The sequence below is a fragment of the Acinetobacter sp. YH16044 genome (assembly GCF_013417145.1).
In the GTDB taxonomy this organism is placed as follows: Bacteria; Pseudomonadota; Gammaproteobacteria; order Pseudomonadales; family Moraxellaceae; genus Acinetobacter; species Acinetobacter amyesii.
In genome coordinates, this window is the sequence record NZ_VPEK01000005.1 from 115,343 (window position 1) to 173,013 (window position 57,671).

Annotated in this window: 50 protein-coding genes (1 of these 50 cut by a window edge); 24 read left to right on the forward strand and 26 right to left on the reverse strand. The window is 41.2% G+C overall.

What is annotated here, in order from left to right; translation table 11 throughout:
- Positions 1–606 carry the 3' portion of a sulfite exporter TauE/SafE family protein gene (locus tag FTV38_RS05430; protein WP_180021809.1) on the forward strand. The gene continues 195 nt to the left of window position 1, outside the view, so 606 of the gene's 801 nt are visible here — the last part of the coding sequence; the start codon falls outside the window, past its left edge; it ends in the stop codon at positions 604–606.
- Between the two features lie 140 nt (positions 607–746).
- On the opposite strand, the gene FTV38_RS05435 is transcribed toward FTV38_RS05430, so the two are convergent.
- The 7 genes from FTV38_RS05435 to FTV38_RS05465 all read right to left on the reverse strand — a co-directional run bounded on the left by FTV38_RS05435 (position 747) and on the right by FTV38_RS05465 (position 6,814).
- Positions 747–1,076 (reverse strand): multidrug efflux SMR transporter, encoded by a 330-nt coding sequence (locus FTV38_RS05435; protein ID WP_168377505.1) that lies wholly within the window; start codon positions 1,074–1,076, stop codon positions 747–749.
- 7 nt (positions 1,077–1,083) lie between these two features.
- Positions 1,084–1,965: a hypothetical protein gene (locus FTV38_RS05440; protein ID WP_180021811.1), complete on the reverse strand. Its 882-nt coding sequence runs from the start codon at positions 1,963–1,965 to the stop codon at positions 1,084–1,086.
- On the reverse strand, positions 1,962–2,978 hold the full coding sequence (locus FTV38_RS05445; protein WP_180021813.1) for an isopenicillin N synthase family oxygenase: 1,017 nt from the start codon (positions 2,976–2,978) through the stop codon (positions 1,962–1,964). Before FTV38_RS05445 ends, FTV38_RS05440 begins: the two co-directional genes overlap by 4 nt.
- Before the next feature lie 81 nt (positions 2,979–3,059).
- The gene (locus FTV38_RS05450; protein WP_180021815.1) at positions 3,060–3,941 is read right to left on the reverse strand and encodes an ABC transporter ATP-binding protein; all 882 of its coding nucleotides are present in this window, start codon (positions 3,939–3,941) and stop codon (positions 3,060–3,062) included.
- A complete protein-coding gene (locus FTV38_RS05455; RefSeq protein WP_168377501.1) occupies positions 3,941–4,885 on the reverse strand; it encodes an ABC transporter permease in 945 nt (314 codons plus the stop codon). Before FTV38_RS05455 ends, FTV38_RS05450 begins: the two co-directional genes overlap by 1 nt.
- Positions 4,886–5,072: 187 nt before the next feature.
- Positions 5,073–5,774, reverse strand: a complete 702-nt coding sequence (locus FTV38_RS05460) for an NAD-dependent deacylase (RefSeq protein ID WP_180021816.1) — start codon at positions 5,772–5,774, stop codon at positions 5,073–5,075.
- A 104-nt stretch (positions 5,775–5,878) separates the two neighbouring features.
- Positions 5,879–6,814 (reverse strand): LysR substrate-binding domain-containing protein, encoded by a 936-nt coding sequence (locus FTV38_RS05465; RefSeq protein WP_180021818.1) that lies wholly within the window; start codon positions 6,812–6,814, stop codon positions 5,879–5,881.
- A 246-nt stretch (positions 6,815–7,060) separates the two neighbouring features.
- Here FTV38_RS05465 and FTV38_RS05470 point away from each other — a divergent pair, with 246 nt between their 5' ends.
- The 3 genes from FTV38_RS05470 to FTV38_RS05480 all read left to right on the forward strand — a co-directional run bounded on the left by FTV38_RS05470 (position 7,061) and on the right by FTV38_RS05480 (position 11,208).
- A complete protein-coding gene (locus tag FTV38_RS05470) occupies positions 7,061–8,281 on the forward strand; it encodes an acyl-CoA dehydrogenase (protein WP_180021820.1) in 1,221 nt (406 codons plus the stop codon).
- 209 nt (positions 8,282–8,490) lie between these two features.
- Positions 8,491–9,918, forward strand: coding sequence for an MFS transporter (locus FTV38_RS05475; protein ID WP_180021823.1), 1,428 nt, complete (start codon positions 8,491–8,493; stop codon positions 9,916–9,918).
- A 51-nt stretch (positions 9,919–9,969) separates the two neighbouring features.
- Positions 9,970–11,208 carry a CaiB/BaiF CoA-transferase family protein gene (locus FTV38_RS05480; RefSeq protein ID WP_180021825.1) on the forward strand — a complete coding sequence of 413 codons (1,239 nt, stop codon included), beginning with the start codon at positions 9,970–9,972 and terminating at the stop codon, positions 11,206–11,208.
- 125 nt (positions 11,209–11,333) lie between these two features.
- Here the strand turns inward: FTV38_RS05480 and FTV38_RS18035 are convergent, their stop codons facing one another.
- The 7 genes from FTV38_RS18035 to FTV38_RS05515 form a co-directional block, all read right to left on the reverse strand.
- Positions 11,334–11,570 carry a hypothetical protein gene (locus FTV38_RS18035; RefSeq protein WP_257222993.1) on the reverse strand — a complete coding sequence of 79 codons (237 nt, stop codon included), beginning with the start codon at positions 11,568–11,570 and terminating at the stop codon, positions 11,334–11,336.
- Positions 11,571–11,846: 276 nt separating this feature from the next.
- Positions 11,847–12,626: a 3-oxoadipate enol-lactonase gene (pcaD, locus tag FTV38_RS05490; RefSeq protein ID WP_180021827.1), complete on the reverse strand. Its 780-nt coding sequence runs from the start codon at positions 12,624–12,626 to the stop codon at positions 11,847–11,849.
- Positions 12,627–12,694: 68 nt separating this feature from the next.
- Positions 12,695–13,900 carry a 3-oxoadipyl-CoA thiolase gene (gene pcaF / locus FTV38_RS05495; RefSeq protein ID WP_180021829.1) on the reverse strand — a complete coding sequence of 402 codons (1,206 nt, stop codon included), beginning with the start codon at positions 13,898–13,900 and terminating at the stop codon, positions 12,695–12,697.
- Between the two features lie 139 nt (positions 13,901–14,039).
- Positions 14,040–14,693 carry a 3-oxoacid CoA-transferase subunit B gene (locus tag FTV38_RS05500; RefSeq protein ID WP_180021831.1) on the reverse strand — a complete coding sequence of 218 codons (654 nt, stop codon included), beginning with the start codon at positions 14,691–14,693 and terminating at the stop codon, positions 14,040–14,042.
- A 19-nt stretch (positions 14,694–14,712) separates the two neighbouring features.
- The gene (locus tag FTV38_RS05505) at positions 14,713–15,399 is read right to left on the reverse strand and encodes a 3-oxoacid CoA-transferase subunit A (protein WP_180021833.1); all 687 of its coding nucleotides are present in this window, start codon (positions 15,397–15,399) and stop codon (positions 14,713–14,715) included.
- Positions 15,400–15,552: 153 nt separating this feature from the next.
- The gene (gene catC / locus FTV38_RS05510; protein WP_180021835.1) at positions 15,553–15,843 is read right to left on the reverse strand and encodes a muconolactone Delta-isomerase; all 291 of its coding nucleotides are present in this window, start codon (positions 15,841–15,843) and stop codon (positions 15,553–15,555) included.
- A 20-nt stretch (positions 15,844–15,863) separates the two neighbouring features.
- A complete protein-coding gene (locus FTV38_RS05515; RefSeq protein WP_180021837.1) occupies positions 15,864–16,973 on the reverse strand; it encodes a muconate/chloromuconate family cycloisomerase in 1,110 nt (369 codons plus the stop codon).
- A gap of 103 nt (positions 16,974–17,076) precedes the next feature.
- Here FTV38_RS05515 and catM point away from each other — a divergent pair, with 103 nt between their 5' ends.
- Positions 17,077–18,000, forward strand: coding sequence for a cis,cis-muconate-binding transcription regulator CatM (catM, locus tag FTV38_RS05520; RefSeq protein ID WP_078193763.1), 924 nt, complete (start codon positions 17,077–17,079; stop codon positions 17,998–18,000).
- Positions 18,001–18,076: 76 nt separating this feature from the next.
- Here catM and FTV38_RS05525 read toward each other — a convergent pair whose 3' ends face one another.
- Together FTV38_RS05525 and FTV38_RS05530 are read right to left on the reverse strand one after the other, a co-directional pair.
- Positions 18,077–19,072, reverse strand: a complete 996-nt coding sequence (locus FTV38_RS05525; protein WP_180021839.1) for an ABC transporter substrate-binding protein — start codon at positions 19,070–19,072, stop codon at positions 18,077–18,079.
- A 3-nt stretch (positions 19,073–19,075) separates the two neighbouring features.
- Positions 19,076–19,663: an ANTAR domain-containing response regulator gene (locus FTV38_RS05530; protein ID WP_078190882.1), complete on the reverse strand. Its 588-nt coding sequence runs from the start codon at positions 19,661–19,663 to the stop codon at positions 19,076–19,078.
- Positions 19,664–20,109: 446 nt separating this feature from the next.
- Between FTV38_RS05530 and FTV38_RS05535 the strand changes: the two genes are divergently transcribed.
- The 18 genes from FTV38_RS05535 (at position 20,110) to FTV38_RS05620 (ending at position 44,042) form a co-directional block, all read left to right on the forward strand.
- Positions 20,110–21,459, forward strand: a complete 1,350-nt coding sequence (locus FTV38_RS05535; RefSeq protein ID WP_180009439.1) for an MFS transporter — start codon at positions 20,110–20,112, stop codon at positions 21,457–21,459.
- Between the two features lie 66 nt (positions 21,460–21,525).
- Positions 21,526–24,072, forward strand: a complete 2,547-nt coding sequence (gene nirB / locus FTV38_RS05540) for a nitrite reductase large subunit NirB (protein ID WP_218950248.1) — start codon at positions 21,526–21,528, stop codon at positions 24,070–24,072.
- A gap of 113 nt (positions 24,073–24,185) precedes the next feature.
- Complete coding sequence (nirD, locus tag FTV38_RS05545; RefSeq protein WP_180021841.1) at positions 24,186–25,796, forward strand: nitrite reductase small subunit NirD; 1,611 nt, start codon at positions 24,186–24,188, stop codon at positions 25,794–25,796.
- A gap of 291 nt (positions 25,797–26,087) precedes the next feature.
- A complete protein-coding gene (locus FTV38_RS05550; RefSeq protein ID WP_180021843.1) occupies positions 26,088–28,880 on the forward strand; it encodes a nitrate reductase in 2,793 nt (930 codons plus the stop codon).
- Positions 28,880–29,503: a molybdenum cofactor guanylyltransferase gene (locus FTV38_RS05555; protein WP_373423882.1), complete on the forward strand. Its 624-nt coding sequence runs from the start codon at positions 28,880–28,882 to the stop codon at positions 29,501–29,503. The genes FTV38_RS05550 and FTV38_RS05555 overlap by 1 nt, the downstream gene beginning before the upstream one ends.
- A gap of 356 nt (positions 29,504–29,859) precedes the next feature.
- The gene (gene moaA, locus FTV38_RS05560; RefSeq protein ID WP_180021847.1) at positions 29,860–30,897 is read left to right on the forward strand and encodes a GTP 3',8-cyclase MoaA; all 1,038 of its coding nucleotides are present in this window, start codon (positions 29,860–29,862) and stop codon (positions 30,895–30,897) included.
- A gap of 2 nt (positions 30,898–30,899) precedes the next feature.
- Positions 30,900–31,151 (forward strand): MoaD/ThiS family protein, encoded by a 252-nt coding sequence (locus FTV38_RS05565; RefSeq protein ID WP_180021849.1) that lies wholly within the window; start codon positions 30,900–30,902, stop codon positions 31,149–31,151.
- Positions 31,152–31,153: 2 nt separating this feature from the next.
- Positions 31,154–31,720, forward strand: a complete 567-nt coding sequence (locus tag FTV38_RS05570) for a molybdenum cofactor biosynthesis protein MoaE (protein ID WP_180021851.1) — start codon at positions 31,154–31,156, stop codon at positions 31,718–31,720.
- Between the two features lie 51 nt (positions 31,721–31,771).
- Positions 31,772–32,695 carry a bifunctional molybdenum cofactor biosynthesis protein MoaC/MoaB gene (gene moaCB / locus FTV38_RS05575; RefSeq protein ID WP_180021853.1) on the forward strand — a complete coding sequence of 308 codons (924 nt, stop codon included), beginning with the start codon at positions 31,772–31,774 and terminating at the stop codon, positions 32,693–32,695.
- Positions 32,692–33,942: a molybdopterin molybdotransferase MoeA gene (locus FTV38_RS05580; RefSeq protein ID WP_180021855.1), complete on the forward strand. Its 1,251-nt coding sequence runs from the start codon at positions 32,692–32,694 to the stop codon at positions 33,940–33,942. Before moaCB ends, FTV38_RS05580 begins: the two co-directional genes overlap by 4 nt.
- Before the next feature lie 9 nt (positions 33,943–33,951).
- Positions 33,952–34,713, forward strand: a complete 762-nt coding sequence (modA, locus tag FTV38_RS05585; RefSeq protein WP_180021857.1) for a molybdate ABC transporter substrate-binding protein — start codon at positions 33,952–33,954, stop codon at positions 34,711–34,713.
- A 3-nt stretch (positions 34,714–34,716) separates the two neighbouring features.
- A complete protein-coding gene (modB, locus tag FTV38_RS05590; protein WP_180021859.1) occupies positions 34,717–35,415 on the forward strand; it encodes a molybdate ABC transporter permease subunit in 699 nt (232 codons plus the stop codon).
- Positions 35,402–36,040: an ATP-binding cassette domain-containing protein gene (locus FTV38_RS05595; protein ID WP_180021861.1), complete on the forward strand. Its 639-nt coding sequence runs from the start codon at positions 35,402–35,404 to the stop codon at positions 36,038–36,040. Before modB ends, FTV38_RS05595 begins: the two co-directional genes overlap by 14 nt.
- A 213-nt stretch (positions 36,041–36,253) precedes the next feature.
- Complete coding sequence (locus FTV38_RS05600; protein ID WP_180021863.1) at positions 36,254–37,657, forward strand: amino acid permease; 1,404 nt, start codon at positions 36,254–36,256, stop codon at positions 37,655–37,657.
- Between the two features lie 198 nt (positions 37,658–37,855).
- Positions 37,856–38,287: a cation efflux protein, CzcI-like gene (locus tag FTV38_RS05605; protein WP_218949694.1), complete on the forward strand. Its 432-nt coding sequence runs from the start codon at positions 37,856–37,858 to the stop codon at positions 38,285–38,287.
- Between the two features lie 47 nt (positions 38,288–38,334).
- On the forward strand, positions 38,335–39,657 hold the full coding sequence (locus FTV38_RS05610) for a TolC family protein (protein ID WP_180021865.1): 1,323 nt from the start codon (positions 38,335–38,337) through the stop codon (positions 39,655–39,657).
- Positions 39,658–39,670: 13 nt separating this feature from the next.
- Entirely contained in the window at positions 39,671–40,897 is a 1,227-nt protein-coding gene (locus FTV38_RS05615) for an efflux RND transporter periplasmic adaptor subunit (RefSeq protein ID WP_180021867.1), read from the forward strand.
- Complete coding sequence (locus FTV38_RS05620; RefSeq protein WP_180021869.1) at positions 40,887–44,042, forward strand: efflux RND transporter permease subunit; 3,156 nt, start codon at positions 40,887–40,889, stop codon at positions 44,040–44,042. The genes FTV38_RS05615 and FTV38_RS05620 overlap by 11 nt, the downstream gene beginning before the upstream one ends.
- Before the next feature lie 114 nt (positions 44,043–44,156).
- Here the strand turns inward: FTV38_RS05620 and FTV38_RS05625 are convergent, their stop codons facing one another.
- Both FTV38_RS05625 and FTV38_RS05630 read right to left on the reverse strand, forming a co-directional pair.
- Complete coding sequence (locus FTV38_RS05625) at positions 44,157–44,855, reverse strand: DUF1826 domain-containing protein (RefSeq protein ID WP_180004439.1); 699 nt, start codon at positions 44,853–44,855, stop codon at positions 44,157–44,159.
- Positions 44,856–44,983: 128 nt separating this feature from the next.
- A complete protein-coding gene (locus FTV38_RS05630) occupies positions 44,984–45,220 on the reverse strand; it encodes a VF530 family DNA-binding protein (protein WP_180021871.1) in 237 nt (78 codons plus the stop codon).
- 423 nt (positions 45,221–45,643) lie between these two features.
- Here FTV38_RS05630 and FTV38_RS05635 point away from each other — a divergent pair, with 423 nt between their 5' ends.
- On the forward strand, positions 45,644–46,840 hold the full coding sequence (locus FTV38_RS05635) for a tyrosine-type recombinase/integrase (RefSeq protein WP_180021873.1): 1,197 nt from the start codon (positions 45,644–45,646) through the stop codon (positions 46,838–46,840).
- Here the strand turns inward: FTV38_RS05635 and FTV38_RS05640 are convergent.
- The 8 genes from FTV38_RS05640 to FTV38_RS05675 all read right to left on the reverse strand — a co-directional run bounded on the left by FTV38_RS05640 (position 46,837) and on the right by FTV38_RS05675 (position 57,143).
- On the reverse strand, positions 46,837–47,577 hold the full coding sequence (locus tag FTV38_RS05640; protein WP_180021875.1) for a M48 family metallopeptidase: 741 nt from the start codon (positions 47,575–47,577) through the stop codon (positions 46,837–46,839). The genes FTV38_RS05635 and FTV38_RS05640 overlap by 4 nt on opposite strands.
- Before the next feature lies 1 nt (position 47,578).
- Complete coding sequence (locus FTV38_RS05645; RefSeq protein ID WP_180021877.1) at positions 47,579–50,860, reverse strand: type I restriction endonuclease subunit R; 3,282 nt, start codon at positions 50,858–50,860, stop codon at positions 47,579–47,581.
- 15 nt (positions 50,861–50,875) lie between these two features.
- Entirely contained in the window at positions 50,876–51,484 is a 609-nt protein-coding gene (locus FTV38_RS05650) for an SLATT domain-containing protein (RefSeq protein WP_180021879.1), read from the reverse strand.
- Between the two features lie 2 nt (positions 51,485–51,486).
- Entirely contained in the window at positions 51,487–52,791 is a 1,305-nt protein-coding gene (locus FTV38_RS05655) for a nucleotidyltransferase (protein ID WP_180021881.1), read from the reverse strand.
- Between the two features lie 117 nt (positions 52,792–52,908).
- Positions 52,909–53,847: an endonuclease NucS domain-containing protein gene (locus tag FTV38_RS05660; RefSeq protein ID WP_180021883.1), complete on the reverse strand. Its 939-nt coding sequence runs from the start codon at positions 53,845–53,847 to the stop codon at positions 52,909–52,911.
- Positions 53,847–55,010 carry a restriction endonuclease subunit S gene (locus FTV38_RS05665; protein ID WP_180021885.1) on the reverse strand — a complete coding sequence of 388 codons (1,164 nt, stop codon included), beginning with the start codon at positions 55,008–55,010 and terminating at the stop codon, positions 53,847–53,849. The genes FTV38_RS05660 and FTV38_RS05665 overlap by 1 nt, the downstream gene beginning before the upstream one ends.
- On the reverse strand, positions 55,000–56,523 hold the full coding sequence (locus FTV38_RS05670) for a type I restriction-modification system subunit M (RefSeq protein ID WP_180021888.1): 1,524 nt from the start codon (positions 56,521–56,523) through the stop codon (positions 55,000–55,002). Before FTV38_RS05670 ends, FTV38_RS05665 begins: the two co-directional genes overlap by 11 nt.
- Entirely contained in the window at positions 56,523–57,143 is a 621-nt protein-coding gene (locus FTV38_RS05675; RefSeq protein ID WP_180021890.1) for a restriction endonuclease subunit S, read from the reverse strand. Before FTV38_RS05675 ends, FTV38_RS05670 begins: the two co-directional genes overlap by 1 nt.
- Positions 57,144–57,671: the final 528 nt, after the last annotated feature.

Below are 57,671 nucleotides of genomic sequence, written 5' to 3' on the forward strand. Positions count from 1 at the left end.
TTGATGGCGCACAATAAAAATGGTGCTGTGATTTGGCCTGTATTTAAAAATTTAGCTCCGTCTATGGCGATTGGTTGTTTTGCAGGCGCGGGTATTGCAGGCTGGCTGTCAGGCTTACATCTGCAAATGATTGTCGGTGTGTTTTTACTTTGGGTGGCTTATACCATGTTTATGGGTGCAAAAAAGCCAGTCGATCCAAATAAAACACTACCATCTACAGCTAAACAAATTGCAGCAGGTTCGGGTATCGGCGTTGCATCGGCCATCTTCGGGATTGGCGGCGGCAGTATTACGGTACCGTATTTAACGGCAAATGGCGTGGTGATGCAAAAAGCGGTCGGGACGTCTGCGGCTTGCGGTTTACCCATTGCCATTGCTGGTGCATTAGGCTTTATGTTTTTTGGTATGCAACAGCAAGTTGAAATTCCAAATACCATTGGCTTTATTCATATCTATGCCTTTTTGGGCATTAGTGTGATGAGTTTCTTTACGGCTAAATATGGCGCGAAAACTGCGCATGCGCTTTCACCAGCAGTACTGAAAAAATGTTTTGCTGTGCTGTTATGTATTGTTGGATGCTTTTTTCTAGTGAAAGGCATTTTATAGAAGCCGACTGATCACAGTTAATTCATTCGAAACGTATGCTCTAGTGTGCAACAGCAAGCTAGAGCATTTTTATCTATAGCAATTTAAGTCTTTAAAATTTCAGAGATATTATTTAAAAACTTCATTTTAAAACTGACATTTCAAAGCTCTGTGCTTTTAGAAAAAACATTAATAATCACAATACCCAATAAAATAAAGGCCAAACCAATCATGGCAGGCAGGTCTAAATTTTGTTTAAACACAATCCAGCCCACACAAGAAATCAGTACAATGCCTGCAGCAGACCACATGGCGTAGGCCAATCCCATTGGAATCGATTTAAAGGTCAAACCTAAAAAGAAGAGTGCAATGGCATAGCCCAATACGGTAAAAATAATCGGTACTAGTTCAGTAAAGCCATTGCTGGCTTTTAAGGCGGACGTGGCAATCACTTCAGCAATGATTGCGATGAGCAAATATATAAACGACATTGATTTCCTATAGACATTCTACGGCATGGTACAAGAGGTGCTGTTTTTCATTTTGCAACCAATCTGTACTTTCTGTCGTGGTATCAGTGCGACGCTGAAATGCATAATGTGGAACATAAATATCCACCTCGAACATCAGCTGTATTGCTTGACCATTAATAATGACGTTTTGCATTAAATGTGTTTCATCAATAACTTTGAAATGATCAAAGTTAAGTGGTTGATCTTGCTGAGATGAAGTCGTTGTATAGTGCTTATGCAGACCATCTACAGCGATGGATACTTCAAAGCTTTCAATCACCGTTTCATACATAGTAGGTGCAGATGATATATCGATGCTGGCAACAGTTTGCTGATCTGTAGGTAAACGACTCAGTGCAAAGGCCACATGCTTATCACAAATAATTAAACCGCCATCCATCTGCAATGGCTGATGGCTTTCTACATCTAAAGCTGACTTCAAGCGCAGGCCTAAAAATAACCCTTCATGCACTTGTTGACGCCAGTCTTCGACATACGCATTGCTTGGAGAGAATTCTAAAATACAGTTGCCAATCGCATGTAGTTTTGCAGGTTCTGGCCATTGCACATGATTTTGATAATTTGAGTGTGCTTTAACGTCCCAAGACAATAATTGTTGTTTAGCATCCCATAGGGTGTTACCAATCCAGCCTTGACGCTCATTCACTGGCGTATTTTCTTGGCTTTTTAAACGTAGATCGATGGTGAAACTACGTGACTGAAACCAATACACAATGGTCTTTTCATCCGTCAAACCATTTGAAAAACTAATGCTTTTACGGCGAAAAGCACCATATAAATAGTCTGGAATAGGACCTGAAACCTCTTGGCTGGCTGGAAGTTGTGCTAAAGCCTGAAATAGATTCATGCGCTTGCTCCTTGTGCTTCTGTATTTTCATCCATACCAAATGATGACAATGGCACAGCATTTCTAAGACTTAGCTCTCCTGAAGCGATACGTTTTTTGAGATAACTAAAGGTTTGCGCGGTTTGATTAAATAAATGTTCGCCACCAATTAGGGGCTGATATTTGGGCGCTTCAGTAGAATGTACAGGCTCAATGATCGTGTCGTAATTGCATGCACAGAACAGAGGGAAAGAGTAGCGCTCTTCAGAGACTTTTTTAACACGGTGCTTGGTGGCCAAATATTTGCCATTCGACAAAATTTCCATCATGTCGCCAATATTCATCACCAAAGTATTTTCAATCAATGGAATATCCATCCATTCACCTTGTTTATTTAATACTTGTAAACCTGGTGCCGTCGGCAAGAGCAGTGTAAAGCACTCATAATCTGTATGCGCGCCAATACCTTCGGCATCTTTCACTTCAGGGTTATAGGGATAATGGATTAGACGCAGTTGGCTGGTCGGATGGGTAATTTTGCAATCAAAAAAATGCTCATCTACATTCAATGCTAAAGCAAAGGCCTGAAAAATCTGCTCGCTAATACTGCGTAAATGGCAGTAATAATCACAGACCGTACTCTTAAATGTGGCGTCATCTGGCCATAACGTAGGGCCCAGCAAGGGAAATGCCGTCGTTTCGCCGTGGTAATCATAATTGATGTCATAGGCTTCTTTTAAGTCATAGCTGTTGCCTACAAACTGTTCTTCACCAATTGGCACATAGCCACTGTGATTTTTCGACAGCCCAATAAAGTGTTGCATTTTACTGGCAGTATCTTGTTGGAAATAGCGCTTTGCCACCTGAATCAGTGATGTCGCAAAATCAAAATTGAACTGATCACCTTTTAAATATAGAAAACCAACATCTTTACAGGCTTGATCCAACGCAGAGGCTACTTCTAAGCGTTCTGACAGTACCGTGCTTTGCATTTTTGAAATATCAACAAGTGGCAAAACATAAGATTCATTCATCTTCAATTCCTATAATGTTGGCCGTCCAACGCTGTCGTACATCATTTAGGCCGTCCTAAAGATGAAGAGGGATTAATCCAGTTATTTTTGCGTACTGACTTGGGTCATACGCGGAATTTTCGGTAAGTTCTCCAATGCAGGGTCGAGCTCGTCTTCCTGCGCATGTACCAAGAAATCCACCCTTTCGCGCAGTTGTTTAAATTCAGGACTCAGCATGAGTTCAGGATTACGAGGACGGGGTAAATCGACCTCAATAATTTCTTTAATTTCACCAGGATTGGCTTTGAGCGCCACAATACGATCCGCCAATAAAATGGCTTCATCCATATCGTGGGTCACAAAAATGATGGTGATATCAATGTTTTGCCAAAGATCCATTAAATGTTTTTGCATTTTTTGACGGGTATGCGGGTCAAGCGCGCCAAACGGCTCATCCATCAATAATATTTTTGGTTCATTGACCAATGCGCGGGCAATAGCAACGCGCTGTTTCATCCCGCCAGACAGCTGATGCGGGTACTGATCTTGGTATTTTTCTAGACCAATAATATCAATCCATTCGCGTGCGCTGGATTCAGCCGAAGAATTGCTGGCACCTTTCATTAAAGGGCCAAACATCACATTTTCTTTGACCGTTTTCCATGGAAAAAGCGTGTAGCCTTGAAACACCATGCCACGCTCAGGGCTTGGGCCTTCAATGGCTTGGCCATCGACCAGCAATTCACCGCTACTGTATGGGTCTAGTCCAGCCACAATTCGGCTAAAGGTCGATTTACCGCAACCCGATGGGCCAATCACGCAGATAAATTCACGTTTATGAATCTTTAAATCCAACTGATTTAAAATAGTGCGATCAGTCTTGCCGTGTTTAAAACTTTGTGTGAGTTTTTTTGCTTCTAAAATGACAGGGCGCGCATAAATTGCATCGAAATAAGTGGTGGCATTAAATTCTGTGCTGTTCATTATTTTGCTCCTGCTTTCCATTTAAATAGGCGTTGACCGAGTTTCATTAGCACCACATCGCATACCAAACCAATCACCCCAATGATGAGGATCGCGGCATAAACATTGTCAAAGTTTTGGTAACGCGCTTGTTGGGTAATAAACCAAGTAATCCCAGAGGTTGTGCCGATCAGTTCAGATACGATCAGATAAGTCCAAGCCCAGCCCAGTAATACACGTAGGTCGCGGTAAATGTCAGGAAGCGCTGCCGGAATCACCACATGAAATAAGCTTTTCAATTTATTGGTGCCTAGCGTAAAACCTGCTTCGATCAGGCCACGGTCAACCATCCGTGTGGTATTGGCAATAATTAGAATTTGCTGAAATAGCGTACCGATCACGATAATAGCGATTTTAGGTGCATCATTAATGCCTAAAATCGCAACGGCTAAGGCACCAAAAGCAGGGGCGGGCAAGTAGCGAAAAAACTCAACAAAGGGTTCGGTCAGTTGTGATATTTTTTGAGAAAAACCGCAAAGAATACCCAGCGGAATACCGATGAGAGAGGCAATAAAAAAAGCGCTGAACACAATTTTAATACTGTGCCATAAGCTTTGATGAAACCATGGGGCATCAGGTTGGGCAGGCGGAGTAATAAAGGCCGTAACCAGCGCTTTTGCCACTTCATGCGGTGCAGGTAGATAGATTGGATTGACCAGTTTGCCTTGAGGTGGCGCTAAACCTGCATTGACCGCAGATTGCGCTTCGGCATAAAACACCGCTTTGTCGACACGGCTATCCACCTGAAAATAAGGCACACTGCCTGACTGCGTAATTTGCACCTGCGGATGCCATAAAAATGGCAAATAACTCACTGCACACCAAATAAGCACAGGAATTAAAAATGATCCTAAGCCAAGCAATAGCTTACTTTTTGGACTGAGCTCTCTTGCGACATAACCCATACTGACCAAGCCCCAATATTACTTTTTTAATAAAACGTAATACCGTTAAGCAATTTGAATGCCAAACGCGTGTATGCCGTGATTTATTGGTCTTATGCCAAGTTAGATAGGCTATAAACAGCAAAAAGCCTGCAAAAGTAGCAGGCGATATCATTTTTTTGATCGATACTGATGCCAAAATGTACTTTTATGGCGCAAGCAATTGCAAAAAAAGTTTTTTCATTCCTTCACTCGCGCCAGCATTAATCAATTGATACTGCTCAGGTACACGCTGATAATCTGCTTTCGGGTCGATATAAAATGCACGGCAGTTGGCAGGGATTTCGTGAATCAATCCAGCCACAGGATAGACAGCCAGACTCGTGCCAATCACAATAAAAATATCTGCCGTTTGTACACTTAAACTGGCATCTTCATAGGCAGGAACTGCTTCGCCAAACCAGACTACATGTGGCCGTAAAGGATATCCTTCAGGGCATTTGTCGGTGTCTAAGTTTAAATCTGCACCTTCAATGGGAAACAATTCCTGCGTATATTGCGCCTGAGGGCCAGAGCTTTTTGCGTAACGAATATTGCCATGCAGATGCAGTACATTGTGACTGCCTGCACGTTCATGTAGATCATCAATATTTTGTGTGATGACTTGTACATCAAAAAAATCATCGAGTTCAGCAATCAATTTATGCGCTGCATTAGGATCTGCGGCTAAAATATGTTTACGGCGTTCATTATAAAAACGCTGTACTAAAGCTGGATCGCGTGCCCAAGCTTCAGGTGTGGCCACATCTTCAATGCGATGCTGCTCCCAAAGACCATCACTGTCACGGAAGGTATTGATGCCGCTTTCTGCGCTCATGCCGGCACCTGAAAACACCACAATTTTTTGCATAGATATTTAGCCTTATATTTTAATTGATGAGTCCAATGCGTACGGTTGCATGTATTGAACGAATAATTCAGCGAATTTACTGTACTCAAAATATAGCGATTACTTCAACTTAGTTGATGCAATTCTTGTAGCACCCAATCGACAAATTTTTGTATTTGTGGTGAACTGTCTTGGCTCGAGTGGACTAAATAATATTTTCGGCTACCGTGCAATTTTTTATTTGATGCAATCACCAATTCTTTTTTTCTCAGTTCTGCTTCAATCAGCATTTGTGGAATCAGTGCCATACCCATGCCATGACTGGCTGCCACAGAAAGCATAGAAAATAGTTCATGTCGCTGACCATCAAATGGTTTGGAATGCTGAAGCTGATGGGCTTGAAACCATTCTTGCCAAATACTTGGACGGGTGGTTTGCTGTAATAAGGGCAATTGAAGTAACTCTTCATCGCTTAAATTAAAACTGTGATCATCGGTCATTTCCGCAAGTGGAAAGTTGTTTTCAATCAATTTGGGGGAACAAACGGGAACCACTTCTTCATCCATTAAATAATGCGCTTGAATGCCCGGCCAATGCTCAATTTGCTGTTGCGTTCCTGCAAAAATCGCCGCGTCAAAGACATTTTCATTAAACAAAAAAGGTTTGGTACTGGTTTCCAAATGCACGGTAATTTCAGGATGTTGCGCATTTAATTTATGTAATTTTGGCAACAGCCAACGTGTGGCAAAGGTTGGCACAACGCCCAGCTTTAAAGTACCGCCCAAGCCTTTGTGCGTCATGATATCTGAGGTGCTTTTTTCGATGCCTTGCAAAAATGGTTTAATACTTTTTGCAAATTGCTTGCCTGCTTCTGTGAGATCTACACCGTGACGTGTTCGGCTAAATAGCATGACACCTAAATATTCTTCAAGCTGTTGAATTTGGCGCGACACGGCACTTTGCGTAATAAATAACTCTTGAGAAGCATGCGTATAACTTGCGTGTTTCGCAGCAGATTCAAAGCAAATTAAGCTTTGCAATGACGGAATATTGCGCCGCATAGATAAAGTCCTTTTTATCGATAGGTATCACAAAATGGCATATAAGAATGATTTTCATATACCACTATAGTCTATAAATAAAACAATCCATCGCTTAAATCAGTGGCTAAAGTGCTTAACGCACTGTGGGTCAAGTTCAGGTATGCGAAAGGTGCATATCTACATGCAAATTAATCGTTTGAATGAATCACTTTTCACACATAGCATCAAATAAAACAATGAAAACCCGAAAAAGCAGAGGATGCGATGAATCAAATGGTCAATGTAAAAAAAGCAAAAGTACAATTTAACTGGCAAGACCCATTTCTTTTGGAACAGCAATTAACAGAAGAAGAACGCATGATCCGTGATACTGCACATGCTTATTGCCAAGAGCGTTTGCAACCACGTGTACTCGAACAATTTCGTCATGAAAAAACAGACGTTTCAATTTTCCGTGAAATGGGTGAACTGGGCTTACTTGGGCCAACTATTCCAGAGCAATACGGCGGCGCAGGTTTAAACTATGTTAGCTATGGACTAGTTGCACGTGAAATTGAATATGTTGATTCTGGCTACCGTTCAATGGCCAGCGTGCAAAGTTCTTTGGTGATGGTGCCGATTAATGAATTTGGCTCGGAAGAGCAAAAACAAAAATACCTGCCAAAACTGGCAACGGGTGAATACATTGGCTGTTTCGGCCTGACAGAGCCTGATCATGGCTCTGACCCTGGGAGCATGATTACACGTGCAAAAAAAGTGGATGGTGGCTACCGTCTAACGGGCGCAAAAATGTGGATTACCAACAGCCCAATTGCCGATGTTTTTGTGGTTTGGGCGAAAGAGGTTTCGGCTGAAGGCAATGTGGGTGACATTCGCGGATTTATTTTAGAAAAAGGCTGGGATGGTCTATCTGCTCCAGCAATTCACGGTAAAGTTGGCTTACGTGCCTCGATTACTGGTGAAATTGTCATGGACAATGTCTTCGTCCCTGAAGAAAACGCTTTTCCAGAAGTACGTGGTTTAAAAGGCCCATTTACCTGCCTAAACAGTGCACGTTATGGTATCGCTTGGGGCGCAATGGGCGCAGCTGAATTCTGCTGGCATACAGCGCACCAATACACCATGGAGCGTAAACAGTTCGGTCGACCATTGGCGGCGAATCAGCTGATTCAAAAGAAATTGGCGGATATGCAAACTGAGATTGCCTTAGGTTTACAAGCTGCGCTTCGATTTGGACGTATGAAAGACGAAGGTTTAGCTGCTGTAGAAGGCACATCACTGATTAAGCGTAACAACTGTGGCAAGGCTCTAGATATTGCCCGTGTAGCGCGTGACATGATGGGCGGAAATGGTATTTCTGATGAGTTTGGTGTTGCCCGCCATTTGGTTAACCTCGAAGTCGTCAACACTTATGAAGGCACACATGATGTACATGCGCTGATCCTTGGTCGTGCGCAAACAGGCATCGCGGCTTTTGGTAACTAATTGAATTCAATATCAATAAGGTGCTCTACATAGAGTGCCTTAGAGACTTTTTATGCAAAAATAAACTTAATCAATAAAGGATTCATCGTGAAACACTCTTGTAACTCTGTGCAATAGCCTGAGCAGTGATGAAATAAAAAGAATAAAAAAGGCAAATGTGCAGACATAGGAATGCCGATGACTCATTTGGGAAAATGAGGAACAAGGAAATGAATAACGAAATGCAAAACGGAGCAGGAACGCTCAAATTGCCCTCTAACGTATGCACAATGCATCGTATTACCAGCAACACTTGGAAAATGGCTTTTATTTTTGCCTTTATTTCTTTGGTGATTGATGGTGTAGACATTATGTTGCTGTCATTCAGCCTGACCAGTTTAAAGGCTGAATTTGGTTTAAGTACATTTCAAGCTGGAATGCTCGGTAGTTCTTCTTTAGCAGGGATGGCGCTGGGTGGTATTTCGGGTGGATGGGCGTGCGATAAATTCGGCCGTGTGAAAACCATTGCTTGGTCGGTCGTATTTTTCTCGATCATGACCTGTATCTTAGGCTTTACCCAAAGCTATGAACAATTTTTAATTTTACGTTTTATTGGCGCTTTTGGACTGGGTTCTCTTTACATGGCGTGTAATACGCTCATGGCAGAATATGTGCCAACCAAATATCGAACAACGGTACTTGGGACTTTGCAAACCGGTCAAACCGTGGGTTATATCGTTGCAACGCTGCTGGCGGGTGCCATTATTCCAGATCACGGCTGGCGGATGCTATTTTATGTCACCATTATTCCTGCTGCTTTTGCCCTTATCTTTATGCGTTTTGTTCCTGAACCAAAATCTTGGCAGGAAGCAAAAATTGAGCAGCTAAAACGCCGTGAATTAAAACTTGAACCTGTACAGCAGCAAGCTGCAGTCAATCAAAATGCACCTTCTGAAAGTATTTATAAACGTATTTTTGGACACACTAATCATCGCAAAATGTTCTTCTTTTGGATGTCGACCGCTGCATTTCTACAATTCGGTTATTACGGTGTTAACAACTGGATGCCAACGTATCTAGAAACTGAACTCAGCATGAACTTTAAAGCCATGACAGGCTATATGGTAGGTGCATATACCGCCATGATTCTGGGTAAAATTTTAGCCGGCTATGCCGCTGACAAGTTCGGACGTCGTATTACCTTTGTGTTTGGTACGGTAGCTACGGCAGCATTTTTACCGATCATCATTTTCTATAACACACCAAGCAACATTGCCTATTTACTCGTAACTTTTGGTTTCTTATACGGTATTCCATACGGTGTAAATGCAACTTATATGGCAGAAAGTTTCTCTACGGATGTGCGCGGAACAGCCATTGGCGGTGCTTACAATATGGGACGCTTAGGCGCAGCCATTGCACCTGCAACCATTGGTATGATTGCCGCAGGCGGATCATTCACTATGGCCTTTATTGTGATGGGTGCTGCGTACTTTATTGCAGGTATTATTCCAGGCTTGTTCATTCGTGAACGTCAATATGACCCGCAGCAAGCATCACTTTCTTCAGATGCGGAAAAAGAAAAACTGGCAAGTGTAGATACATATGTTGATGATGCAGAGCAAAAAGCGTCTGCAAAAACTGCAACAGTAAAATAATTAAAAAGATCTGTGCCATAGCTCAATCCTATGGCACATCTGGAGTGAACTATGGGTGCATTAAAAGGAATTCGTGTATTGGACTTAAGCCGTGTTTTGGCCGGTCCTTGGTGCGGTCAAATATTGGCTGATTTAGGTGCAGAGGTAATCAAAATTGAGCGTCCTAAAGTGGGTGATGATACCCGCATGTGGGGACCACCTTGGATGCCTAATCAGCAAGGTCACGCGACGAAAGAATCAGGCTATTACCAATGTGCGAACCGTAATAAATATTCTGTAGCCATTGATATTGCTAGTGAAGAAGGACAAGTGCTAGTCCGTGAAATTGCCCAAACGGCAGATATCGTGATTGAAAACTACAAAGCAGGTTCACTGGCCAAATATGGTTTGGACTATGCATCGCTCAGTGCGCTTAATCCAAATATCGTATATTGCTCAATTACAGGTTTTGGTCAGGATGGGCCACGCGCGGAAGAACCGGGCTATGACTTTATTATTCAAGGTATGTCAGGTTTGATGAGTATTACTGGTGAATCTGATGATGTAATCGGTGGAGGCGCACAAAAGGTGGGGGTCGCTGTGGTCGATATTCAGACCGGACTGTACTCAACGATTGCCATTCAGGCGGCATTGTTGGCGCGGCAGCATACAGGCCGTGGTCAATATATTGATATGTCCTTACTAGACGTACAGGTGGCGGCTCTGGCCAATCAAGGCATGAACTATTTGACCTCGGGTAAAGCACCCAAGCGTATGGGAAATAATCACCCGAATATTGTGCCGTATCAAACTTTTAAAGCCAAAGATAAGGAATTTATTATTGCCTGTGGTAATGACAAGCAATTTAAAGACTTGTGTATTGCGATTGGCTATAAAGAACTGCTAGATCAACCAAACTATTTACGTAATCAAGATCGGGTAAAGCACCGTGAAGAATTAATTCCATTATTGAGTGCCTATTTTCTCACTCAAGATGCTCAAGTTTGGGTCGATGCGATTCATGCGGTAAAAGTGCCAGTCGGTGTAATCAACTCTGTAGAAGACGCATTAAATGAACCACAAATTCAACACCGTCAAATGGTGGTGAATATTCCACATGCTTTAAATCATGATTTAAAAGTGATTGGATCACCGATGAAATTATCTGATACGCCTGTGGAATACCGTCATGCACCTCCACAGTTAGGGCAGCACACGACAGAAATTTTGTCCCAATTTAGAACTGAAGAAGAATTAAATGAATTGGCTGCACAAGGCATCATTGATCAACTCAATCATCCTGCAGCTTAAAATTTCATGGGATTATTCTTCAAACTATTCTTCAATATATGGGCTTAAACGCCTATGTGGAATGAGTGGAGTTAAAAGTTTAGACCGAAGGACTCCAATACTTCGGTCTTTTTCAATATCAATATTCATTTACGGAGTGCTTTTAATGTTAATTTTCTAGATAAAGTATAATTATTCATCAAAGCTTGGGCCTGCAATACGGTCTTTATTTTTTTGTATGAAAGAGATGTCCATACTTTTGCGCCTTGATATTTTTTCTTTAAGCTATAACTTTCAAATTCTGGATTATACACAAACCAATTTCCGCAATGCTGCACGCAATAAGCATTTATATGCCTATTTTTCAAGTCTACTAATTGCACAGAAAGATTTCGATACCATCTCCATTGACGAGAGTATAAGTCTTTATATCCTTAATACGCTGAGTTTTAACATCTGCATAAGAAATCGTAGAACTAAAGCCAATGATTAAACTAAAAAGTAATATTGATCCGTTTTTTATATAGATGAACCATTCTTCTAATTGTCCATTTATTTTAAGAACGGACATTAAATCAAAGCCTTCAAACGAAATAAAGCCCTGCACAATGGCAAGGCTCTATTTTAATAACATTACATTGAATTTGTTCAGCTGCATATTATTGCTGTATAAAATTCTGCAAAGCCTGATTAAATGCATCTGGCTGTTCAATGTTTGAAATATGCGATGCATTAATTTCAAATAATTGGCTATTTGCAATGTGTTCTTGCATAAATTGACCATCTGCAACTGTAGTTACAAGGTCTTGTTGACCTGCAATAATTAATACAGGTACGTGAATAGACGAGATTTCATTGCGTAAATCCGCTTTAGCCAAAGCTTCACAACAACTTGCATAACCTTCTGGGCTGCCAGCTCCGAGGTCGTTACTCAAAGATTGTACAGTTGCCGTGTTACTTTGGATAAAGGGTTCTGTAAACCATCGTGATGCTGCCGTTACTGCAATTGGTTTCAAACCTTGTTGACGGACTAACTGCGCACGTTCATTCCAAGCTGATTCTTGCCCAATTTTTGCAGCGGTATTGCATACAATGACATGGTTAAAGCGTTCAGGATGATGTTTTGCAAGCCATTGGCCTGTTAAACCACCCATCGATATTCCACAAAATGTGGCTTGTTGAATATTTAAATGATCCAATAAATGGATGACATCTGTACCCAATTGATCAAGGCTATATGGCCCTTGAGGGGCAGAAGATGCACCATGACCACGTGTATCATAACAAATCACAAAATAATCCTGCTGTAGTGCCTCTATCTGAGGCTGCCACATGCTGAATTTTGTGCCTAAAGAATTAGAAAACACAATCGCAGGTCGTGTGTGGTCACCAAAGGTTGCGTAATTAATCGTTGCATCATTGGATATAAATGTAGGCATGTTTTGAATCCTTAATTTTATAAATCCCCCTAAATCCCCCCTTTGATAAGGTGGACTTTTATTGAGGATTAAACACGTTCAATAATCAAAGCGATGCCTTGACCGACACCAATGCACATCGAACAGAGGGCATATTGACCTGAAATTTCCTCAAGCTGATTTAATGCAGTCGTGACTAAACGTGCTCCAGATGCACCTAATGGATGACCCAAAGCAATAGCGCCCCCGTTTGGATTAACATGTTTAGCACCATCTTCTAAACCTAATTCACGGGTAACCGCTAAGGCTTGAGCCGCAAAAGCTTCATTCAGCTCGATTACATCCATTTGTTCAAGGCTTAGACCTGTTTGAGCTAACAACTTTTTTATGGCAGGCGCAGGACCAAAGCCCATGATTTTGGGTTCAACACCCACCACCGTTGCCGCAATAATTTTGGCCCGTGGCTTTAACTTAAATTTGTTGACAGCATTATCTGAAGCAATCAGTAGTGCAGCTGCACCATCATTGATCCCTGAAGTATTGCCCGCAGTTACCGTCCCATCAGCTTTCACCACAGGTTTGAGTTTTGCTAAGCCTTCTGCTGTCGTCGATGCACGTGGATGCTCATCTGTATCGACTATCAGTGGGTCGCCTTTACGCTGTGGAATGACTACAGGGATGATTTCTTTCTCAAAAAAACCATTGGCCTGTGCAGCGGCTGTACGGCGCTGACTTTCTAAGGCAAAAGCATCTTGATCAGCACGGTTAATGTTGAATTGTTCTGCCACATTTTCAGCGGTTTGAGGCATGGTTTCCACGCCATACATTTGCTTGAGTATTGGATTGATAAAACGCCAACCCATGGTGGTGTCTTCAATCTTTTGACTGCGTCCATAAGCACTTTCCGATTTACCCATAACAAAGGGCGCACGGGACATACTCTCTACACCGCCGGCAATAATTAAGTCTGCTTCATTTGCTTTAATTGCACGGGCTGCCATCGCAATCGCATCAAGTGATGAACCACAAAGTCGGTTTACAGTTGCAGCAGGAACTTGAAAAGGTACACCTGCAAGTAGCGACGACATTCGTGCAACATTACGGTTATCTTCACCGGCTTGGTTCGCGCAGCCGTAAATCACGTCATCAACTGACTCCCAAGCAATACTTGGATTTCGCTGCATCAGTGCCTTAATGGGTAAGGCACCTAGGTCGTCGGTACGCACTGCTGCTAAACCGCCCGCATAACGACCGAAAGGGGTGCGAATAGCATCGATGATGTATGCGTTTTTCATATTGTGTATTTCCAAATCTTTTGACCTCCCTTAATCCCTCCTAAAAGGAGGGAGACTTTCCAATCTTACTTAAATGTCGATGGATTAAAGTCCCCCGTTGAAAAAGGGGGATTTAGGGGGACTAATAATTCATTCTGTATTAACTTGATGTCCCATCCACGAGCTTCGCACCTGTCATTGACTGCAATTCGTCAAAGCTCAAGCCCTCGACTTTTTCAATCACTTTCAAACCTTCAACCGTCACATCAATGACGCACAAATCTGTGTAAATACGATCGACACATTGCAGTCCTGTGGCAGGGTATGACAACTCAGCGACAATTTTCGGTTCACCTTTTTTGGTCACATGGTCTGTAGTAATAAAGACTTTTTTTGCCCCAACAGCCAAATCCATTGCACCGCCTACAGCAGGAATTGCATCTGGCGCGCCAGTATGCCAATTTGCTAAGTCACCATTTTGGGCAACCTGAAAAGCGCCTAGTACTGCAATATCTAAATGACCGCCACGCATCATGGCAAAAGAATCACCATGGTGAAAAAAGCAGCCGCCCGTTTGCATGGTGACAAACTCTTTTCCTGCATTAATTAATTCAGGGTCTTCTTCGCCTTTAGCCGGAGGAGGACCAAAAGCCAAAAGACCATTTTCTGAATGTAGAAAAACATCTTTGTCTGTTGGTAAATAATTTGAAATTTTAGTGGGTAAGCCAATGCCTAAATTGACATAAGCACCATCTAGAATATCTTGTGCAACACGTTCAGCAATTTGATCACGGGTTAATTTGGTATAGCTCATGGTTCTTTCCTCACGTGATTTATGCAGATTGCTCAAGCTGTGCAGGTTGAACAGCCACAACATGTTGTACAAAAATGCCAGGGGTAATAATGTGCTCTGGGTCTAATGCACCAAGTTCAACAATTTCTGAGACTTGAGCAATTGTTACATCTGCCGCCATAGCCATAATGGGGCCAAAGTTACGCGCTGATTTGTTGTAAACCAAGTTGCCCCAGCGGTCGCCTTGATGTGCTTTGATTAAAGCAAAATCGGCTTTAATTGGATTTTCGAGGACAAAATCTTTGCCTTCATAATTGAGGGTAGGTTTGCCTTCTGCCAGCAACGTACCGAAACCTGTTGGTGTATAAATTGGACCCAGACCCATACCTGCTGCCTGAATACGGCAAGCTAAATTACCTTGTGGTACAAGCTCAAGTTCTATCTTTCCTGCACGGTATAATTCATCGAACACCCAAGAGTCCGATTGGCGAGGGAAAGAACAGATCATTTTACGGACAGCACCAGCTTTGAGTAATTTAGCCAGTCCATAGTCACCATTACCTGCATTGTTGTTGACGATGATTAGATCTTTGATCCCAAGTTCTATCAATCCATCAATCAGTTCAGCAGGCTGACCAGCCGTACCGAAGCCGCCTATCATAATGGTTGATCCATCCTTAATTTGAGAAAGTGCTTCTGTTAAGGAAGCGGTACTTTTATCAATCATGCTACGATCCTTCATCAAGAACGATAAAACTATTTACCTGACTAACCACTTCAGTCATGCAAGGCAGATAATCTTTTATTTCAAATATTTACAAACTTAAAAATGCAGAAAATTGATTCCAATCATGTGCTACACAATTGGAATCCAATCGCATCAGCTGTCATCACTGCGAACAGAAGAGGGATGACGATTTAAAGCCATAACTTCAATATTCATATACGGGTAAAGGGGAAGCCCTTGTAAAATGTTGTGTAACTCTTCATTGCTTTCAACATCAAAAATACTGATATTTGAATATTGACCGGTAATGCGCCAGATATGGCGCCATTTGCCTTGACGTTGTAGATCTTGTGAATAAGCCTTTTCTACAGCTTTAATTTCATTGGCTTTTTCGACTGGCATATCTAATGGAATATTGACATCCATGCGTACTTGGTAAAGCATTTCTTACTCCTAGCTAAATGTTATTTGCGACGTAAGTCATCAATTTTGTTTTCATCAATTTCAATCCCTAAACCTGCTGTGGTCGGAATCTTGAGTTCGAAATCTTGATATTTAAGTGGGGTTTTTAAAATTTCTTCAGTCAACAACAATGGACCAAAAAGCTCAGTGCCATAAGCTAAATTGTCAAAGGTCGAAAAAGCATGTGCCGATGCAATAGTGCCTACAGGACCTTCAAGCATGGTTCCACCGTATAAATCGATACCCGCAAGTTTGGCGATTTTTGAAACCTCACAGCCTTCGATTAAACCGCCAGACTGTGCAACTTTGACTGCAAAAACAGAGGCAGAATTGTGCCGAGCAAGTTGATATGCCGTTTGAGGCCCCATCAGTGATTCATCTGCCATAATGGCTATATCAAAACGACGAGTTAAGCGGCGCATCGCGTCAATGTTATCGATCGCGCAAGGCTGCTCAATCAGGTCGACACCACCATCTTGTAACAATTGGATGCCTTTAATGGCATCTAATTCAGACCATGCACGGTTAACATCCACACGGATAGAAATGTCCGAACCTAACGCTTTTTTTATGGCTAAAACATGCTCAACGTCAGCTTCAACGGGACGTGAACCGATTTTAAGTTTGAAAATATTGTGTCGTTTTGCCGCAATCATTTTTTGTGCTTCGGCAATGTCTTTTTCCGTATTGCCAGATGCAAGTACCCAAAGAACAGGCAAGCTATCACGTAAGCGACCGCCCAATACTTCACTCAAAGGCTGATTTAAACGCTGCGCTAAAATATCGAGTAGCGCAGTTTGAATGGCACATTTAGCAAAGCGATTGCCGTTAATATTACGTTTAATGGCTTGCATGGTTTGAGCTACATTCAAACCAGTGAGGGTTTTCAGTAAAGGACTAAAATAAGTTTCAATATTGGTACGAATGCTTTCAGGGCTTTCTTCACCATAGCCTAGACCACCAATCGTCGTCGCTTCACCCCAACCGATATAACCATCTTCGGTGGTGATTTTAATCAAAACAAGGGTTTGCGTTTGCATGGTTGCAACAGCCATCTTGTGCGGACGGATTGTTGGGATTTCCACGAGCAGGGTTTCAATCGACTTATACATCTTGCGTATTTCTTATCTATCCAACTATTTATATACCCTAATTTAATGTAATATCTTTAACTAGAGCGATTTTGGTATTTTTAGATACTTAAAAGGTATATAAATGGAATTAAGGCACTTACGTTACTTTGTCACCGTGGTTGAAGAGCAAAGTATTACCAAGGCAGCAGAAAAATTATGTATTGCTCAGCCGCCTTTGAGTCGCCAAATTCAAAAACTTGAAGAAGAACTGGGGATTACCTTGTTTGAGCGTGGTTCTAGACCCGTGAAAACCACAGAAGCAGGTATGTTCTTTTATGAGCATGCTGTACAGATATTGACGCATACCGCTCAGGCCACAACCATGGCACAGCGAATTAATGCCGTCGATAAAACTGTCCGCATTGGTTATGTCAGTTCGCTTTTATACGCATTATTGCCACAAATTATTTATTTATTTCGACAACGTAACCCAGATATTCATGTTGAACTCATAGAATGTGGTACACGCGATCAGATTGAAGCCTTAAAAACCGGTCGAATCGATATTGGTTTTGGACGACTTCGATTAACTGATCCGTCCATTAAACGTATTTTATTAAGAAAAGAAGCGCTACGTTTAGCTATACATAAAAATCATCATTTGGCTGAATTTAAAGACAAAGGCATTTATCTTTCTCAAATTTTAGATGAACCCATTTTTGCCTATCCAACGACACCGAAACCGAATTTTTCCACGCTCATTCAATCGATATTTACCGAATTAGGACTTGTACCTAAACATTTAACCGAAGTGCGTGAAATTCATATGGCTTTGGGCTTAGTGGCGTCGGGAGAGGGCATTTCCTTGATTCCTGAAAGTGCCAGTGATATTGGCATGAAAAATTTGATGTACATCCCAATCTTAGATTTGGAAGCCTATAGTCCAATCTCTTTGTCGGTACGCAATATGGATCATAGTAATTACATTCCAAAGATACTGGATTGCATTCGTGAAGTCTTCGTTGAAGAAAATATCGACTTACGCGCTATCGATGCAGATGCATAACTAAATTAAGGTTTCATGATCAATGCTGCATAAGATCCGCTGTTCAATGATAGAGTCTTATGGAACATCAACAAATTTAGCCCAAAGCATCCTGATAAATACAAGATTGTGCTATTTCAAAAACCTTTTCATCTTCAATATTTAATTGATCGTATTGCTGCATTTTTTGAATCATCCATTCAAAGTCTGAAGTTTGTGGCGCTTGGGTCTTGCCAAAATTTTGAATGATGCTTTTGATCCGATGAAAAGCCTCGACGTGAATCTGCTCAGAACAATCAAAACGGATGATGTGATATTGCTTTAACAAAGAAAATATTTCTGAGAAATGTGTTTGTTGAAGTAGATCGTTTTGTGCTTTTTGGATGGCAAGATGGATCGCCTTTAAGGTATTGGGATGTTTTTCTGCCCAATCATGAGTAAAAGCCAAAACCTTATCTGGTATAGGCTCAATAATATCTTGGCTATTGACGATGATACGACTATAGCCTTGTATTTCAGATTGCGTATTCCACGGCTCTCCGACACAGAATCCATCAATTCGTTGCGTTGATATTGCTTCCACCATATAAGGCGGTGGAAGAGTTGAAAAGGTCTGCGTTTGAGCGAGTTCTGTGTCGGCAAGTGCCAACCATTCTCTTAAAATATAATGATGAATCGAATGCTGAAAAACATGCGCCAACTGAATCTTTTGATTCTGCTTTATCGCAGATACGATTTTCTCTGCTGAATTAATTGGTAGATCTAATGCATGGATCTTTAATTCATAGTAGAGCTTTTGACTCAGACTAATATAAGCGCAATTGGTACTGAGCGTTAATGAGGTTTGTAAGGGGATGCCGAGATGGTCTTTGCCCGTCACAGACGCAGGCAGCATGGCCGATAAACAGTGTGCTGCATCTAAAAAACCAAAAGCTAGACGGTCACGTAAACTTGCCCAAGACGGTTCTTGAGTTAGTGTGACATTCAAGCCTTGTTCAGCAAAATACCCTTGATGTTCTGCCCAGAGCAAAGCAACACAGTCAAGTAAAGGAATATAGCCCAATTGAATATCAGTTTTTTCAAGCTTTTGCATGGTTTATTCCTTAAATTGAGACTGTAACAGCGCTTGCGCATCAAGCAGTCGGCGCGCCATTTCACCCATCGTCATACGGTGACTCATGGCATTTTTTCTCAGCAAATTAAATGCTTGATCTTCGGTTAAACCATGCATTTGTATTAAAAGCACTTTGGCTTTTTCAATATCTTTTCGATCGGCCAGTTTGCACTTGGTTTCAGCCAAATCATTCAGCAGTTTTTTATGCTTTTTATATTGTTCAATCGAAATTTCTAAAATGCTATTCAAACGTGCAGGGTCAATACCATCGACAATATATGCCGTGACACCCGCATCAATCGCGCTTCGGATGATTTCAAGACTCGAATTTTTAGTGAACAGAACAGTCGGTAAGTCAAATTGGCTGACACAGCTTTCAATGACATCGCGATGTGGATGATCCATATCCAATAAAATCACATCTGCCTGAATATTTTGCAGATATGACATATTTAAATGATCAATCATGAAACTGGCGACCACATCAAAGTCATGTTGAATTAATGAGGCTTGAATAAATTCAGCGCGTTCTTGATCATCATCAATTAGGGCTATTTTTAGTTTTGGCATGCAAACGCTCAGACAGAGCCAAACAAATACGTATTGAGTTTTCTAAGCAATTTAAATGCCAAATTTTAAGACAATACAAAATATAAATCTGCTTCTAAATTTTAGCTTGGTTATATGCACATTTTAAAATTGAACCATTTCCGTGCACTGATCTTGTGCAGGGCTGAACCACGTTTGAACATTCAGCCGCATCTCTATAGGCATATTGACTATCTATTTACCTTAATTCGCTTATTTTCGGATAGATCGGCGCTCAATGCTTAAATATAGAGATGAAATTTACGATTGAAATAAAAACTTGGCACGTATCGTGCTTAATACTTATTGAGTCAAAGAAGACTCTAAAAATTTGTTAGACGGCCAACGACGTCCGTTCTGATCGACTCTGTTATGTGTTAGCGACATAACTGAGTAATTCATGCGTTCAGTTCAGTCAGGAGAAGGTTATGTCTTCAAATTTAAATGCCAAAAAAGCCACAAAAATAAGTCTATTTAATTTTTCTTCAGCAGCAATGCGGGCCTTCCACATGAGTTGGCTCGCATTCTTTGTTTGCTTCTTTGCATGGTTTGCCTGTGCACCGTTGATGCCAGTGATTGCTGGCGAATTTCACCTCACGAAAGATCAAATTGCCAATATTAATATTGCCGCTGTTGCGATCACGATTTTAGTCCGTCTGATCGTTGGTCCTTTATGTGATAAATATGGCCCGCGTAAAACCTATACAGCTTTATTAATCATCGGCAGTATTCCAGTCTTTGGTGTCGCTTCTGCGAGCAGCTATGAATCCTTTCTTTTCTTCCGCTTGCTGATCGGCGCGATTGGCGCAAGCTTTGTCATCACTCAATACCATACAAGCATTATGTTTGCGCCTAATGTTGTGGGTACAGCCAATGCTGCAACAGCAGGCTGGGGCAATGCAGGCGGCGGTGCAACTCAAGCCCTTATGCCTTTACTGCTTGGCGCACTCGTTATGTTTGGTGTAGAGCAAGCGATGGGCTGGCGTATTGCGCTGATTGTACCTGGTGTGATGATGCTGATTGTTGGTGCGCTTTACTGGAAGTTCACACAAGACTGTCCGCAAGGCAACTTTAAAGAACTTCGCGAACAAGGCATCAGTGTTGGCAGTGACAAAAAAGGCGGCTTGGCAATTCTAATGCATGCAGCACGCAATTACCGTGTATGGATTCTATTTGGCGCTTACGCAGCTTGTTTCGGTATTGAAATCTTTATTCACAACATTGTAGCAATGTACTACGTCGACCATTTCAGCTTTGGATTAAAAGAGGCGGGTATGGCAGCAGGTATCTTTGGTTTGCTTGCATTGTTTGCTCGTGCGCTTGGCGGCATTGTTTCGGACAAAGTAGCGACTAAAAAAGGCTTAGATGGCCGTACCAAAGTGTTATTTGCCATGATTCTGCTAGAAGGCTTATTCCTGATTGTCTTCTCACAAATGAATACTGCAGTGCTTGCAATCCTTGCAATGACAGTCTTTGCGCTCTTCACACATATGGCTTGCGGTGCTACCTATGCGCTGGTGCCATTCATTGACCGTGATGCTTTAGGCGGTGTTGCAGGCATTATCGGTGCAGGCGGTAACGTAGGTGCAGTGGCTGCAGGCTTCTTGCTTAAAGGCATGCTGGATATTCAAACCACGCTTATGGTGTTGGGCGGTCTAGTGGTTATCGCTGCAAGCTGTGTACTGATGATCCGCTTCTCTGTAGAGCATAAAGAAAAAGAACAGCGCCTATTTGAACAAGCTGTAAATGAACGAAATTTAGCTGAAGCTCAAAACTAATACTGAAAAGTTGCCTCTAAACATCGCGATTTAGGGGCAAATAAAAAAATCTTGCGGAGAAAGAATATGAAAATCATCATGATTGGACATGGCATGGTTGGCCATAAATTTATCGAATCTGTACTGGAACACGCAGGTGATGATGTTGAATTAACCATTTTGGCTGAAGAGCCGCGTTTAGCCTATGACCGTGTGCATTTAACTGAATATTTCAGCGGTAAATCGGCTAAAGATTTAACCCTATGCCGCAGCGACTTTGCCGATGCATACGGTATAGATTTACGCCTTAGCACCAAAGCGGTTGAAATTGATCAGCGCAATAAAACGGTCACAACCAATCACGGTGATATTCTTTCTTTTGACAAGCTAGTGCTCGCAACAGGTTCATACGCTTTTGTGCCACCAATTCCAGGCAATGAACGTGAAAACTGCTTTGTGTACCGTACCATTGAAGACTTGGATGCCATCCGTGCCGCAAGCTTGAATGCTAAAACAGGTGTGGTGATCGGCGGCGGTTTATTGGGTCTGGAAGCAGCAAAAGCGCTGCGTGATTTAAACTTAGAAACCCATGTTGTTGAATTTGCACCACGCTTAATGGCAGTTCAGATTGATGATCTAGGCGGTAAAGTTTTACGCTCGAAAATTGAAAATCTAGGTGTTAAAGTCCATACGCAAAAAGCAACATCTTGCATTGAAGACGGTGCAAATGCGAAGCATGTAATGAAGTTTGGTGATGGTTCTGAACTGGAAACCGACATCATCTTATTCTCTGCAGGTATCCGCCCACGCGATGAATTAGCGCGCCAAAGTGGTTTAGCCATTGGTGAGCGTGGCGGTATTGTAATTAATGATTATTGCCAAACTTCAAACCCTGACATTTATGCCATTGGTGAATGTGCGCTTTGGCAAAATAAAATTTATGGCCTAGTTGCGCCGGGCTATGACATGGCACGTATTGCAGCAAAGCATGTGATGGAACAAAACTGCACGCTTTTCGCTGGTGCAGATATGAGCACCAAACTGAAACTGATGGGAGTTGATGTTGCATCTGTAGGCGATGCGCATGCAATGACACCAAATTCTTTAAGCTATTTCTATGCAGATGAAGCAGCTCAGGTTTATAAAAAAATTGTCGTGAATGCAGAGAAAACTAAGCTGCTAGGTGCAGTATTGGTGGGCTGTGCTAAAGAATACAATGACCTGCTGCAAATGATGCTGAATGGCTTAGACGTTCCTGAAAGCCCAGAAAGCCTAATCATGCCTGGCTATGCACAATCTGCAGGTAAATCGGGCGGAAGCGGTGTCGATCTGCTGCCAGACAGCGCAACGATTTGTTCATGTAACAACGTCTCTAAAGCAGATATTTGTTCAGCCATTGCTGACGGATCGACTTCTTTAGGCGCATTGAAAAAATGTACTAAAGCTGCAACAGCTTGCGGCGGCTGTGCGCCATTAGTCACTCAAGTACTTAAATCGGAGCTTCAGCGTCAAGGTGTAACTGTAAATAACCATTTATGTGAACACTTTGCTTATTCACGCCAAGAGCTCTATCACTTGGTACGTGTGAACGAAATCAAAACCTTTGATGACCTGATTCAACAGCATGGCCATGGTTTAGGCTGTGATATCTGTAAACCGACAGTTGCCAATATTTTAGCGTCTTGCTGGAATGATTTTGTACTTAAACCAAGCCATGCAGGCTTGCAAGACAGTAATGACTACTACCTAGGCAACATACAAAAAGACGGCTCTTATTCAGTCGTGCCACGTATGGCAGGCGGTGAAGTTACTCCGGATGGATTAATTGCCGTAGGTCAAATTGCGAAAGAATATGGTCTATATACCAAACTGACAGGTGGTCAGCGTGTCGATATGTTTGGTGCACAAGTGCATCAGTTGCCTGAAATTTGGGAAAAATTGATTGCTGCTGGTTTTGAGTCTGGCCATGCCTACGGCAAATCACTGCGTACGGTGAAATCTTGTGTCGGCAGTACTTGGTGCCGTTATGGCGTGGACGATTCAGTCGGCTTGGCGATTTATTTAGAGAACCGCTACAAAGGCCTTCGCTCACCGCACAAACTGAAAATGGCTGTGTCGGGCTGTACCCGTGAATGTGCTGAGGCGCAAAGTAAAGATGTGGGCGTGATTGCGACAGAAAAGGGCTGGAACCTTTATGTATGCGGCAATGGCGGTATGAAGCCACGTCATGCAGAATTATTGGCTTCTGACTTAGATACGCAAACATTGATCAAATACATTGACCGTTTCTTTATGTTCTACATTCAAACAGCAGACCGTTTGCAGCGTACTTCTGTATGGCGCGACAACATGGAAGGCGGTTTAGATTACCTGAAAGATGTCGTTGTGAATGATTCGCTTGGCGTAGCGGGTGAACTTGAACGCCGTATGAGCCATGTTGTGGGTACATATCAAGATGAATGGCGTACTGCTGTAGAAGATCCTGAAGTACGTAAACGCTTTGTGACTTTCGTGAATGCAAAAGCAGAACAGCAAAATGATCCGCATATTCAGTTTGCATCCGTTCGCGGTCAAATCAGACCCAAAACAGAAGCTGAACGCGATTCGTCACGCATTCCAGTGGTTGAAGCTTAAGAGAATAACGAATTTAAAACTTCTTTTATTTGATTTACATCCTTATTCGGTTTCTCGTTAAAGCGGAAACGAAAGATGGTGAACTAAAAGAAGTTTAAAAAAGGATGAAGAATATGACAATTTTAAAAGAAATGAATGATTTAGCCTGGTTTGATGTTTGTGCATTAGAAGATATTACGCCAAATACAGGTGTGGGCGCACTGATTGAAAATCAGCAAATTGCGATATTCCGTGTCGGTGAAGAAAAGCGGGTTTATGCACTGAGCAATCAAGATCCGTTTAGTCAAGCCTATGTTATGTCCCGCGGTATTATTGGTGACTTGCAGGGTGAGCGTGTTGTGGCATCACCCATTTATAAACAGCATTTCAGCCTTGCTACTGGACGCTGCTTAGAAGATAAAGACCAAAAACTCTTGGTTTTTCCAAGCAAAATTGAAAATGGCCGTGTGCTGATTAGTCCAACTGCTCAAAAAACCTATATTACCAATAACGCGCCATCGTCTGAGTTGATGAAACTTGTTTTGGTCGGCAATGGCTTAGCAGGTATGCGTTGCTTAGAAGATCTGCTGGATATGGCGCCAGAGCGTTATGAAATTACGGTCATTGGTGAAGAACCTTGGGGTAATTACAACCGAATTATGCTTTCACCTGTGCTTTCAGGTGATAAAACCATTGAAGATATCATGCTGCATTCACATGCTTGGTATAAAGACAAAAATATCCGTTTTGTAGCAGGTGATGCGGCGGTACGCATAGACCGTCCGCGCAAGCAGGTATACACAGAAAAAGGCTTGGTCATCGATTATGACCGTCTGATTTTAGCGACAGGTTCTAAGCCATTTATTCCGCCTATACCGGGAACTGACTTAAAAGGTGTTCTCAGCTTCCGTGATATTTATGATGTAAACCGCATGCTGGATTACTGTAAATCTAAGCAAAATGCAGTGGTGATTGGCGGCGGTTTACTTGGCCTAGAGGCTGCGTATGGCCTGAAACAGCGTGGCATGAATGTTACCGTACTGCATTTGATGGATCGTATTATGGACCGTCAGTTAGATGAAAAAGCCAGCTTAATGCTCAATCATGCGATTGAACAAAAAGGTATAAAAATCATGACCGCAGCAAATACCCAAGAGTTGATGGGTGAAGATGGCCATGTGAAGCAGCTGCGTTTGCAAGACGGTACTGTTTTAGATGCAGATCTTGTGGTTTTTGCGGTGGGTATTCGTCCGAATATTGAGCTTGCGCAAAGTGCAGGACTGCGCTGCGGCCGCGGTGTCATGGTGAATGACACCATGCAAACTTTTGATCCGAGTATTTATGCGGTGGGTGAATGTATTGAACACCGAAGCCAAACCTTTGGTTTAGTTGAACCGCTTTGGGGACAGGCATTCATCTGTGCATCGCATTTGGCCGAACATGGCAGCTTAACCTTCAAAGCGCCTACGGTTCCGACGCAGTTAAAAGTCAGCGGCTGTGATGTTTTTTCTGCAGGCAACTTTGAACCGTTAGAAGATTTTGAAGACATTATTTTGAATGATGAAAAACGTCAGATTTATAAACGCATTATTATTCAAAAAGATAGAGTGATTGGCGCTGTGCTGTTTGGCGATACTGAAGACGGTGCATGGTATGCAGAATTGATTTCAGATCAAACTCCAATTTCAAGTATCCGAAACAAATTGCTGTTTGGTAAGCATTTTGCATTAAAGAAAGCAGGGTAACGGAATCGCCCTGATAAAAAAAGATACAAGATTTAAATCGTCATTGGATACGCGATAACGTCATCCGTTGTTGTTTAAGGCAGGATTGCAGATGAATAGTCATGTATTTGCAATACATCTGTTAGAAGCCGGTAGTGGACGAGTTCAGCGGATGACAATGGTTTTGCCTACTTTTCCCGAAAGAAAAGTAGGTCGAACCGAATGTTGACCTTTAAATATAAACGTAAATGAAAAGACACCGATTCGAGCGAGTTAAGTGTTTAAAAAAGTTTGGAAAAGGAGCCAGCAGAAGTGAATAGCATCCCGATCGTGGAACTGCATAGCTCCACAGAAAATAAAATTAAAACAACGCAAACCACTTGTCCATATTGCGGTGTCGGCTGCGGCGTGAGCGCAACAGTTGAACAGACAGCTTTAGGGCAAAAAGTCAGTGTGACTGGCGATACGAACCATCCATCAAACTATGGCAAGCTGTGCATTAAAGGCAGTAACTTAGCCGATACGATTGGATTAGAAACACGTGTCTTACAGCCAATGCTTGGGCGTCAAACATCGCCATTCCATACTCGTCAGGCTACAGATTGGAACACGGCAACAGCACTGATTGCCGAAAAATTTCAGCAATGTATAGATCTTTACGGACGTGAAAGCATCGCTTTTTATGTGTCGGGCCAACTGCTGACGGAGGATTACTATGCCGTTAACAAATTTGTCAAAGGCTATTTAGGTACTGCAAATATTGACACCAATTCACGGCTTTGCATGTCATCGGCTGTGGCGGCACATAAGCGTGCATTTGGTGAAGACCTTGTACCAGCAAGCTATGAAGACTTTGAGCATACAGAGATGGTGGTGTTGGTCGGATCCAATACAGCATGGTGCCATCCCGTGCTGTATCAGCGCATTATGAAAGCCAAAGAAGAACGTGATTTGTTCGTGGTGGTCATTGATCCGCGCTTTACCAGTACCTGTGAGGCTGCAGATTTGCATTTGCCAATTTTACCGGGGCAAGACGTTGCATTGTTTAACGGCTTACTTCAGTACTTAGTTAAAAATAATTATAGCGATCTTAAATTTATAGCGAGTCATACACAAGGTTTAGCTCAGGCTTTGCAACAAAGTGAATCAGAAGCATCTATTGAAGCTGTTGCAGAACGCACAGGTATTTCATTAGAAAAATTAAATATTTTCTTTGAAAAATTTGCCAAAACAGAAAAGGTCATGAGCCTATTTTCTATGGGCGTCAATCAGTCTTCACGTGGTGTGGACAAAGCCAATAGCATTATCAATTGTCATTTGCTGACTGGAAAAATTGGCAAATTAGGCGCAGCGCCATTTTCCATGACAGGACAGCCGAACGCGATGGGTGGCCGTGAAGTTGGTGGCTTAGCCAATATGCTGGCGGCACATTTAGACCTCGATAACAGAGCGCATCAGGCATTAGTACAAGAGTTTTGGCAAAGTCCTCATATTGCCAACAAGGCTGGGTTAAAAGCAGTCGATTTATTTCAAGCTGTCGAAAGCGGAAAAATTAAAGCCATTTGGATTGTGGCGACAAATCCTGTCGTTAGCTTGCCAGATGCGGATCAAGTCAAACGTGCACTTGAACAATGTGAGTTTGTAGTGGTGTCAGATATCTGCAAGGACACTGACACAACGGTATATGCAGATGTGCTTTTACCAGCTTTAGGCTGGGGTGAAAAAGACGGAACCGTTACCAACTCTGAACGCCGTATTTCACGTCAAACTGCATTTTTAGATGCTCCGGGTGAAGCTAAAGCAGACTGGTGGGCGATAGCGCAAATTGCGAAAAAAATGGGGTTTTCAGGTTTTGACTTTAAAAATAGTCATGAGATATTTATAGAACATGCAAAATTATCTGCGTATAAAAATGTACCCTTAGCGCAAAGAGCTTCGGCAGAGCATTTTCGTTATTTTAATCTTCAAGGCCTAACTGAATTAAGTTTAGAAGATTATAACCAATTTGCGCCAACCCAATGGCCTGTATGGCAAGCTGATCAAGCCGATGATGCTGTTAGCCGTTTGTTTGCCCAAGGCCAATTCAGCCATGCGGATGCCAAAGCTAAATTTGTGGCGACAGCCGCAATTAACCCTGTGCATCAGGTCTGTGGCGAATATCCTTTAATTTTAAACACAGGCCGTATTCGTGACCAATGGCATACTATGAGCCGTACAGGTTTGTCGGCAAACTTAAGTACGCATCGTGCAGAGCCGTATTGTGAAATTCATCCGCAAGATGCCTTGAAGTTTGGTGTCAAAGATGGCGAATTGGTTGAAGTTAAATCCAATTGGGGACTGTGCATCTTACGTGCACAAGTCAGCAGCAATATACGCCGTGGACAAGTTTTTGCGCCAATTCATTGGAATGATCAGGTAGCGTCCGATGCGAGAATTGGTAAAGTGGTTAACCCTGTGGTTGATGCGCTTTCAGGCGAACCTGAGTTTAAACACACACCTGTATTTGTGCAGCCGTTTTATACACAGTGGCAAGGCGTGCTGTACGTGCGTCAGGGCTTTGAACACATTGTGCAATCTACCATTCAAAATACGATTTGGTGGACTAAAGTCACCACAGCGAAAGCGACACGTTTTGAGTTGGCAGATCGTAAAAAATTTAGAAACACGGTTCAGCAGCTGAAAACATTACTGCCATTTACCGATGAAAGCTTTGAATGGCTGAATTTGGAAGATCAAACTGCCGATTTGAGTCATACCGTGGTGCTGCAAGATGGGCATTTAATTGCCAGTCTATATATTGCGCAACGCTCTATGCTGCCAGACCGTGATTGGATTGCTGGCATGTTTAAGCGTGAACGACTAAGCGCACTGCACCGCAAAGCGCTGCTTGCAGGTCAGCCGATGAACATGACCAACAGTGCAGGTCCGCTGGTGTGCAGCTGCTTTAAAGTCGGTAAAAATACCATTATCGAAACCATTAAAGAAAAGAATATTAGCCATGAAAAACAAGTTACTGCATGTTTAAAGGCCGGCGGCAATTGCGGTTCGTGCTTATCAGAAATTCGAGGCTTAATTAAAGCCTGTCAGACGGAGTACGCAGAATGATGAAGAAAATCACCAAATCAGTAGGCTATCCAGAAACAGACTTGGTTATTTTGGCGGGCGGTCAGGCCCGCAGAATGAACGGCATGAATAAAGTGCTGCAAAAATTTGATAATGAAATTCAGCTGATTAAGATCCATCAGCAGTTGAAATCACGGGCTGAAAATGTCTGGATCAACAGCCATCGCGATCATTCGATTTATAAACGGCTCATTCCCTCGATCCGCTTTTATCAAGATGATGAAGCCGGATTTTTAGGGCCATTGATGGGGATGAAAAGCGCGTGGTCACATGTTGAGTCTGATTATGTTTTGTTTGTCCCGTGCGATGTGACCTATATCCCGAAGAAAGTGCTTTCGAGATTGCATCAGGCCATGCAGCGGGATCCCTTGTGTGAAGTAGCTGTAGTGGAAATTAATGGCAAAGCGCTGTATCCATTTTGTTTGCTGAAACGAAGCAGTCTCACAATGCTGCAGGTGCATCTTGATCAAAAACAGCGCAGTTTGAAGGGGTGTTTTAGTAAAATGCACATGCAAGTTGCACGTTTTCAAAATAATGCACTCTTTTTTCACAGCATTAACTCTCTAGATGAGCTGCAGCAGCACCGTCAGCTGAATTTTCTCTAAAAGCTGTACCTTTTGCAGAGCTTTCATTTCAAATAATGAGCCTAATGTGCTGTTTTTGAACCCAGAGAGAAAATCTACAGCCAATATGAAGCTTTTGAGCATGATATCTAGCGATAAAACAGACTGCTTTTATACCTTAGATAATGGGCTTAACGGCAATTTATATTTTTAATTGCTATTAGTTACTTATAAGTTATTGATTTTGTGTGTCAAAAAAACAAACCAAATCCTCTAAAATAAATATTCAAAAAAGCGCAAAGTTGGAACACTTATTGCAATTTTTACTGCAAGAAAAGAGGGCGCAAAATTTGTACTGTGCAAAGTCAGGGCAAATGACAACGCCATGGAAGATAAACATGAACAGCATGACACAATTACAGCCAGCGACCATTTTTAAGGATCAGTTTGGCCGTGAAAAACGCAAGTTGCGCATTTCAGTGACAGACCGCTGTAATTTTAAATGTGTCTATTGTATGCCTGAACACCCTGAATGGATGAAAAAGCATAATCTTCTCAGTTTTGAATCACTTTACAATTTTTGTGAGTTTATGGTGCTGCGCGGGATTGATCAGATCCGGATCACGGGCGGCGAACCTCTCATACGTCAAGGCGTTGTGCATTTTATTGAACAGCTGCAACAGCTGAGAAAGCTAGGCCTTAAACGTATATCCATGACCACCAATGGACATTATCTGAAACAATATGCACAGGCCCTAAAACAAGCTGGCTTAGATGGCATAAATATCAGTTTAGACAGTTTGGATGAAGCGCAATTTTTTCAGCTGACGCAAAAACAATTACAGCCAGTATTAGAAGGGATTGAAGCGGCTAAGCAAGCGGGCTTTGACATTAAGATTAATACAGTTTTGATTAGAGGTCTAAATGAACAGCAAATCATTGCATTAACAAAATGGGCGCTGCAACAAGGTTTCGAACTGCGGTTTATCGAGTTTATGCCGCTGGATGGTGATCAAAACTGGTCTAAAGCTGCGGTCGTTACCGAACAAGACATACTGGATAAACTCAAGACTGTTTTTGACGTGCAAACATTGCACGGTCAAGGTGCGTCACCAGCCAGATCTTACTTAATCAACGGCTTGCCTATAGGTATTATTTCAACCATCAGCAATTCTTTTTGCGGCAGCTGCGACCGTCTAAGACTGAATGCGCAAGGCGAGTTTTTTAACTGCCTGTTTGCCCGAAAAGGTTTAAATCTCAGTCATGAAATTCAGCAGCTGAAAAGCAGTAAAACAACAGAGTTAATGCCGCTCGATGCAATGGCTTTGCAGCAAAAATTAGGCAGTTATATTTGGCAGAAGGAGCAAGGCTTTCATGCCATAACAGCTCAATCCAGTCCATCTAGAAAAATCAGCATGCATATGATTGGAGGCTAATGATGAGTCAGATCACCATCAAAATAGAATCTTTTGGCGCTATTGAACGCCTGCTGCCAGCGAATTTAAGTCTGACTTGCTTGGCACAGCAGTCGATTGCAGAGGTTTTGCAGCAAGTTACAGATCAATTTCCGGAGTCATTCAGCATGCTTGAACGCTGCGCCTGTGCCATTGGGGAAGATATTGTGCCAAGGCAAACCGCATTGGTGCAGGACAGCACCGTTGTGCTGCTGTCACCTGTGGCGGGAGGCTGAATATGGAGCTCAAGCATATTTCACGCATACAAGATACGGTATTTAGCCAAGCTGATTTTGACAGCATTGAGGCATTTCCTGAATGTGGCGGTATAGGTGTATTTATTGGCGCGGTGCGTAATCACCATGAAGGCAAAGCGGTAAAAGTTTTGAAATATACAGCTTATGCGCCTGTGGCTGAAAAAATGATCCGTCAAATTGAGCGGGAAATTCAAGCCAAATACGGCGTGTCATATGTACGGGTTGTACACCGTATTGGTGCGCTGCAGGTCGGTGATACGGCCATTATCGCAATGGCCTATGCGCCGCACCGCCGTGAGGCTTTTGCAGCCTGTGAAGAAGCGGTTGAACGGGTTAAGCATGAAGTACCGGTGTGGAAAGAAGAGTTTTATATGGATGGCAGCAGTCAATATGTAGAGGGCTGCTGTATTCGTAAGGATCACGCGCCTGAAGTGGCAGATCACGAAACGAAGCATACACATATCCATGGCGAGTCATGTGAACATGCACATCAAAACACCCATCAGACTATGCATTTGAATGCCAATATTTATCAATGGCATCTATAAAACCTCAAATTTAATATTGCACATGCAAATGAATAAGATAAGGACAAAGCAATGAAAAATGTGGGCATGAAAGCGGAAAGTTACCGTGCAGCCATTGCAACTGGAATATTGCATGCACCGCCACATTGCATTGAACTGCTGCGTAATGGCAATACAGAAAAAGGCGACGCGCTGAAAACCGCACGTATTGCAGGTATTTTGGGCGCTAAACGTACAGATGAACTTATTCCGCTCTGTCATCCGCTGCCGATCTACCGTGCAGATGTGGAATATGAATTATTTGAGGCGCATGTCGAAATTAGTGCAGTGGTTGAAACCATTGGCCCAACAGGTGTGGAAATGGAAGCTTTGACTGCGGTCAGTCTTGCCGGTTTAACGCTGTATGACATGCTGAAACCGCATTGTGAACCTGAAGATTTATGCTTAGATCAAGTGAAACTGCAAAAGAAAAAAGGCGGTAAATCACATTTTACCCGTGTATTAAAAGAAAGCTTATCGGCTTCGATTATTGTGCTTTCAGATACAGTTGCTGCCGGTAAAAAACCAGATACTGCGGGGCAAAATGTCCTCGAAATTTTAGAAGAAGCAAACTTCAGCAACATCAGCTATCAAGTGATACCAGACAGTCCTGAACAGCTTTTGGCTCTTGTTGAACAGCATAAGGCGCAATATCCGCTGATTTTGACTGTCGGCGGTACAGGTCTTGGCCCTAAAGATTTAACCGTTGAAACCATTCAGCCACTGTTAAAACGGGAAATTCCGGGTTTGATGGAAGCTTCACGCAGTTTTGGTCAAAAACGCACGCCTTATGCTGCACTTAGCCGCGGTGTTGCGGGCTATATAGATAACAGCCTTGTGATTACATTACCGGGCAGCAGACAGGGTGCAAAAGAATCTCTAACTGCAATTTTACCAGCGCTCATTCATCTCTTTGATGTACAAAAAAATATACCGCATGCTGGAGGCTACCAATGAACCAAGCTGTATTGCATACAGGCTGCGTTGCTGAGGCTGGACTGATTTCAGTGGACGATGCGCTTGCGCTGATTCAGACACATACGCAAAGTTTAGCGCATGAAACTTTGGCGCTTCAGCACGCTTTAGGCCGTTATTTGGCGTCAGATGTGCATTCACAAATTCAGCTGCCTTTATTTGCACAAAGTGCTGTTGATGGCTATGCCATTTGCGCAGTGGGTGAAATTAAAGCAGGCACTCAATTTGAGCTCATTGGAGAAATCCGCGCAGGGCAAACGGCTGAAATAAGCTTAAAAGCAGGCCAAGCTGTCCGGATATTTACCGGCGCGCCGATTCCTGAAGGCACGGTAACTGTGGCGCGGCAAGAAATAGTGAAGGCGGATAGACAGCAGATTGAACTGACTGCAGCCTTAAGCCCGCATGCAGATATTCGAGATGCAGGTGAGGAAATTTCAGTTGGACAATGTTTAGCAGTACGTGGTCAAAAGCTTACCGTTGGATCAATTGCAGCACTCAGTATGGCTGGTATTTCATACTGCGAAGTTTTTGCCTATCCAAAAATTGCTGTCGTAATAACAGGTGATGAAGTTGCGCAAAATATAGAAGATTACCGTGCAGGTAAAATATTTGATGCCAATGCGCCGCTGATTGCAGCATGGTTTCAGTCGCAGCACGTCAAAGTTGAAGTGATTCATATTGCAGATGAAAAACAGGCGGTTTTAGATTTATTCAACCGTTTAAAAGACAGCTTTGATTTAATTTTAACGACTGGCGGCGTATCTGTCGGTGATTATGATTTTGTTCGGCCGGCAGCCTTGGACATCGGTTTTCAGCAAATTTTCTGGAAAGTGAAACAAAAACCCGGCAAACCGATGCTGTTTGCACAATATCGACGTCCTGACAGCAGTTCCTGTTATTTACTTGGACTGCCGGGCAACCCCGCTGCAGTCTATGTCGGCATGCAAATTTATACAGATAGATTATTGAAAGCCCTACAAGGTCAAACACCTGCGCTGGACTGGTTCAGCGCAGTCATGACACATGACCTAAAAGCAGATGCACGTGAGCGGTTTTTAAGAATGTCGGCGCACTTTGATAAGCAAGGCAAACTTCAACTAACCAGCCTGTCTAAGCAGCAGTCACATATGCTAAGCAATTTAATGCAAGCTAATTGCATTGTTCGGATTCCTGCAGGGCGACCAGTGCAAGCAGGACAAGTCCTTCAAGGCTTATTTATTCAGGATTAGGAGTTTGCTATGCATTTCAAATACATCTTAGCAGCAGGACTAAGCTTCATTGCTGGCGCATCACAGGCGGAAACGGTAAAAATTTATGCTGCAGCCAGTTTAAGCAATGCTATTGCCGATATTGCAATGCAATATCAGGCACAGAATCCAGACATCAAAATTGTACCGGTATTTGGTGCATCTTCTGCTTTAGCCAAGCAAATTGAAGCCGGTGCACCAAGTGATTTGTATTTTTCAGCAGATGTGGACTGGATGAATTATTTGGTGCAAAAACAGAAAATACCTGCAAAGCAAGTATTCAACATGCTAAGCAATGATTTGGTGCTGATTACGCCTAAAGCGGTGAATATGCAATTTAAAGCCGTGCCGCAGTTTAATTTTGCCAAGGCATTCAAAGGTCACTTATGTACAGGGCAAATGGAGTCTGTACCTGCTGGAAAATATGCCAAACAAAGCCTAACCAAGTTGGGCTGGCTATCAAGTTTGAATGGAAGGATTGTCGGGACAGATGATGTACGATCGGCTTTGGCTTTTGTTGAACGCGGTGAGTGCCAAGCGGGGATTGTTTACCGTACCGATGCGCTGATCAGTTCTAAAGTTAAAATAGCCGGGATTTTTCCAAATCATACTCATCAACCGATCATTTATCCATTGGCTTTAACACATCAAGGCGCAGCTAAACCTGAGGCCGTGAAGTTTTACCGTTATCTTAAAGACCATGCGCAAAGCAAAATGCTTTTTAAGCATTATGGTTTTGGCGTGAAAGGCTAAAGTATGCTTAGCCCAGAAGAGTGGAGTGCGCTGTATCTTTCAGCCAAAGTTTCCATTTGTGCGACTTTATTTTGCTTGCCATTTGCAATTGCACTGGCATGGGTTTTAGCACGTTATGATTTTCATTTGAAGTTTATAGTTGAAGCTTTACTGCAAATGCCCATGGTATTGCCGCCAGTCGTTTTGGGTTATCTGTTGTTGATTTTATTTGGTTCAAATGGCTGGATTGGACAGATGTTAAATGCATGGGGAATACAGTTGGCATTTAATTGGAAAGGTGCAGTACTGGCTTCCATGATTGTAGCTTTTCCGCTGATAGTGCAGCCGATCCGCTTGTCTTTCCAAATGATCAATCAACAGCTGGAACAGGTTGCAGGTTCACTAGGCGCACATCCATTACGGGTATTTGCTTCGATTAGCTTGCCGCTGGCTTTACCAGGGATTTTAATTGGCAGTATTTTGGGTTTTAGCCGCAGCTTAGGTGAATTTGGCGCGACCATTACTTTTGTGGGCAATATTCCAGATGAAACCCGAACCATTCCTATCGCCATTTATTCGCTGATACAGCAGCCAAATGGTGAAGAGGCCGCAATGCGTTTAGTGATCCTTTCATTGCTGGCGGCTTTTGGCGCATTGATTGCCAATTATTATATTTTACAGCGCTATCAGCGAAAACTCGGAGCCGGCCATGCTTCAGTGTGATTTTCAGTTTCAATATGCAGATTTTCAATTGCAGGCTCGGCTGCAGATGCAGGATCAGCTGCTGGGCATTATGGGGCCATCAGGCAGCGGCAAATCTACGCTGCTGAAAAGTTTGGCCGGTCTGCTGCAGCCCCAGCAAGGTTATATATCGCTGAATCAGCGTGAAGTGTTCAACATAGCGCAGAAGATTAATGTGCCGATGCATAAACGCCGTATTGCGTTAATTTTCCAAAAAGCATGGCTTTTTCCGCATATGGATGTGCAGCAAAATTTGCAATATGCAGAGAACTTAGCTGCTCAGGAAAATGCACAATTTCAGTTTCAGCAAGTAGCGCATCTGCTTGAGTTGAAGCCACTGCTCAAACGGCGGGCACATGAACTATCTGGCGGAGAGGCGCAGCGTGTTTCCATAGGCCGGGCATTGCTGTCACAGCCTGATCTGCTGCTGTTAGATGAACCGCTGACAGGACTTGACCGCAGGCTGAAAGATCAAATATTGCCATTTTTAAACACGGTGAAAGAACAGTCGGCGCTGCCGATGATATATGTCACGCATCATAGTGATGAGTTAGATTATTTAAAAGCCCATATTTTGCATCTAGAAAATGGTCAAATAAGTTTTTAAATAAATATAAATTATATAAGTAATAACAGTAAATTAGATGAAAAAATGGCATTAAGCTGCATCTTAAAGTTTTGATTAGAACTATGAAAAACTCATTTTCTAGATTAAATTGTTACAAAACAAGGGAGAACACAGCGTTTTCCCTTTTTTATTCCTAATGATCTTGGAAATAATGATTTGTACGACTGAACGTGCAGACAGGGAATCTAATCGATGCATGATGATAGCTTAGCCACACATAATTCAACTGCAAAACTGGGTGCAGGGCTATCTAATCGGCATATCACGATGATCAGTATCGGTGGTGTAATTGGTGCTGGACTGTTTGTTGGATCATCTGCTGCGATTGCAAAAGCAGGGCCTGCCGCCGTTCTTGCTTATATTACTACCAGTATTTTGGTTTTTTTAATCATGCGAATGTTGGGAGAAATGGCTGTAGCTCAACCTGACACCGGCTCATTTTCAACCTATGCAAGAAAAGCCATTGGGCCTTGGGCGGGCTTTACCATCGGATGGTTATATTGGTGGTTTTGGGTTTTAGTTATTCCAATTGAAGCAATCGCTGGTGCAGAAATTCTGCATGCATGGTTTCCATCAATATCCAGCGCTGTCTTTGCGACATTCTTTATTGTGCTTCTCAGTTTAGCGAACTTTTTTAGTACTCGGAGTTTTGGTGAGTTTGAATTTTGGTTTTCTCTGATAAAAGTCTTGGCTATTGTAATTTTTATCGGCATTGGACTCACCGCCATATTGGGGTTTTGGCCCTTAGCACCTGACGTGAGTGGTGTAGAAAATCTGTTTAAAAATGATGGATTTATGCCAAATGGCCTGGGTGGTGTACTTTCAGCAATATTGATTTCAGCATTTTCATTCTTTGGTGTAGAAATACTGTCTATCGCTGCAGCAGAATCAAAAGATCCTGAACAAAAAATTAAACGTGCAACCAATTTAGTACTGTATCGGGTCATCTTATTTTTTGTGGTTTCAATTTTTATAACGGTTGCACTGGTAGATTGGCGTTCACCACAATTACAACAATTAGGCACCTTCCAGTATGTCTTGGTCAGCTTAAATATCCCACAATCAAAATTGATTATTGATAGTGTGGTCTTTATTGCGGTTGCAAGTTGTATGAATGCCGCACTTTATAGTTCTTCAAGGATGTTATTTTCATTGGGGACACGTAAAGAAGCACCTCAATGGGTCACATCCATTAATGCCTCTGGTGTACCTGCAATTGCAGTATTTGCATCGTCTGTAGTGGGCTTAATTTGCTGTGCAGTCAATTATTTATTTCCAGGCCAAGTATTTGGATTTTTACTGTCTACAACAGGTTCAATTGCCTTATTGGTTTATTTAGTGATTGCATTTTCACAGCTTAAATTGAGAACACAAATCGAAAAAAATGGAACTGAGGTTGCGTTTAAAATGTGGCTATTTCCATGGCTCACATGGGCAGTCATTTTGGTGATCTTAAGTGTGCTGATCTATATGTTTTTATCTCCAGCCTACAGTTATGAAACTTCATTATCTTTAGGTGTTACGACATTGGTGGTTATCTGCGGCTTAGTTGTGACAAGAAAATCTAGAGTAAAGAATGATTCCGAACTGAATTAAAAATAAAGGTTTCGCCGATAAAAATCGTAATCATGAACCAATGGATTGTCTTTAGCATGTGCCGTGTCAGGGGATTAAAGCGAATGCCTTACGTTATATCTCTATGGCAATCCATTTTTAAGACAAATTCAAAGATTCACTTGACCTTCGACCGACTCCAAGCTTTATAATCGTTAAAATTTTCTTGATTGATGCAATATGCGTTCTGCGACATGGATAACAGTCTTAGTTGGATTGTTCATGTTCCAAAGCCTTTGGAACGTGGCAGCCGCTTTCTGTGTGCATGAAGAGCAAACTCAAGTTGTTCAAAGCTATCATTTTGGTCATCATCAAAATATCTTATGCGTTAGCAATGAAACCGATCCACAGCATTCGTTGCATCAAGCATCTGATGAATCCAGTAGCAAACCAGTCAAAAATATCGCTAACGATCTGCAACTCGGTGAAGATCATCAAGACCATTTACCGTCTATGACGCATTTGATTGTACAAAACCAACAATCGATTCTTTTTATTGCACATCAGAGCTTTGAATATTCGCCAAAATTTGTTTGGAAGAATCTTTATCAAGCCCCTGATTTATTACTGCAAACACCTCCTCCTGTTTATGCCCCGCTAATGGCGGGGTAGCCTAAAACATTCCTGCCACTTTTTTTAATAAATGAGTGGGAAAAATCATGTCTTTATATTTTACGGCGTTTATACGTCTAGGCTTAGCTGTCGGTATTTCGACGGCCTTACAAAGTACGTTTGCCGAAAATGTCAGTAGTTTTGAATCTGCATTTGCCAAAGTACAAAACTACCAAGCCCAAACTGATATTTGGCAACAACAACAGCAAATCTCTGATTTTAATGTGCGTCAAAGCAAGCTCTGGCAGAACCCAAGTCTATCGATTGAACAAAATGGTTTTGGTAAAAATCAAGATCAAGAGCTCAGTATCGGAATTAGCCAGCCATTGGATGTATTCGGTCAGCGTAAAATCAATCAAGCACTCGCGAGTACCTCTGCACAGCAAATTCAGTTGCAACAGCAGATTTGGAATGCGCAAAGTCAGCTGATTGTGAAGTTTGCATGGTCACAGCTAGCCATCGCTCAAAATGAGCAATCGATTTACGCTACACAGCTCAAACTCAGTAAATCTAATTTGGACAGTGCGCAAAAACGCTATCAAGCAGGCAGTATCGCTTTGGTGGATGTGGAGCGCGCTCAAATTGAAGCATTGGAAATACAGCGTTTATACCAACAGGCAGTTTTAAAACAGCAAACTGCGGCACGTCAGCTTTCTAATTTATGGGGTGAATCCACGTCGCAAATCGCGTTGAATAACAGCGTTACGCCTTGGCCTGAACAGAGCCAAAGTTTAGTTGAATGTAATTTATCGGAAGGTTGGTTACAAAAATTGTATGCCTTGAATATTCAGCAGGCAAATCAGCAAATTGAACATTTAAAAGTACAGGCACGCCCAAACCCAACCCTAAATATGGGCATGTCACGTACCAAATCTCCAACTGACGCCAATGATACGGCCTTGGTACTTGGTGTGGATATTCCGCTTAATATTTTTAACCGCCAGCAATATGCCATTCCAATGGCGCAAAAACAGCAAATTTTATTAAATCATCAGCAACAGCGCGAGTTAAAACAGCAAGTTTTAGATATTGCCAATAGCATTCACCAGCTTAAAGGTCTGCGTATGCAGTTTGATGCCACAGGCAATCAGATTGGTTTGGCTGAAAAGGTTCAAAACCGAACTTTGCAAGGTTTTCAGGCAGGTAAATTTGCTATTACAGACGTACAGCAAACCACAAAACAACTCCAAGACCTTCGACTTAGCCAAATGCAAATTTTGGCGCAGGCTTGGCAAAGCGCACTCAGTGCTGAAGCCTTAAGTATTGGAACCAGTTATGAAGAAATCAGCCGTTCAGATGCTTATAGCCAACTCAATAAGAAAGCCATTGAGGCATCCCAAAATCTCATCAACAGCGCATCAGCACAATAAGGCAGTTAATCACATGAAAATTAAACAAGATGGAAAAATTTCACAGCCTTTGATGATTGCAGTTTTGGTTGGCCTAACGCTGATGCTGTGTACTGCTATTTGGTTAAGTACAAATAAATCCGATGCGGATAAAACTGAGTCGGAAGGTGAAAATAGCGAAGCCAAAAAGAGTGATACTGAAGCAGAACATGCGGAAGAAGGTGAACTGCAACTCACCACTCAACAAATGGTGGAACAAGGAATTAAAATTGCGACTGTAGAAAATGGTCTGGTCGAAAATATTATTCAATTGCCGGGTAAATTGGCGGTCAATACAGATCAGCAGGCACATATTTCCCCAAACTTCAGCGGTCATGTCGAACAAGTCAGTGTAGCACTCGGTCAAACTGTACAAAAAGGTCAAACTTTAGCTGTGCTGTCAGTACCTGAATTGATTGATCAGCAAGCCAATTTACGTATGGCAGAAGCCAATTTAGATTTAGCCCGTCAAGATTATCAGCGTGAGCAAAAGCTATGGTCTCAAGGAATTTCTGCCAAACAGGACTTCCAGCGTGCTGAAAATGCCTATCGTCAGGCTCAAATTAGCGTACAGTCAGCACAATCGCGCTTACAAGCTTTGGGCGCGAATAGCGGTCAAAACGGACGATTTATCATTCGTGCGCCTATTGCAGGTGTAATCAGTCAAAAAGATATTGTGGTGGGTGAAAATGTGCAATTGGCAGACCAATTGTTCACCATCGAACAGCTTAAAGATTTGTGGCTGGAATTTAACTTAGCTCATCAATATTCCGCACAATTACAAACGGGTCAAATCGTCTCTTTCAAAATCAATAGTTCAGATCAGCTCTATAGCGCAGAGGTACAAAGCCTGACGTCAAAGGCAGATGTGCAAACGGGACGCTTGGTGGTACGTGCCAAATTAAAACAACAATCTGCTGAGCTTCGCCCGAATGTGATGGTCAACGTGCTATTGGCAGATTCAGGTACTAAAAATGTATTACGGGTGCAAAAGTCCGCCGTGCAAAGCATAGAGGGTAAAGACAGTATTTTTATTGTTGAATCTGAACAAAAAGGTCAAGTGCATTTAAAAGCGCAAGCGCTAAAACTTGGACAAGCATCCAGTGATGGGCAATGGCTAGAAGTGATTTCGGGTCTTGAGGCAGGGCAAAAGTATATTTCCCAAGGCAGTTTTTTACTGAAATCGGAACTGGAAAAAGACGAGGCTGGCCATGAACACTAATTCAGAGAATCCGAACACAAATTTACCAAAGCCAGCAGGTCTATTCGAACGCATTATTCAGTTTTCAATTCAAAATGCAATTTGGGTGATGCTGTTTGTCTGCACATGGATTGCCGTCGGGATTTACAGTTATCAAAAACTGCCGATTGATGCAGTACCTGATATTACCAACACCCAAGTGCAAATTAATACGCAGGCCAATGGCTTTACAGCGTTAGAAGTTGAACAGCGGATTACTTATCCGATTGAAAATGCGATGGCAGGTATTCCAGATTTGGAGTTGACCCGTTCTATTTCCCGTTATGGCCTGTCACAAGTCACGATTGTCTTTAAAGACGGTACGGATATTTACTGGGCACGTCAGCAAATTAATCAGCGGGTACAGGAAGTTCAGTCGTCATTGCCAGCTCAGGTTTCTCCGACGATGTCGCCCGTTTCGACAGGTTTGGGCGAGATTTATCAATGGGTGCTGAAAGCAGAACCCAATGCAAAAAAAGCAGATGGTACGGCATATAGCGCGATGGATTTGCGTGAAATTCAGGACTGGATTGTGCGTCCGCAATTACAGCGTGTACAAGGTGTTGCCGAGGTCAACAGTATTGGTGGTTTTAATAAAACCTACGTGGTTTCACCTGATTTAAACCGCATGCAACAGCTGAACCTGTCATTAGAACAATTACAGCAAGCGCTTACAGAAAATAATGAAAACCGTGGTGCAGGATTTATTGAGGAAAATGGTCAGCAGTTAACAGTTCGAGTGCCGGGAACCTTAAACACCATTTCAGATATTGAAAACACCATGATTGACAGCCCAAATGGCAGTCCAATTCGGGTGGGTGATATTGCGCAAGTCTCGATAGGGCATGATTTGCGCACAGGTGGTGCAACCTATAACGGAGAAGAAACGGTTTTAGGTATTGCCATGATGGCTATGGGACAAAATAGCCGAACTGTCTCGAAAGCTGTAGATTCCAAAATTAAAGACATTCAAGCCAGCTTACCCAAAGGGGTAAAAATTGAAACAGTGTATGACCGTACCACATTGGTGGAGAAAGCGATTAAAACCGTTCAAAAGAACTTGGTTGAAGGCGCAATTCTAGTCATCATCATTTTATTTATCTTTTTAGGTAATATCCGTGCCGCCTTAATTACCGCCTGCGTTATTCCACTATCCATGCTGTTTACCTTAACCGGTATGGCACAAAAGAATATCAGCGCGAACCTAATGAGCTTAGGCGCATTGGATTTCGGGATTATTGTTGATGGTGCAGTGGTGATTGTTGAAAACTGTATACGACGTTTAGCCCATGCACAGCAAATTTTGAAACGTCCATTAACGCAAAATGAACGCTTTAAAGAAGTCTTTTTGGCTGCACGTCAGGCACGCCGTCCGCTGATATTTGGACAATTAATTATTTTAGTGGTGTATTTGCCAATTTTTGCTTTAAGCGGTGTAGAAGCAAAAATGTTCCATCCGATGGCATTAACTGTGGTATTGGCACTTGTGGCGGCGATCATTCTGTCTATTACATTTGTACCTGCTGCTGTAGCGCTTTGGGTGAAAGGTGAAATTAAAGAAACAGAAAGCCGTTGGATGAATTGGCTGAAAAAGCAGTATCTTCAAATTTTAAATAAAGCCTTTCATTACAAGGCTGTAGTGATGACTTTTGCACTGTGTTTACTGCTCATTACTGGGCTTTTAAGCACCAAAATTGGCAGTGAGTTTGCACCACAGCTGAGTGAGGGTGATTTTGCAGTTCAGTTGATGCGCTCACCAAGCACAGGCCTAGAAGAATCATTAAAAATGCAGGAGAACGCTGAGAAATTGCTGCTGAAAAAATTTCCAGAGATTCAGGCTGTATTTGCTCGTACAGGTACAGCAGAAGTGGCAACCGATGTAATGCCTCCGAACATTTCCGATGGTTATATTATGCTTAAACCACGAAATGAATGGCCAAACCCTAAAGAAAGTGTGGATGAACTGCGTGGCCGTATGGTGGCTTATGTGGCTACAATTCCTGGCAATAACAGTGAGTTTTCCCAACCGATTGAACTGCGCTTTAATGAGTTGATCTCAGGTGTACGTAGCGATGTTGGCGTTAAAATATTTGGCGATGATATGCAAGTGCTCAACACAGAAGCCACTAAAATCGCCAAAATTATGCAGCAAGTTGCGGGGAGCAGCGACGTAAAAGTTGAACAAATCTCAGGTTTACCTTTATTAAATATTGAAATAGATAAGGCTTTGGCTGCGCAATATGGTTTAAGCGTTAAATCTATACAGGATACTGTGGCAGCCAGTGTAGGCGGACAAAGTGTAGGGGAGATTTTAGAAGGCGATCGCCGTTTTGACTTTGTTATTCGTTTAAATGATCAAGACCGTAATGTAAGCACGATTTCACAACTACCGTTAAAGTTGCCAAATGGTGGCAGTATTGTACTCTCAAATGTTGCCACAGTGTCTAATGTAGATGGGATCAATCAAGTCAGCCGTGAAAATGGTAAACGCCGTATTGTAGTGACTGCCAATGTTGAAGGCCGTGATTTAGGTTCTTTTGTGGCGGATATGCAGACTCAGCTGAAACAATATGCATTACCAAGCGGTTATTGGATTGAATATGGCGGTCAATTTGAAAACCTTGCATCTGCCAAAGCAAGAATGCAAATTGTCATTCCTTTAGCACTACTGACCATCTTTATTTTATTAATGGCAGTATTTCATAATGTGAAAGAAAGTCTGCTGGTCTTTACTGGCGTACCCTTTGCCTTAACGGGCGGTGTATTGTTTCTTTGGTTAAGAGATATTCCGCTTTCGATGTCTGCAGGGATTGGATTTATTGCACTCTCAGGTGTTGCTGTGCTGAATGGCCTGGTCATGCTGACCTTCATTAAAGAACTGGGGGACAAGTATCCATTGCATGAAGCCGTATGGCAGGGCGCTGTACTTCGATTACGCCCAGTACTCATGACTGCCTGTGTTGCCTCTTTAGGTTTTGTACCAATGGCTTTGGCAACAGGTACAGGTGCGGAAGTGCAACGGCCTTTAGCCACGGTTGTGATCGGCGGTATTCTTTCTTCCACCTTGCTGACCTTGGTGCTATTGCCAGTGCTTTACCGCTGGCTTAATACAGCTCGATCTCAATAATCTAGACTAAGCAATTTTGATTAAAACGATATTGCATTAACCCATACGGTTCATTCATTAGACAGAATGGATCGTATGGACTTACGATTTATCAATATTTAAACACAGCTAAAATCAGCAAATCAGTATAAGCCGATATTCACCTACATTTTCTACAGGTGCGCGGTGTACACAAGGCAAAACTTGCTGTGTAGGATGATCCACCGCTAAACGCCAAAGATGACCATTGCCTAGATTTACAGGCACAGCATTTTCTTTGAGCTGATAATGTAAATCAAAAAAATATTCCGCTAAAAAATCATCAAATTCTGAGGTAGGGCCATCGTACAAATCTTTAAGTTGTTCTCGTATTTTAGGAATTAAGATTCTTTGTGTCACTTGATCATTTGGCACAATATCACTGGAAGCACCATAATATGTACATAAAAAGGTATCGGTAGCGATAGGTGATCGATCGACATGAAAGGAATAAACATCGGTTGAGATGAAATCGAATTCATCATCTCGTTCATAACATTTGAGCAAGTTCAACGAAGGTGATGCACCAAATTCTGTTAATTGTTGCAGATCATTTAAAATAACTTCTCTGGCTAAATGGCCTTGCGATGAAAGTGTTAACTTCATCAGATCATCTATAGAAATTTCGGTTATATTTTCAATCAGTTCGAGTTTTTCGACTATTTCTTTAAAGTCGCCTTGTATGCTGCGTTGCCAGCAAAGCGCATTCATTTGACCTTCGAAATGACTATGAATCAATTCAGAAAATGTAGTGACTACACCAATTTGAGGATGCTGGGAAAAAGTATTGCTCATAATAGGGATCAATTTAAATCTGAGGCGAAGATACTGCGTACAAGGAAGTGCTAGAAGGATTAAGCAGTTTTATTCTATCTTAAACCATAAACTGCTATACAAAATTATTCGAGCATAGGCATTCATCGTTACGCTTTCTGTTTGGCTTTTTGGCGTAAGACATACAAATATAAGCTTTCTACTTTTTCACGTGCCCAAGGTGTAGTACGTAAGAATCGTAGTGATGATTTAACGCTTGGATCTATGCAAAAACATCTAATTTCAATTTTGCGGCTTAAGCCTTCAAAACCACCGTAGTAATCCAATAATTCATCCAAGATGTCAGCAAGTTTTTTGCCGTATAAAGGGTCATTGGAGGTGCTCATATTAGATCAATCATATTTTGGGAGACCATTATTATAACCTGAGCGAGTTGAAAAAATGAGAGGGTTTGAATTTAAACATCAGGAACGTCAGATTCGCCAATTGATAAGATTCTGATTTCGGCATAACGTATATTATGTTCATTAGCGTACTCGGCATCGTGAATGATAATTTTACAGATTCACGATGTCGAGCTGTGGCAACGGATGCGTTGTGTAGGCCACAGTCTTGGATATGCTATTTAACATAATATATATTATACGAACAAAAGGTACTTTAGTACTTGTTGTTTAAACTACATAATCTCTCTAATGCTTTAAAATCGTAAAATGTCATTTAAGTGTTGTTCATGTTTCTTAACACTTTAATATTTGGTCTTGATATCAAAAATATGTAGCATGGTTATATTTAAAGAATAGATAAAAATGCTCTTAAAATTTAAAGATAAATTCCATAAAAAGACTAATGACAAATTAATTGTCATCACTAATTCTTGTCTTGTGCCATACGTTTGGCCTCAGGTTTACAATGAGTTTTTTATTTGTCATTTGGCTACTAATACTAAATATAAAATTCTTAGACACATTAATCATTTTTATGAGTTTTTAGATACCAAGCTTCATATTTTTCCAGATAAGATTTTTGATGAGTCCAACTTAGATAACACTAAAAATTACTTCTTCTCCTATTATTGTCATTTATGTAATGATTTAGAACCAATTAATAATGAAATTTGGGCGGATGTTGTAGTTTTTTATGAAAAAATTCAAGAGTTTAAATTAAATACTAGTAATAATATTAATTTTGAATTAAAAGAATCAATCAAAGATTTATCAGAAAAACTATCTCAATTTAAGTTTAGAAAATCTAAAAAAATATTAAAAATTAAATCATTACCTCCAGTCATTATTGACTATCTTGATGAAATTCTAGTCCCAGGTGCTGTTAACAATCCTTTTAAGCATTTACAAACACAGTGGAAATATTATGTGGCATACATTCTATTGTCATATGTAGGTTTGAGACGTGGAGAATTATTACTATTAAATATCGATTCTTTCTTCATGACGAAAAGCTTTAAAAATAATAAAAATTATTATTACTTAAATGTACAAAATAATGAGAGCGATGATGATGAACGCTTTACAGAGCTGAATTTAAAAAATCAATATGCTACTAGGCAGATACCTATTGGTGAGGATATATACAAACTACTCAAAATTTATTGTGAGGGCTATAGACCACGCTCTTACACCCCTTTTATATTTATATCCAATAGGCATAAACCATTGTCCGTAGAAGCCTTAAATAAGACATTTCTAAAAATTTATCAAGCGTTGCCTATAGAATTATCAAAACAGTTAGAAAAGACACACGGTCTTACAAGCCTATCACCTCATATGTTACGTCATACTGCTGCTTCAATTTGTGTTTCGCTCTATCCAGATGATAATAGAGATAATATGTTTTCTGTAATGAGGAGTTATTTTGGATGGTGGCCAGATTCCAAAATGCCAGCATACTATGCTAGCAGTGCCTTCAATGACCAAATGCAGGCAAAATATCTCGATATATTAAATAGAAGAATATCAACAATAGAAAGAATATTTAGTCACGATTAGTGAATGATTGCTGTCGCTCTATCATCTAACCGTTTTTTGATTATTGGCCAATCAGGCATAACTTGACTTAGAAGTTGATAAAAACGCTCACTATGATTATGTTCAACCAAATGACAAAGTTCATGCAAAATCACATAATCAATGCAAATTGCGGGCGCTTTAACTAGATGCGGGTTCAGTGTAAGAAGACCTGATGGTGAACAGTTCCCCCACTGTGTGCGCATTGTCATGAGTCGTATATCAGGCTTAGCTTCAACCCATAAGGCTTTTTCAAGAATCTGCCTCAATCGTACTTCAAATATGACTTTTGCTCGAGATCTGTACCATTCATTTAAATGAGATTTAATACTTTCAATATCCGTATCTAAGGTGTTTACCTCCAATCTTCCCCTTAGAAGTTTTACACCTTTTGGCTTGGTATCATCTTGAATCACTTTCAATTGATACTGTTTACCCAAATAAAAGTGGCTTTCACCACTTTTATATTGGCGAGGCGTGATAAATTTGCTTTGTTCACGGAACTCTCGTAATTGCTTATAGATCCAACGACTACGCTGCTTTACAGCTTCAATGATTATTTTATCATCTGCATTTAACGGTGCCGATACAACTACCCGACAATCAGCATAGACTTTAATCAGTATCTTTTCAGTACGGCTAGGACTTTCAAGCACATCAAAATCAATAACTTCATCACCATAAATGATGCTTAACTTTTTCTCATCTAGCATATTCATCCTAGAGCCCATTTAAACCGACCCGAGTAATTTGTACGATCATTTCCACAATTTTTTTGGCTTGATCCATACCACTACAAATGGATTTACATTCACGGAACATCTGCGGTAATAGTTTTTTACGGATATCTGCTTCAATATTTTGTGGATTAATTGAGTTTTCAGCTACAGAGCTCATGACAGAACGATCAACCTCGAAAGCGAGTTCAATCCACTTATCTTGATTCTGTTGATCTGTTATCGAGAATGCTTCAGGTAATAGTTTCTTGAATACACCATAATAAGCTTGAGCATGCTTATTACCACTGAACACATCAGGAATTTCATCTAAACGACGAGCCTCAACTTGCTCTTCAAACTCTTTAAACAGCATGTGTTGCTTCAATGGATGATCAAATTCTTTCTCTGCTTCTTCAATGACTTGACGTAACAGTTTAGAAAAAGCCTCCTGAGCATAGGGATCATCACGCAATTGCTGTTCAATCATCTTCGTTACACGAGTTTTGATGATATCCGTTTCATTACGTGTTTTCTCTTCACTCCAATCTTCAGGTTGCGCCACTTTGCCCATCTTGCCGACTTCATAGACTCCATCAGGGTCTTTTACCTCAATACCCACAACATGTTTATCAAGAAGTTTTTTGACTTGCTCAGCATACTGATCATAGTCAATAGTCTCTCCAGCATCTCGTTTCACAATCTGACGCAAGCTTGTAAATAGTTTGACTGTTTCTTTGTAGTGCTGACGATCTGCATCAGAAAAGCTTTTATCTTCAAAGAAGGTTGCTGACTGCAACGCAACTTTTAAACAACTGGCAAATTCTGTAAGTGCTTCATAAAAATCATCACGTACTTTCAAGTGAATATCAACCAACTCACCCTCACGTTCTTCAATACGAGGGACTAAAACTTGGCGTAACTGCTCTGGATCATTTTTATTTTTAACATCAGCAAAAATTGCCCAAAGTGCTTTATACAAACGAGGTAATCGTTTGTATTCGGAACTCATTTGCGTATATAAACCTGTAAGATCATTAATATCATAGCCACCTTGGGTACGGGCAGCGAGATCTTGGTAATCAAGAATTGTGGCGTCCAATTCTTTTAAAATACCTCGATAGTCGATCAATAAACCAAACTTTTTCATCGGATGAAGCCGGTTTACACGCGCAATTGCTTGGATCAAATTGTGCTGTTTTAAATTTTTATCAATATAAAGAACAGCATTTTTAGGTTCATCAAAACCTGTTAAGAGCTTATCCACCACAATCAGCAATTTAAGTGATTCATCTTTTTCAAAACGCTCAATCACTTGTTTGGTATAGGCTTGCTCATCCTGAGTGCCGACATTGTCTTTCCACCATTGGGTCACTTCAGGGGTAGTCGATTCATCAACATCAGTATTCCCTTCACGACTATCAGGTGGACTCATCACCACAGCAGACTCAAACAAGCCTGCTTCATCTAAGTATTTTTTATACTTAATGGCTGATGCCTTACTATCACAAGCAAGTTGACCTTTTAAGCCATCATCAATATTTTTGACAAAATGATTAGCAATATCTAATGCGATTAATCGAATACGGTCATCAGCGGTATAAAGCTGACCTTTTCTTGCAAATTTACGCTTTAGATCTGCTTTTTGCTGATCATTTAAACCTTCTGTAATACGCTCAAACCAAGTATCAATTGCACGCTCATTGACATCTAAATCTGGGATACGCTCTTCATACAGCAACGGGGTAACAGTTTTATCTTCTACCGCTCTCTGCATCGTATACGCATGAACAATAGGTCCGAACTTGTTAACGGTCTTTTCATCTTTAAGCAATGGTGTGCCTGTGAATGCAACGAATGCTGCATTTGGAAGTGCGAGTTTCATACGCACATGGTTTTCGCCACCTTGACTTCGATGCCCTTCATCAATCAGGACAATGAAGTCAGAACTTGTGTTAACACATTCAGGAAGTTTGGTTGCAGAGTTAAATTTCTGAATCAAAGAGAACATGATTCGCTCTGTACCCTTACCAATTTGTTCAGCCAAGCGTTTACCTGAAGTCGCCATGGCGTTTTGCTTGTCTCTTTTCCCTGTCAGTTCGCCACCAGAAACAAAGGTTTTACTGAGTTGATCTTCTAAATCAACACGGTCAGTAACAACCAAGATACGGCATTGTTTTAAAGCCTCATGTAAGATCAAAGCTTTACTAAGAAAGACCATGGTAAAAGATTTACCTGAGCCCGTTGTATGCCAAATCACACCACCTTCACGACCACCCTTGCTATTCTTAGTACTAATACGCTCAATGAGTCGTTTAATACCAAAAATTTGCTGATATCGAGCAACAATTTTTCCTGCTTTCTTATCGAAAAGCGTATATAGGCGAACCATTTCGAGTAGTCGTTCAGGCTTTAATAGACTAATCAGCAGTTGATCTTGACCTGTAACAGCTAAGTCTCCACCTGCAATTAGGTTTTCATACCAATTTAAGTCATCGACTGGACGATAAGAAAATAGGCTCTGTTTTTGTGAAGCAGTTAATTTCTTATTTTTAAGCGCATACATCTCTGCATCAGAAATATCTTCTTCTCGCCACGCTGCCCAAAACTTAGCAGGGGTATTACATGTGCCGTAACGCCCTTCATGTCCATTTATAGAAACCAGAAGTTGGCTATAGGCAAACAGATGTGGAATTTCATCAGGTCGCTGATTACGAAGCGTCTGAGAAATGCCTTCATTAATCGTTGGACCTTTCTTAGCCTGACTATCAGGGCGTTTTGCTTCAATTACCCCTAAAGGAATACCATTTACAAAGCAAATGATATCGGGTCTTCGTGTATCTACACCACCTGAGCGTGTGACAGCAAATTCTTCAGTATATGAAAAATCGTTGTTATCAATGTTATACCAATCAATCAATGGAATCGTCGGGCTAACCTTTTTTCCATTCACAAATTCAGTTACAGGAATGCCGTAGAACAAATGGTTATACATTTTTTCGTTGGCAGTCAGCAGCCCTTCATTCAAAGCAGGGCTACAGATTTCAGCAATTAAGTTGTCTACCGACTTTGCAGAGAGTGGATACTCTTGACCAGCAAATGGAAAAGTACGCTTAGAGAGCTCTTTACGAAAAATTTGGCGTAACACCACTTGGTCTTGTTTTCCATCACGGGCAATAAGTGCCTGTGATGGTGGTAAAAATGACCACCCCAAATTCATTAACAATGTTAATGCTGGGATCTTAGCACTGTATTCTTCTTGAAACTTAATTGAGAGACCGTTCATACCTAACCAAAATTTTTAAAATAAAACTGCGAAACATGCACTAAGATTTGCTTTATAAATAAAGCAAATAGCCATAACGATTACGGCAACCAAGAATACATAAAAGCTCAGAGGTATTTTATCCCGGAAAAAATTAAATTTTTTCTGCTCATCAACCCATTCAATTTGATGTTGCCAAAAGAATTTATAATGTGCGTACCAATCACTGAACAATATCTGCTTACTTAAACCAACTGCGTAATATTGGTTCTCTAATTGGCGATGCTCCTCAATTAAAAGCGATAAATCATCAGTATTATTTTTACTTTGTACTGAATAATATAAAGTTTTAAGCTGATTATAGATTTTAGTTAGTTCAACCCCTGCCTTCTCATAGTCATTTTTTTTTGCATCATACATACTGACATAGAGACCAGTTACACCAAGTATTGTGAATAAAGCAGAAAGAAAATTTGTGGAAAGCGCCTGAAAAGCCAAGCAACAAATACCAAAAACAATTGAAAGAAAACTAATCCACCCTGGTGATTTTTCTACAAGATCATAAGTAGCAAAATGCTTCTTTGCTCCGAATCCAACGTTGTATCCCGTATCAGCAATACATTTAAGTAAATCATCTCGTTTCATATTTACTCCTCAATTGGTACATAAATGCAATCACGAGCTACAACCACACCATTTTGAATGATATAGCATTCCACTAAATGCTCCCCATTGAAACTTGCGTATTCATCAATACTCTGTTTACCTGAGTCCCATATGATTTGACCACGAATACAATTACGTCTTTTCGCTTCTTCACCCCGATTCAGTACTTTCCATTTAACGGAATAGCCCTGCAAATCTTTCGGTGTTGTATTTTCATCAATATAAAAACTTAGCCCACGTCCATGATTTAACTTCTTCTTTCTTCGCTTAAAGCCCCTGAGCCAATCAATCGTTTGTCCGTCTTGAGTCACTCTCGATTCAATTTTTAGCTTATAGCGAATATCAACAGGATGTTGATCCTCGATAAACTGCTCTGTATCTTCGTAGCGCATATCTTCAATACGTATCGACATTTCTGTTTGTTTACTTGGAGCCTTAGGAAATTGTCTTCCATAAACCATTCGCCACTTACTATAAGCCTTATCATCAGTCCCTAAAGTAATCGCCTCTAAACATAGTTCATAGGCATCTTTTGCAGCATCTTGGAATTTAGCTTTTACTTTTACATCCTGATTACTACCTAAAGCTTGATAATGATCACGATCAGGTTGTTCTGATAAATACTTAAAAAAATCACGGCTTAGCCAGTCGTAATACAAATAGCTTTTATCATCATACTCAGTTGTTGATTTCATGAAGTTATAAGCTAGCGTATCAATCAATAAGCCACCCATTGAAACACCATGCTTATTTTTCCAAGCTCTAGCCATCTTACATAAACGACGCAAATTTCGATTTTTTGCATCATTCATGCTTTTCATTTCATCAATTTCAGCTTGAGGCTTAGTAATTTTCCAACTACCACCATTCTTAGTATCTGGATACTTATATGAGCCATCCTCTTGCTTAAATACAGGCTGGACTTCTACATGGAAGTTCGTATATTGGACACATACGACTAATCGGTCTACAAACACCGTGGTTCGAGGATAACGTGCAAGAATTGCATCTTTTGTATCCTTTAATAACTTTGATTGACCACCATTTTTATAATCATCCCATTTTGAAGATGGCATGATGTACAACATGTCTAAATCTGAAATACCTTTAATCGCAGTCCATCTACCGTACGAACCAACTTGTAATTGATTTGATGTTTTCGATTCGGTATCACGAAATATTTTGTTCAATGCACATGTTATCTCTTGATAACGCAACGTGATTTGTTCTTCATTCGCAACTTTAATATTACTTAAAAAGTCTTGAAACATTTGGGAAATTGACATTACAGCCCTCAAATTTTAATTGTTGATAAAGTATTAAAAACATCCTTGTTTATAACGATCTATTTGATATTTAGTGACGCCAAATATGATCAATCAGCGCCAAATTTCACTTTTGCGTTAGCTTTTATTGAGCTTAAAACTCAACTGATAACGATAAAACTCAATATTCTGAGCCACACTCAAAGCACGACGAATTCTTAAATCATCCTCTAGTGCAATGATGACGCCTTTCACTTGCTGATCTGCCTCAGCCAACTCATCTTTGACATAGCCCATATAGCGTTGAATCTGCCCCACCACACGATCACTTGCACGACCACGTTTTAGCTCAACAACAAGCAACGTCTTCTTATCCTTACTGATTGCCAAGATATCGATAGGTCCCGTATCCGATGGATACTGCTGACCGACCAATTGACCTTCTTCGGTATAGATGTCATATGTTGCACCCAACTCAGTTTTAGACCAGTTCTCCACCAAGAAATGCTCTAAATGCTTTTCTAAAGCAAAAGCGGTTGGGTCTTCGAGTACTTCATCAGGTTCGAGATGCTCAAGTGTTTCTTTACCATCAATAAGCGTTTTAAGCTCTTCTACATACTTGGTCAGATTACAAACTGTACCCACTGATCCCGATGAGTTTTTTAGCTCTTGAGACATCATTTCCCTAGGTAAAGTCTGTTCAAACCATTCAACTTTTCTGCGATGGCTTAACTCGCCAGAAGGCACGTAGTAATAGTCAGATATGACTTTACCCACGAGATAATGACCATCCCCACGAGGTGTAAGGATAATGTCACCCTGTTTAATCCCTTTAGAAAGGGTATGTAGCATGCCACATGCTAAGCCTGCTGAAATCTTACTTTTTTCAGGTAAGGCTGTTAAATAAACAGGAATAAAACGATGATTAAACTCACGCCAATCATCAGGTAAGTCATGGGTTAAGTCTTGGTCAATGTTCCAGTTGGCGGCAATAAAGCCACCCTCTAGAAACTCTTGAGCAAATACAGACTTCGCACCCGCCATAATGCGGTAGTAGCTAGGCGTCATTTGCATCATTAAGCAGCCACCTTGACACGTTTTTTACCTGTCAAAAGTTGTTGCATGAGTGCTTTTTTCTCTTGCTTTAAACAATCAAGTTTTTTCTGTAAGGTTTCAATTTCTTGATCTGCTAGAGAAAGAACTTCCGCAATTTGATGTTGTTCCTTCATATTTGGTAGAGGAATTACCAAATTTGAAAAAATTGAAATCCAATGTCGTTGATGCCCTCCAACAGTGAATTGCAACATTTGCATTGCTTCAAATACAAATTTAATTGAAACCCCTTTTTTAGCAGTCAAGATTTTCATGGCACTTGATTTTGCTTTAAATGGAAAGTTCACATATTTACTATCGGTTGTAAAATCATCAAATATAATTACAGGCAATTGATCTTGATAAATCCCTGAACTCTCATTGGTATAACCCAAAATAAATGTTTTACCTGCTGTTAAAACAGGTGTTTCATAACTATCACTATAAGCAGTGGATTCCACCAAATAAGGTGTTGGTTGTTGATAGTCAAGAAGTAAACCTAATTCTATACGTTGCCATTCATCACTAAACTCAACACCATTCTCATCAAGCAAACGCTTCTTACCTGTGAGCAACTGCTGCATCAATGCTTTTTTCTGCTGTTGGCTATTTTCAAGCAGTTTTTCAGTAGCTGAAATCGCTTGATCCCAACTTGTAAGGATTTGGGCGATTTTTTGTTGCTCAGGTAATGGAGGCGAAGCCACCTTTAAATTTTTTATATCAGAAATATTAATTCGTGAAACAGTAGAGCCTATTGATAATCTGTAAATATCAAATTTACATTTTTCTGTTGCTAAAATTAACGAAAGAAATAATGGATCAACTTTTTTACGATTCGGACGAAGCAACACCATCCGCTGTCCCATACAAATCTTTTTATCTTTTGGAACTAGGCAGCTTTCGCCAGCAGGTGCTTCACGTGTAAAAAGTACATCACCATATTCTGGAATAGCTCTCTGTGTCCATTCTTCAAAACCCTCCTCAGTTGTAAATTTCATATCCTCCATAACTAATTGTCCATTACGAACATTACTTGTGCGGACTACTAGAAATTCACTTTCTTCAACATACGGAGCTGTTTTGTGTTCACAGTCAATAATCTTACATAGCTCATGAATCGGTTTAGCATCTACAAGATCATAGGACATAACCCAACTCCTCTAAATACTTCGCCATTTGTACCTCAAGCTCAGCAAGTTGTGTCTTTAACTGCTCACGCTCAGCACGTACAGCAACCAAATCAATTTCAGCTTCCTCTTCAAAAGTATCCACATAACGAGGAATATTCAGGTTGTAATCGTTGTCTTTCACTTCCTGCAAAGTCGCCAAATACGCATACTTATCTACACTTTCACGAGCACGATAGGTTTCAACGATCTTGGCAATATTCTCTTCAGTTAAATTGTTTTGATTTTTACCTGACTTAAACTCACGGCTTGCATCAATAAACAAAACCGAATCATCAGACTTTTGCTTTTTGAAAATTAAAATCGCAGCAGGAATACCCGTACCGTAGAACAACTTTTCAGGTAAACCAATCACCGCATCTAATAAGTTTTCGTTAATCAACTTCTCACGAATCTTCCCTTCAGATGAGCCACGGAATAACACACCATGCGGAACCACAACGCCCATACGACCCGTAACAGGTTTTAGCGTCTCAATCATGTGTGAGATAAACGCATAATCACCTTTGGTCTTTGGTGGTAAACCACGACGGAAACGATCAAACTTATCATTCTCAGCTTGCTCATACCCCCACTTGTCTAATGAGAATGGAGGGTTTGCAGTCACGATATCAAACAACATCAAGTCGCCATTCTTATCCAATAATTTTGGATTACGAATCGTATCGCCCCACTCAATTTTGTGGTTATCTTCGCCATGTAGGAACATGTTCATCTTAGCCAGTGACCAAGTTGAACCGATGGCCTCTTGACCATACAACGCATATTCTTTGCTGTTGTGATTTGATACAACTTTACGACCACACTTCATTAACAGTGAACCAGAACCACATGCAGGGTCACAAATACTGTCGCCTTTTTGTGGATCAAGTAACTCAGCAATTAAGTCCGATACTTCAGGTGGTGTATAGAATTCACCTGCTTTTTGACCACCACTTGCAGCAAAGTTTTTAATCAAAAATTCATATCCGTTGCCAATCACATCAAGTGAACCCACACGGCTTGGTTTTAGATCCAATTCAGGCACAGCAAACACTTCTAAAAGATCTTTTAGAATCGTATTTTTTTGCTTTTCTTCGCCCAACTTATCGGTGTTAAACGAGATATCTTGGAAGACACTTTTTCCTACATCTTTGAGCTTTGTACCATTCGCTTCTTCAAGCGCATGTAAAGCCATATCAATACGTTCACCATTGCCCGGCTCAAAGCGACGCTCATGCAAGGTATAGAAATTAGATTCACGAGGCAGGACAAAACGCTCGTTTTTCATCATTTCTTCAATCAGTTCAGGCTCATCACCATATTCATTTTTATAATTGTCGTAGTGATCTTGCCATACATCCGAAATGTACTTTAAGAACAACATCGTCAAAATATAGTCTTTATAGGTATCAGCACTCACTGTGCCACGGAATACATCACATGCCGACCAAAGGGCTTTATTGACTGTATCTTGATTAATTTGAGTAACCATTATTTGTTTCCTTGAAGCAGTTGTTTAAACATGCCCATCATCATTTGTTCACGATTTTTAAGTAATTGTTGGGTCAAGATCTGCTCTTGCTCCCAAAGACGGTTTAATTCGATTATGTGTTGCTGAATGTCCAAGCTAGGGACTTCAACCTCAAACTGGTTGACTGTTGATACGCTCAGCATCGGCATCTTAGAACCCTGACTTTCTTTACGTAACTCGTATTGCACATGAGGTTGATTCAAGTACCAGCATAAGTATTCAGGCAGTACATTTTGATTTGGCATTAGAATCAAAAACTGACTACTCACAATTAAGGGTAATGCTTTTGATTGATCTTGATTGCCTACAAAATAATGTGCCTTGAGATACTCTCCACGACAGGGCAACAAGACAGACTCAGGCGATACGATTGCGTTATCTTTACCCTGCCAATCAATTTGCGGTAAATCATCAGCAAAAAGCGTATAACCACAGGTATCCGTTGCAATGCTACGAATATCTTTGATCTGCAATACGTGAGCATTGCCTAACTCGACTTCCTCAACTTTTTCACGGAATGTAAAACCTGTTCGAATCTCTGCAAGGTCGCTCAGTTTTACGGCTTTTTTTACATTTGACATAAATATTTACTCTGAAAGAGATTGAGCCATCCTTGGCTCAGTCCACTTAAGATGCGTTACCAACATATTTCTTTAGCCAATCAGTCATTGATTTGTCTTTATCTGAATCCAAATTTATCCAAGCCGCATCTCTTTGCAAACGTGTCACTAATAAACCATCATCTCTATCCATGACTTGTTGTAAATCATCACGAATCTGTGGTGCTATTTTATCCGAAACGATAATCCAACAGGACTTTAACGGTCGACACCATGTTCCATAAGCCTTAATTTTTTATCCAGCTCTTCATAGTTACGTTGTTTACGCAGGTCATAATTGATCTGATATACTTTCATTTGTTCTTAACTCCTAATGTTTAGTCACGTTATTGGTTTTGAATTCGATGACAGGCGGCCACCTGTCATCACTAAATTTAATGCAGTAGAGACACTATGAGTCATGCCGAGTGTTATGTTAGGTTGGTATTTGTGTTATGTCAATAAAAAACGCAGTAGATTCCCTATGTAAAATAATAAATAAATTTTCCT

Bases quoted from the DNA above. Each gene is read 5' to 3' on its own strand.
- FTV38_RS05500 (WP_180021831.1), bottom strand. From the start codon at position 14,693: ATGAGCTATACCAAATTAACCCGTGATCAAATTGCTGAACGTGTTGCA.
- FTV38_RS05455 (WP_168377501.1), bottom strand. From the start codon at position 4,885: ATGGGTTATGTCGCAAGAGAGCTCAGTCCAAAAAGTAAGCTATTGCTT.
- nirB (WP_218950248.1), top strand. From the start codon at position 21,526: ATGAAAATCATCATGATTGGACATGGCATGGTTGGCCATAAATTTATC.
- pcaF (WP_180021829.1), bottom strand. From the start codon at position 13,900: ATGAAAAACGCATACATCATCGATGCTATTCGCACCCCTTTCGGTCGT.
- FTV38_RS05535 (WP_180009439.1), top strand. From the start codon at position 20,110: ATGTCTTCAAATTTAAATGCCAAAAAAGCCACAAAAATAAGTCTATTT.
- FTV38_RS05580 (WP_180021855.1), top strand. From the start codon at position 32,692: ATGAACCAAGCTGTATTGCATACAGGCTGCGTTGCTGAGGCTGGACTG.
- FTV38_RS05605 (WP_218949694.1), top strand. From the start codon at position 37,856: ATGCGTTCTGCGACATGGATAACAGTCTTAGTTGGATTGTTCATGTTC.
- FTV38_RS05675 (WP_180021890.1), bottom strand. From the start codon at position 57,143: ATGTCAAATGTAAAAAAAGCCGTAAAACTGAGCGACCTTGCAGAGATT.
- nirD (WP_180021841.1), top strand. From the start codon at position 24,186: ATGACAATTTTAAAAGAAATGAATGATTTAGCCTGGTTTGATGTTTGT.
- FTV38_RS05565 (WP_180021849.1), top strand. From the start codon at position 30,900: ATGAGTCAGATCACCATCAAAATAGAATCTTTTGGCGCTATTGAACGC.
- FTV38_RS05670 (WP_180021888.1), bottom strand. From the start codon at position 56,523: ATGGTTACTCAAATTAATCAAGATACAGTCAATAAAGCCCTTTGGTCG.
- pcaD (WP_180021827.1), bottom strand. From the start codon at position 12,626: ATGCCTACATTTATATCCAATGATGCAACGATTAATTACGCAACCTTT.
- FTV38_RS05460 (WP_180021816.1), bottom strand. From the start codon at position 5,774: ATGCAAAAAATTGTGGTGTTTTCAGGTGCCGGCATGAGCGCAGAAAGC.
- FTV38_RS05625 (WP_180004439.1), bottom strand. From the start codon at position 44,855: ATGAGCAATACTTTTTCCCAGCATCCTCAAATTGGTGTAGTCACTACA.
- FTV38_RS05440 (WP_180021811.1), bottom strand. From the start codon at position 1,965: ATGAATCTATTTCAGGCTTTAGCACAACTTCCAGCCAGCCAAGAGGTT.
- FTV38_RS05650 (WP_180021879.1), bottom strand. From the start codon at position 51,484: ATGAAACGAGATGATTTACTTAAATGTATTGCTGATACGGGATACAAC.
- FTV38_RS05555 (WP_373423882.1), top strand. From the start codon at position 28,880: ATGAAGAAAATCACCAAATCAGTAGGCTATCCAGAAACAGACTTGGTT.
- FTV38_RS05470 (WP_180021820.1), top strand. From the start codon at position 7,061: ATGAATCAAATGGTCAATGTAAAAAAAGCAAAAGTACAATTTAACTGG.
- modB (WP_180021859.1), top strand. From the start codon at position 34,717: ATGCTTAGCCCAGAAGAGTGGAGTGCGCTGTATCTTTCAGCCAAAGTT.
- FTV38_RS05435 (WP_168377505.1), bottom strand. From the start codon at position 1,076: ATGTCGTTTATATATTTGCTCATCGCAATCATTGCTGAAGTGATTGCC.
- FTV38_RS05645 (WP_180021877.1), bottom strand. From the start codon at position 50,860: ATGAACGGTCTCTCAATTAAGTTTCAAGAAGAATACAGTGCTAAGATC.
- moaCB (WP_180021853.1), top strand. From the start codon at position 31,772: ATGAAAAATGTGGGCATGAAAGCGGAAAGTTACCGTGCAGCCATTGCA.
- FTV38_RS05570 (WP_180021851.1), top strand. From the start codon at position 31,154: ATGGAGCTCAAGCATATTTCACGCATACAAGATACGGTATTTAGCCAA.
- moaA (WP_180021847.1), top strand. From the start codon at position 29,860: ATGAACAGCATGACACAATTACAGCCAGCGACCATTTTTAAGGATCAG.
- FTV38_RS05640 (WP_180021875.1), bottom strand. From the start codon at position 47,577: ATGAATATGCTAGATGAGAAAAAGTTAAGCATCATTTATGGTGATGAA.
- catM (WP_078193763.1), top strand. From the start codon at position 17,077: ATGGAATTAAGGCACTTACGTTACTTTGTCACCGTGGTTGAAGAGCAA.
- FTV38_RS05615 (WP_180021867.1), top strand. From the start codon at position 39,671: ATGAAAATTAAACAAGATGGAAAAATTTCACAGCCTTTGATGATTGCA.
- FTV38_RS05630 (WP_180021871.1), bottom strand. From the start codon at position 45,220: ATGAGCACCTCCAATGACCCTTTATACGGCAAAAAACTTGCTGACATC.
- FTV38_RS05660 (WP_180021883.1), bottom strand. From the start codon at position 53,847: ATGATGCAAATGACGCCTAGCTACTACCGCATTATGGCGGGTGCGAAG.
- FTV38_RS05465 (WP_180021818.1), bottom strand. From the start codon at position 6,814: ATGCGGCGCAATATTCCGTCATTGCAAAGCTTAATTTGCTTTGAATCT.
- FTV38_RS05445 (WP_180021813.1), bottom strand. From the start codon at position 2,978: ATGAATGAATCTTATGTTTTGCCACTTGTTGATATTTCAAAAATGCAA.
- FTV38_RS05600 (WP_180021863.1), top strand. From the start codon at position 36,254: ATGCATGATGATAGCTTAGCCACACATAATTCAACTGCAAAACTGGGT.
- FTV38_RS05525 (WP_180021839.1), bottom strand. From the start codon at position 19,072: ATGCAAAAGCTTGAAAAAACTGATATTCAATTGGGCTATATTCCTTTA.
- FTV38_RS05515 (WP_180021837.1), bottom strand. From the start codon at position 16,973: ATGTATAAGTCGATTGAAACCCTGCTCGTGGAAATCCCAACAATCCGT.
- catC (WP_180021835.1), bottom strand. From the start codon at position 15,843: ATGCTTTACCAAGTACGCATGGATGTCAATATTCCATTAGATATGCCA.
- FTV38_RS05665 (WP_180021885.1), bottom strand. From the start codon at position 55,010: ATGTCCTATGATCTTGTAGATGCTAAACCGATTCATGAGCTATGTAAG.
- modA (WP_180021857.1), top strand. From the start codon at position 33,952: ATGCATTTCAAATACATCTTAGCAGCAGGACTAAGCTTCATTGCTGGC.
- FTV38_RS05635 (WP_180021873.1), top strand. From the start codon at position 45,644: ATGCTCTTAAAATTTAAAGATAAATTCCATAAAAAGACTAATGACAAA.
- FTV38_RS05610 (WP_180021865.1), top strand. From the start codon at position 38,335: ATGTCTTTATATTTTACGGCGTTTATACGTCTAGGCTTAGCTGTCGGT.
- FTV38_RS05530 (WP_078190882.1), bottom strand. From the start codon at position 19,663: ATGCCAAAACTAAAAATAGCCCTAATTGATGATGATCAAGAACGCGCT.
- FTV38_RS05595 (WP_180021861.1), top strand. From the start codon at position 35,402: ATGCTTCAGTGTGATTTTCAGTTTCAATATGCAGATTTTCAATTGCAG.
- FTV38_RS05475 (WP_180021823.1), top strand. From the start codon at position 8,491: ATGAATAACGAAATGCAAAACGGAGCAGGAACGCTCAAATTGCCCTCT.
- FTV38_RS05655 (WP_180021881.1), bottom strand. From the start codon at position 52,791: ATGTCAATTTCCCAAATGTTTCAAGACTTTTTAAGTAATATTAAAGTT.
- FTV38_RS05480 (WP_180021825.1), top strand. From the start codon at position 9,970: ATGGGTGCATTAAAAGGAATTCGTGTATTGGACTTAAGCCGTGTTTTG.
- FTV38_RS05505 (WP_180021833.1), bottom strand. From the start codon at position 15,399: ATGATTGATAAAAGTACCGCTTCCTTAACAGAAGCACTTTCTCAAATT.
- FTV38_RS05620 (WP_180021869.1), top strand. From the start codon at position 40,887: ATGAACACTAATTCAGAGAATCCGAACACAAATTTACCAAAGCCAGCA.
- FTV38_RS05450 (WP_180021815.1), bottom strand. From the start codon at position 3,941: ATGAACAGCACAGAATTTAATGCCACCACTTATTTCGATGCAATTTAT.